Origin of the sequence: Rhodoferax sp. (assembly GCF_044236835.1) — a bacterium.
Lineage (GTDB): Bacteria > Pseudomonadota > Gammaproteobacteria > Burkholderiales > Burkholderiaceae_C > Allorhodoferax.
On record NZ_JBIIGC010000024.1, the window covers coordinates 1 to 42,857 of the forward strand.

40 protein-coding genes, 2 tRNA genes and 1 pseudogene are annotated in these 42,857 nt (G+C 63.3%); 29 read left to right on the plus strand and 14 right to left on the minus strand.

Features of this window, described 5'->3' with window-relative positions; translation table 11 throughout:
• Positions 1-3: 3 nt before the first annotated feature.
• From ACILRC_RS13730 to ACILRC_RS13740, 3 genes are all read right to left on the minus strand, one after another.
• Positions 4-93, minus strand: a tRNA-Ser gene (locus ACILRC_RS13730).
• A gap of 81 nt (positions 94-174) precedes the next feature.
• Positions 175-612, minus strand: a complete 438-nt coding sequence (locus tag ACILRC_RS13735) for a DNA polymerase III subunit chi (RefSeq protein WP_395669944.1) — start codon at positions 610-612, stop codon at positions 175-177.
• A 46-nt stretch (positions 613-658) separates the two neighbouring features.
• Positions 659-2,131: a leucyl aminopeptidase gene (locus tag ACILRC_RS13740; protein ID WP_395669945.1), complete on the minus strand. Its 1,473-nt coding sequence runs from the start codon at positions 2,129-2,131 to the stop codon at positions 659-661.
• Positions 2,132-2,154: 23 nt separating this feature from the next.
• Between ACILRC_RS13740 and lptF the strand changes: the two genes are divergently transcribed.
• From lptF to ACILRC_RS13765, 5 genes are read left to right on the plus strand one after another with little or no spacing between them, the layout of a single operon-like run.
• Positions 2,155-3,249: an LPS export ABC transporter permease LptF gene (gene lptF, locus ACILRC_RS13745; protein ID WP_395669946.1), complete on the plus strand. Its 1,095-nt coding sequence runs from the start codon at positions 2,155-2,157 to the stop codon at positions 3,247-3,249.
• On the plus strand, positions 3,246-4,352 hold the full coding sequence (gene lptG / locus ACILRC_RS13750) for an LPS export ABC transporter permease LptG (protein WP_395669947.1): 1,107 nt from the start codon (positions 3,246-3,248) through the stop codon (positions 4,350-4,352). Before lptF ends, lptG begins: the two co-directional genes overlap by 4 nt.
• The gene (locus ACILRC_RS13755; protein ID WP_395669948.1) at positions 4,349-4,741 is read left to right on the plus strand and encodes a sirohydrochlorin chelatase; all 393 of its coding nucleotides are present in this window, start codon (positions 4,349-4,351) and stop codon (positions 4,739-4,741) included. Before lptG ends, ACILRC_RS13755 begins: the two co-directional genes overlap by 4 nt.
• 43 nt (positions 4,742-4,784) lie before the next feature.
• On the plus strand, positions 4,785-5,750 hold the full coding sequence (locus tag ACILRC_RS13760) for a CysB family HTH-type transcriptional regulator (protein ID WP_395669949.1): 966 nt from the start codon (positions 4,785-4,787) through the stop codon (positions 5,748-5,750).
• Positions 5,747-6,898, plus strand: a complete 1,152-nt coding sequence (locus ACILRC_RS13765; protein ID WP_395669950.1) for a pyridoxal phosphate-dependent aminotransferase — start codon at positions 5,747-5,749, stop codon at positions 6,896-6,898. The genes ACILRC_RS13760 and ACILRC_RS13765 overlap by 4 nt, the downstream gene beginning before the upstream one ends.
• A gap of 219 nt (positions 6,899-7,117) precedes the next feature.
• On the opposite strand, the gene ACILRC_RS13770 is transcribed toward ACILRC_RS13765, so the two are convergent.
• On the minus strand, positions 7,118-7,741 hold the full coding sequence (locus ACILRC_RS13770; RefSeq protein ID WP_395669951.1) for a hypothetical protein: 624 nt from the start codon (positions 7,739-7,741) through the stop codon (positions 7,118-7,120).
• 342 nt (positions 7,742-8,083) lie between these two features.
• On the opposite strand from ACILRC_RS13770, the gene ACILRC_RS13775 reads away from it, so the two are divergent.
• Positions 8,084-9,277, plus strand: coding sequence for a PQQ-dependent sugar dehydrogenase (locus ACILRC_RS13775; RefSeq protein WP_395669952.1), 1,194 nt, complete (start codon positions 8,084-8,086; stop codon positions 9,275-9,277).
• Positions 9,278-9,291: 14 nt separating this feature from the next.
• Here the strand turns inward: ACILRC_RS13775 and hrpA are convergent, their stop codons facing one another.
• Positions 9,292-13,266: an ATP-dependent RNA helicase HrpA gene (hrpA, locus tag ACILRC_RS13780; RefSeq protein ID WP_395669982.1), complete on the minus strand. Its 3,975-nt coding sequence runs from the start codon at positions 13,264-13,266 to the stop codon at positions 9,292-9,294.
• Positions 13,267-13,410: 144 nt separating this feature from the next.
• Here hrpA and argA point away from each other — a divergent pair, with 144 nt between their 5' ends.
• Together argA and ACILRC_RS13790 are read left to right on the plus strand one after the other, a co-directional pair.
• The gene (gene argA / locus ACILRC_RS13785; RefSeq protein ID WP_395669953.1) at positions 13,411-14,757 is read left to right on the plus strand and encodes an amino-acid N-acetyltransferase; all 1,347 of its coding nucleotides are present in this window, start codon (positions 13,411-13,413) and stop codon (positions 14,755-14,757) included.
• A 122-nt stretch (positions 14,758-14,879) separates the two neighbouring features.
• On the plus strand, positions 14,880-15,863 hold the full coding sequence (locus tag ACILRC_RS13790; protein ID WP_395669983.1) for a formylglycine-generating enzyme family protein: 984 nt from the start codon (positions 14,880-14,882) through the stop codon (positions 15,861-15,863).
• A 29-nt stretch (positions 15,864-15,892) separates the two neighbouring features.
• On the opposite strand, the gene ACILRC_RS13795 is transcribed toward ACILRC_RS13790, so the two are convergent.
• Positions 15,893-16,405, minus strand: a complete 513-nt coding sequence (locus ACILRC_RS13795) for a disulfide bond formation protein B (protein WP_395669954.1) — start codon at positions 16,403-16,405, stop codon at positions 15,893-15,895.
• Positions 16,406-16,589: 184 nt separating this feature from the next.
• Here ACILRC_RS13795 and ACILRC_RS13800 point away from each other — a divergent pair, with 184 nt between their 5' ends.
• Together ACILRC_RS13800 and ACILRC_RS13805 are read left to right on the plus strand one after the other, a co-directional pair.
• Positions 16,590-16,862 (plus strand): oxidative damage protection protein, encoded by a 273-nt coding sequence (locus ACILRC_RS13800; protein WP_395669955.1) that lies wholly within the window; start codon positions 16,590-16,592, stop codon positions 16,860-16,862.
• Positions 16,863-16,875: 13 nt separating this feature from the next.
• Positions 16,876-18,570, plus strand: a complete 1,695-nt coding sequence (locus ACILRC_RS13805) for an FAD-dependent oxidoreductase (RefSeq protein ID WP_395669956.1) — start codon at positions 16,876-16,878, stop codon at positions 18,568-18,570.
• A 21-nt stretch (positions 18,571-18,591) separates the two neighbouring features.
• On the opposite strand, the gene ACILRC_RS13810 is transcribed toward ACILRC_RS13805, so the two are convergent.
• The 6 genes from ACILRC_RS13810 to ACILRC_RS13835 form a co-directional block, all read right to left on the minus strand.
• A complete protein-coding gene (locus tag ACILRC_RS13810; RefSeq protein WP_395669957.1) occupies positions 18,592-19,560 on the minus strand; it encodes an ABC transporter permease in 969 nt (322 codons plus the stop codon).
• Positions 19,545-20,663 carry an ABC transporter permease gene (locus tag ACILRC_RS13815; RefSeq protein ID WP_395669958.1) on the minus strand — a complete coding sequence of 373 codons (1,119 nt, stop codon included), beginning with the start codon at positions 20,661-20,663 and terminating at the stop codon, positions 19,545-19,547. Before ACILRC_RS13815 ends, ACILRC_RS13810 begins: the two co-directional genes overlap by 16 nt.
• Positions 20,660-22,225 (minus strand): ABC transporter ATP-binding protein, encoded by a 1,566-nt coding sequence (locus tag ACILRC_RS13820; protein WP_395669959.1) that lies wholly within the window; start codon positions 22,223-22,225, stop codon positions 20,660-20,662. The genes ACILRC_RS13815 and ACILRC_RS13820 overlap by 4 nt, the downstream gene beginning before the upstream one ends.
• Positions 22,226-22,232: 7 nt before the next feature.
• On the minus strand, positions 22,233-23,213 hold the full coding sequence (locus ACILRC_RS13825; protein WP_395669960.1) for a BMP family protein: 981 nt from the start codon (positions 23,211-23,213) through the stop codon (positions 22,233-22,235).
• Between the two features lie 68 nt (positions 23,214-23,281).
• The gene (locus tag ACILRC_RS13830; RefSeq protein ID WP_395669961.1) at positions 23,282-24,199 is read right to left on the minus strand and encodes a pseudouridine-5'-phosphate glycosidase; all 918 of its coding nucleotides are present in this window, start codon (positions 24,197-24,199) and stop codon (positions 23,282-23,284) included.
• A 42-nt stretch (positions 24,200-24,241) separates the two neighbouring features.
• Positions 24,242-25,219 carry a PfkB family carbohydrate kinase gene (locus ACILRC_RS13835; protein ID WP_395669962.1) on the minus strand — a complete coding sequence of 326 codons (978 nt, stop codon included), beginning with the start codon at positions 25,217-25,219 and terminating at the stop codon, positions 24,242-24,244.
• A gap of 11 nt (positions 25,220-25,230) precedes the next feature.
• Here ACILRC_RS13835 and ACILRC_RS13840 point away from each other — a divergent pair, with 11 nt between their 5' ends.
• The 19 genes and pseudogenes from ACILRC_RS13840 to ACILRC_RS13930 all read left to right on the plus strand — a co-directional run bounded on the left by ACILRC_RS13840 (position 25,231) and on the right by ACILRC_RS13930 (position 41,886).
• Complete coding sequence (locus ACILRC_RS13840; RefSeq protein WP_395669963.1) at positions 25,231-26,181, plus strand: ribokinase; 951 nt, start codon at positions 25,231-25,233, stop codon at positions 26,179-26,181.
• Between the two features lie 17 nt (positions 26,182-26,198).
• A complete protein-coding gene (locus tag ACILRC_RS13845; protein WP_395669964.1) occupies positions 26,199-27,191 on the plus strand; it encodes a nucleoside hydrolase in 993 nt (330 codons plus the stop codon).
• Positions 27,192-27,239: 48 nt separating this feature from the next.
• Positions 27,240-28,082 carry a 2OG-Fe(II) oxygenase family protein gene (locus ACILRC_RS13850; protein ID WP_395669965.1) on the plus strand — a complete coding sequence of 281 codons (843 nt, stop codon included), beginning with the start codon at positions 27,240-27,242 and terminating at the stop codon, positions 28,080-28,082.
• 55 nt (positions 28,083-28,137) lie between these two features.
• A complete protein-coding gene (locus tag ACILRC_RS13855) occupies positions 28,138-28,476 on the plus strand; it encodes a hypothetical protein (RefSeq protein ID WP_395669966.1) in 339 nt (112 codons plus the stop codon).
• A 114-nt stretch (positions 28,477-28,590) separates the two neighbouring features.
• Positions 28,591-29,145, plus strand: a complete 555-nt coding sequence (locus ACILRC_RS13860; protein WP_395669967.1) for a hypothetical protein — start codon at positions 28,591-28,593, stop codon at positions 29,143-29,145.
• Between the two features lie 381 nt (positions 29,146-29,526).
• Entirely contained in the window at positions 29,527-31,338 is a 1,812-nt protein-coding gene (locus ACILRC_RS13865) for a nitrite/sulfite reductase (protein ID WP_395669968.1), read from the plus strand.
• Between the two features lie 45 nt (positions 31,339-31,383).
• Positions 31,384-31,815, plus strand: a complete 432-nt coding sequence (locus tag ACILRC_RS13870; RefSeq protein WP_395669969.1) for a DUF934 domain-containing protein — start codon at positions 31,384-31,386, stop codon at positions 31,813-31,815.
• Positions 31,812-32,585, plus strand: a complete 774-nt coding sequence (locus ACILRC_RS13875; RefSeq protein WP_395669970.1) for a phosphoadenylyl-sulfate reductase — start codon at positions 31,812-31,814, stop codon at positions 32,583-32,585. Before ACILRC_RS13870 ends, ACILRC_RS13875 begins: the two co-directional genes overlap by 4 nt.
• Complete coding sequence (gene cysD, locus ACILRC_RS13880; RefSeq protein ID WP_395669971.1) at positions 32,582-33,514, plus strand: sulfate adenylyltransferase subunit CysD; 933 nt, start codon at positions 32,582-32,584, stop codon at positions 33,512-33,514. The genes ACILRC_RS13875 and cysD overlap by 4 nt, the downstream gene beginning before the upstream one ends.
• Positions 33,514-34,815, plus strand: coding sequence for a sulfate adenylyltransferase subunit 1 (locus tag ACILRC_RS13885; RefSeq protein WP_395669972.1), 1,302 nt, complete (start codon positions 33,514-33,516; stop codon positions 34,813-34,815). The genes cysD and ACILRC_RS13885 overlap by 1 nt, the downstream gene beginning before the upstream one ends.
• Positions 34,816-34,934: 119 nt before the next feature.
• On the plus strand, positions 34,935-35,264 hold the full coding sequence (gene fdxA / locus ACILRC_RS13890; protein ID WP_395669973.1) for a ferredoxin FdxA: 330 nt from the start codon (positions 34,935-34,937) through the stop codon (positions 35,262-35,264).
• Between the two features lie 25 nt (positions 35,265-35,289).
• Positions 35,290-36,417 (plus strand): NAD(P)/FAD-dependent oxidoreductase, encoded by a 1,128-nt coding sequence (locus ACILRC_RS13895; protein ID WP_395669974.1) that lies wholly within the window; start codon positions 35,290-35,292, stop codon positions 36,415-36,417.
• A 13-nt stretch (positions 36,418-36,430) separates the two neighbouring features.
• Positions 36,431-36,506, plus strand: a tRNA-Asn gene (locus ACILRC_RS13900).
• Between the two features lie 238 nt (positions 36,507-36,744).
• A complete protein-coding gene (locus ACILRC_RS13905; protein WP_395669975.1) occupies positions 36,745-37,815 on the plus strand; it encodes a BPSS1187 family protein in 1,071 nt (356 codons plus the stop codon).
• Positions 37,812-38,669, plus strand: coding sequence for an alpha/beta hydrolase family protein (locus tag ACILRC_RS13910; protein ID WP_395669976.1), 858 nt, complete (start codon positions 37,812-37,814; stop codon positions 38,667-38,669). The genes ACILRC_RS13905 and ACILRC_RS13910 overlap by 4 nt, the downstream gene beginning before the upstream one ends.
• A 142-nt stretch (positions 38,670-38,811) precedes the next feature.
• The gene (locus tag ACILRC_RS13915; RefSeq protein WP_395669977.1) at positions 38,812-39,387 is read left to right on the plus strand and encodes a flavin reductase family protein; all 576 of its coding nucleotides are present in this window, start codon (positions 38,812-38,814) and stop codon (positions 39,385-39,387) included.
• Positions 39,388-39,466: 79 nt separating this feature from the next.
• Positions 39,467-40,798: an FAD-dependent oxidoreductase gene (locus ACILRC_RS13920; protein WP_395669978.1), complete on the plus strand. Its 1,332-nt coding sequence runs from the start codon at positions 39,467-39,469 to the stop codon at positions 40,796-40,798.
• Positions 40,795-40,970 (plus strand): annotated as a pseudogene (locus ACILRC_RS13925) (LysR family transcriptional regulator); the annotation flags it as partial. The gene ACILRC_RS13920 and the pseudogene ACILRC_RS13925, both read left to right, overlap by 4 nt.
• A gap of 238 nt (positions 40,971-41,208) precedes the next feature.
• Positions 41,209-41,886, plus strand: coding sequence for a hypothetical protein (locus tag ACILRC_RS13930; protein ID WP_395669979.1), 678 nt, complete (start codon positions 41,209-41,211; stop codon positions 41,884-41,886).
• Positions 41,887-42,007: 121 nt separating this feature from the next.
• Here the strand turns inward: ACILRC_RS13930 and ACILRC_RS13935 are convergent, their stop codons facing one another.
• Positions 42,008-42,265 (minus strand): hypothetical protein, encoded by a 258-nt coding sequence (locus ACILRC_RS13935; RefSeq protein WP_395669980.1) that lies wholly within the window; start codon positions 42,263-42,265, stop codon positions 42,008-42,010.
• A 12-nt stretch (positions 42,266-42,277) separates the two neighbouring features.
• A complete protein-coding gene (locus ACILRC_RS13940) occupies positions 42,278-42,466 on the minus strand; it encodes an Arm DNA-binding domain-containing protein (RefSeq protein ID WP_395669981.1) in 189 nt (62 codons plus the stop codon).
• Between the last annotated feature and the right edge of the window lie 391 nt (positions 42,467-42,857).

Here is a 42,857-nt window from a genome sequence, read left to right on the forward strand (position 1 = left end):
TTCTGGCGGAGCAGGCGGGATTCGAACCCGCGGTGGGTTTAACCCCACGCACGCTTTCCAGGCGTGTGACTTAAACCGCTCATCCACCGCTCCGAAGCCGCAGATTCTAACCTCATAAAAAGCCGCCACCTCCGCAGAGCGCGAGGTGTTCGCGTGGCATTCGACCGGGGCGGGTCAGGCGTTGGCGCGGCGGGCGACGTCGTGGCGCGTGATGGTGTAGCCCTGGGCGGTATAGGCCTTCCAGCGCGCCCGCGCGGAGTCGCGGTCTGGGCCGTCGTGGCTGACCACCTCGACCAGTCGCGCGAAGGACCCAAAACCCTCTGGAACATCGTCACCCAGGTTGAGCAAGACGGTTGCGCTGGCGTCGCGCCCCAGCATGGAGTCTGACAACACCACCGCAGAACGGGCGCGCACCTGGGGTGCGGCCGAGGCGGTGCAGTGCGCCACAAAGTCGGTGGCAGACAGGCCCCACAAATCGGCGTCCACGCGGGCCAGCAGCTCGGGTGGGGTCAGCACCCACACGCGGTGACCACTGGTGCTGGCCTTGCGCAAGATGCGGTAGGCATACGCGAGCCGGTCGGGCGCGCCAAAGTGAAACGCTATGTCGGTCACTGGACTGTGAACTCGGTCACCTGCTCCACCCGCACAACGCCGGGGGCTATTTGGCAGCGCGCACCGTGGCGGCAGACTGCGCAGCAGTCTGGGCCAGCAGGTACTCCACCAGCAAGCCCACGGGCCGGCCGGTGGCACCTTTGGCCGCGCCGCCGCGCCAAGCGGTGCCAGCAATGTCCAGGTGAGCCCAAGGGAACTTGGTGGCAAAGCGCTGCAAAAACTTGGCCGCGCTGATGGCGCCACCCGCGCGCCCGCCTACGTTGGCCACGTCGGCGTAGTGGGTCTTGAGGCCTTCGGCGTAATCGTCGTCCAGCGGCATGCGCCAGCAGAGGTCCTGGGCACGCTCACCTGCGGCGTGCAAGGCATCGGCCAGTGCGTCGCTGCCGCAGAAGAGGCCGCTGCGCACGTTGCCCAACGCAATCACGCAGGCACCGGTCAGGGTCGCAATGTCCACCACCGCAGTGGGCTTGAAACGCTCGGCGTAGGTCAGTGCGTCGCACAGCACCAGGCGGCCTTCGGCATCGGTGTTGAGGATTTCGATGGTTTGGCCGCTCATGCTAGTGACCACGTCGCCGGGTTTGACGGCGCTGCCGTTGATCAGGTTCTCGGTGGAGGCAATCAGGCCCACCACGTTCAGGCGCGGTTGCAGCTGGGCCAGCGCTGCAAACACACCCAAGACGCTGGCCGCGCCGGACATGTCGTACTTCATTTCGTCCATCTCCGGCGCGGGCTTGATCGAGATGCCGCCACTATCGAAGGTGATGCCCTTGCCCACCAGCACCACCGGGGCCTGTGCTTTGGGTGCGCCGGTGTACTTCAGCACGATGAAGCGCAGCGGTTGGTCCGAGCCTTGGGCCACCGCCATGAACGCGCCCATGCCAAGCTTGGCGACCTCTTTGGGTCCCAGCACCTCGCATTGCATGCCCGGGCCCTTGGCGAGCGCTTTGGCGGCCTTGGCCAGATCGGTAGGCGTGGCGTGGTTGGCCGGGCGGTTGGCCCATTCCTTGGCCAGCTCCACACCGGTGACGATGGCGCGGGCCCGGTCGAATTCGGTGCGCAGGTCCTCCGCGTTTTCAGCGAAGAAGCAGGCGGTGTGCACCGTGCGGGGTTCGGGCTTGCTCTTGGTGGTGGTGTAGCTGTAGGTCGCGTCCGAGATGGCCTGCACCACTGCGCGCAGCGCGCTGGCCGAAGGCGGCAGTCCAAAGGCGACGGTCAGCTGCTGGGGCGACGCAGACTTGAGGCCACCCAGGGCCGCTACCACCGCGCTGCGCATATGTTGCGAGCTGCCGTCACCCACTGCGGCCAGCACCACACGCCGGGCGACCAAGCCCTGTGGGCGGTACAGCGAGAGGGTTTTGCCGGGCTTGGCTGGCAGGTCGCCCGCCTTGGTGATGCCCGCAATGCACTGGGAGAGTTTGTCTTTGCCGGGCTTGAAGCCATCGGCCACCAGCACCAGCAGCGCATCGCATTCGTGTTGGGCCACCGCGGCCAGGCCTGCGGCCTTGAGTTCGACGTTCATAATTCGGTCCTTACCATCGCGCCATGTTATTCCATTCCACCATCCGCAAAGAGCTAGCCCGCAGTTTCGGCGCGACCCTGGTGGTGCTGGTGACGGTGGTGGTGACCATGACCCTGATCCGCACCGTAGGCGAGGCCTCACGCGGTACTTTCGACCCCACCGATGTGATGATCATCATGGGCTACACCGTGCTCTCGGACATGCCCACCATCCTGTCGATGTGCCTGTTCATCGCCATCCTCAGCGTGCTCACCCGCATGTTCCAAGACAGCGAAATGGTGATCTGGTTTGGCAGTGGCCGGGGGTTGGTGTCGTTTATACGGCCGCTGTTCAGGTTCGCCTGGCCGATTCTGGTGGTGATTTTTGTGCTTGCTTTCTTCTTGCTGCCCTACGCGTTTGGAGGCATCGAAGACCTGCGTGACCGCTACGAAAAGCGCAGTGACATTGCCCGCATTGAGCCGGGGCAGTTCCAAGAATCGGCCAGCGGCGACAGGGTGTTTTTCATCGAGCGCAACTCGGACGGCGCGCAATCGGGCAACAACGTATTCATTGCCACCAAAGAGGCCGACAAAGAAACTGTGACGTCGGCGCGCGCCGGCGAAGTGGAAGTGGTCGGCTCAGACCGCTTCTTGGTGCTCCATAACGGACAGCGGCTGGAGCGTACCCTGGGCAAGTCCGAGATCACGGTAAGCGAGTTTGAGCGCTACGGCGTGCGCATAGGCGCCGATGACGCATCGGCCCGCAGTTATGCGCCCGCTACCGCATCGACCACCCTGGACCTGCTGCGCGATCCTACGGCCAAGAACCTGGGGGAGCTGGCATGGCGCATCGGCTTGGTACTGGCGGCGATCAATTTCATCGTGATTGGGGTTGCCGCCTCCGGCATGAACCCACGTGCGGGCCGGGTGACCAACCTGGCCTTTGGCTTCCTCGCTTTCGTGGTGTATTTCAACCTGCTGATACTGGGCAAGAGCTGGATTGAATCGGGTCAGATTTCCTTTGGCCTGTACCTGGTGGCTTTGCATGGTGGGGCCTTGGCCCTGGGTCTGGCTTGGTTGGCCAAGCGGCACAACAACTGGGTGTTGCGGCTGCCGCGGCGCAAGGCGGACCCGGCATGAAAACGGTGCGCCGACTGCTGTACCGCGAGGTGCTGATTGCGGTGGCCTTGGTGACGCTGGGCTTCAACGCCTTGTTCTTCTTTTTCGACTTTGTGGAGGAGCTGCAGTCGGTCAATAGCATCCGCGCAGCGGGCTACCAGGTTCCACAGGCGCTGATTTACGTAGCCTTGTCCATGCCCAACCACCTGTACGAGCTGCTGCCCATCACCGTGTTGATCGGCACGATCTTCGTGATGGCCCGTCTGGCCCAAAGTTCTGAGTTCACGATCCTGCGTACCAGTGGGCTGGGGCCCTGGCGGGCCCTCAAAGCCCTGTTGATTTTGGGCATGGTGTTTGTGGTCTTTACCTTCGCGGTGGGCGACTACCTGGCACCGCTTGCGGACCGCACTGCGCAAATGCTCAAGTCGCAGTTTCGGGGGCAAATCACGGTGGGGAAAACCGGTGCCTGGCTCAAGGAGAAACAGGCTTACAGCAACTATGCGGTCAACGTGGGCGCGCTCTCGCCCGACGGCGGCATGAAGGACTTGCAGATTTTTGAGTTCGACAACCAGGGCCAAATCGTCTCCGTCACGCGCGCCGAGTCTGCGCAGTTTGGCAAGAACGATGACTGGCTCTTGGCCTCGGTCAAGCGCTCCGAGTTTGTGCTGGACGCTGGGCGGGCCAGCCGGGTCGACCACATTCAGGCTGAGAGCTTGCGCTGGCCCACGCTGGTCACCGCCGAGATGGTTTCGGCCGCGGTACTGCGGCCCGAGCGCATGGGCACCATCGCCCTGTTTCAGTACATGCGCCACCTCAATACCAATGGTCAGTCCGCACAGAAATACGAAATCCAGTTTTGGAAGAAGGTGTTCTACCCCCTGAGCTGCCTGGTCATGGTGGTGCTGGCGCTGCCGTTTGCCTACCTGCATTTCCGCTCCGGCGGCATCGCCAGCTATGTGTTTTGCGGGGTGATGGCGGGCATCAGCTTTGTGCTCTTGAACAACGTGCTGGGCGACCTGGGCACGCTGCAAGGCTGGCGGCCCTGGTTCACCGCGGCGCTGCCGGGGCTGATTTACTCGGTGCTCTCCCTCACCGCTTTTTCTTGGTTGGTACTGCGACGATGACCCTTGCCTCCCCCACTCCACCAACCGGCCTGGTGCTGTTTGCCCACGGCTCACGCGACCCGCTGTGGCACAAGCCCATCGAGGCAGTGGCCGCCACCTTACGCCGTACGCACCCGGCCGCGCCCGTGGCCTGCGCCTACCTGGAACTGAGCACGCCTGATCTGCCCAGCGCCTGCGCCGATCTGCTGGCGCAGGGCGTGGGGGCCATCACCATCGTGCCAATGTTTCTGGGCGTGGGCCGGCATGCGCGCGAGGACCTGCCGCAATTGGTGGCCGCGCTGCGCCAAAGCCACCCCGGCGTCGCCTTCGACCTGCGCCCGGCGGTGGGCGAAGACCCGCGGCTGGTGGAACTGCTGGCGTCGATCGCCGCCGAGGGCGTGTTGCGATAGACCGCTGGGGCATAATATTTTTCTTCTATAGAAGAAATTTGATATGAACCTCCACCAGTTCCGGTTTGTCCAAGAAGCGGTTCGCCGCAACCTCAACCTCACCGAAGCAGCCAAAGCGCTGCACACCTCGCAGCCAGGCGTGTCCAAAGCCATCATCGAACTCGAAGAAGAGCTGGGCATCGAAATATTTGCCCGCCACGGCAAGCGCCTCAAGCGCGTCACCGAGCCGGGACAGCATGTGCTCAAAAGCATTGAGCTGATATTGCGCGAGGTGGGCAACCTCAAGCGCATCGGCGAGCAGTTCAGCGCGCAAGACAGCGGCACTTTGTCGATTGCCACCACCCACACCCAGGCGCGCTACGTGCTACCCGAAAAGGTAGCTGCGCTGCGCACCGCCTTCCCCAAGGTCAATATCAGCCTGCACCAGGGCGCGCCCGACCAGGTGGCGCGCATGCTGATCGACGAAGTGGCAGAGATCGGCATCGCCACCGAGTCGCTGGCGGCCTACGCCGAGCTGGTCACCCTGCCCTGCTACGAATGGCAGCACATGCTGGTGCTGCCCAGCGAGCACCCGCTGGCACAGCAGGCGCACATCACGCTGGAAGACGTGGCCAAAGAACCGCTCATCACCTACCACCCCTCGTTCACCGGCCGCACCAAAATCGACGCCGCCTTTGCCAACCACCAGCTCGCACCCCGCGTGGCGCTGGAGGCGATCGACTCCGACGTGATCAAGACCTATGTGCGCCTGGGCCTGGGCGTGGGCATTGCCGCCGAAATGGCGGTGCAAGACGTGCTGGACGACTGCGCCCAACACGGCGGCAAAGGTGGTCTGGTGGCGCGCCCGGCCGGTCACCTATTTGGCACCAATGTGGCGCGAGTCGCCTTCAAGCGCAGCGCCTACCTGCGCAACTTTGTGTACACCTTTGCCGAGCTGCTCAGCAAGAACCTCAGCCGCAGACGCATTGCCGCCGCCATGGCGGGCACCGCCTTGGACCTCGAACCATGACCACACCGCACATCGAATCCCGCCTGCCCCAGGTGGGCACCACCATCTTCACCGTCATGTCCGGCTTGGCGGCCCAGCACCAAGCGGTGAATCTGGGCCAGGGCTTTCCAGACTTTGCCTGCGACCCGGCGCTGGTCGACCACGTCACTCAGGCCATGCAACACGGCCACAACCAGTACCCGCCCATGCCCGGCGTGCCCGCGCTGCGCCAAGCGGTGGCTAAAAAGATCGAGGCGCTGCACGCCCGCAGCTACCACCCAGACACCGAAATCACCATCACCGCCGGGGCCACCCAGGCCATCTTGACGGCGCTGCTGGCGGTGGTGCACCCAGGCGACGAGGTCATCGTGCTAGAGCCCTGCTACGACAGCTACGTGCCCAACATTGAGTTGGCAGGTGGCGTGGCGGTGCGGGTTCCACTCACACCCGGCAGCTTTCGGCCCGACTTCACCAAGATTGCAGCCGCCCTGTCGCCCCGCACCCGCGCCATCGTGATCAACAGCCCGCACAACCCCAGCGCCACCGTGTGGAGCCGCGCCGACATGCAGGCCCTAAGCGACCTGCTGGCGCCCACCCAGGTGCTGCTGATCAGCGACGAGGTCTACGAGCACATGGTGTTTGACGGCGCGCAGCACGAAAGCGCGGCGCGCTTTGCGGGCTTGGCAGAGCGCGCGTTCATCGTGTCGAGCTTTGGCAAAACCTTCCACGTCACCGGCTGGAAAGTCGGCACCGTAGCAGCCCCGGCTGCGCTGACCGCCGAGTTCCGCAAGGTGCACCAGTTCAATGTGTTCACCGTCAGCACCCCGGTGCAACACGCGCTGGCCAATTACCTGGCCAACCCCGCGCCTTACCTGGAGCTTGGCGGCTTCTACCAACACAAGCGCGACCTCTTTCGCACCGGCCTGCAACACACCCGCTTCAAACTGCTGCCCAGCGAAGGCAGCTACTTTCAGTGCGTGGATATTTCTGCGGTCAGCAACTTGGGCGAAGCCGAATTCTGCAAATGGCTGACCACGGAAATTGGCGTGGCGGCGATTCCGCTATCTGCGTTTTATGGCGGCGGCTTTGACCAAGGCGTGGTGCGCTTTTGCTTTGCCAAGCAGGATGCGACTTTGCAGACGGCGTTGGAGCGGCTGGCGCGGTTGTAGGGGGGCGCGGTGCACGGACTTATGGAACTTAGGCTGGTATGGGGATTGGGGGCAGGTCACGATGACATAACCGGACACATCGTAACTGCCATCGTCGTTACGAGGTGCTGTCACCGTATTGGCGGCTGTCAAACCAACATTGACGCCATTAACATAAGGAGTAACCACCGTCAGAACACGTGATGATTTACCCAGAATTGAAACTGCTTTAGTCATAACTTATAACTCCCTTTTTAACTTGCGATCACGAATAATTTCAGCGACAAATATAGGTCCGACCATCACCAGAATGAGGAATGAGAAAAACAAATATAATGGTCGAGTCTCCATTTTGTAATCGTTTGCTGCCTTGTCAAAATCTAATCCGATTCCATCGCCGCAATCAATTGCAAAAACTTGGTGTCTATCCTTAATGCCGAACTTGACAGGTCTACTCCATATCTGACAATAGCGACCCACGAGTCGACGCTGATCATTCAATGAGATAACCGAGTATTCATCGCGCTCTTTGTATATTTGCGTGTTCGGAAACTCCACCCAACTGCTGTTACCGTCCGGCCAGAGCACTCGCAATTGTGGGTGTAGCCGTTGCCAAGACAAAACCTTCACAACCTGATTCTGGAGTTCATGTATTTCCGGTGGAGGATTAAGATACACAAACAAACGAAGTAAACCAAAAAAACCCAGTATCACCGTCATGAATAGCAAGGTTAGTTGATACTTCATTAGCCACGACTTCTTGGCCACTGGCGGTTGTGGCTCAGGAGACGGTGAAGCAGTTTGGCGCCAGTTTCGTCCTGGATCATTGGAATCAGAAGGACGCTCGGTGTTGTGAAGAGACATCGTCGACTGCCCTTGCTTTTGAATACATAACGAAACAACCACGTGCCAAACATTGGCGCTTTAACGCCTCTCCTAAGACGCTGGCCATTCACCCCTCCCTTTGTGAAATTTTGAACATTCTGCCGTAACTTTTCGCGATTTTTGTGAATTTTTTCTACCATTTCACGCTGCACCGCAACACCACGACAAGACCTGTCCCAGTCTTCCGCAGCGGACTGCCACCCACCATCTCTCACACATCCCCTTGCACCCCCTGGTGCTGTTACTTGACCCGCAGAATCGCATCGCAACCGCCCGCGAAGCCCCACCAACCGATCACACCCACTCACCCCCACACATCCCATGCCCACCACCAACCCCCACGTCCTCTACATCGCCGCCCTAGCCACCCTTCTGTGGACCACCACCTCACTCACCCAGGCACAAACTCTCGCCAAACCGATAGCCCAAGCCAACCCCCAGCCCCTCACCCCCCAACCCATAGCCCGCAACCTACAAAACCCCTGGTCCCTAGCCTTCCTCCCCAGTGGCGAATTCCTAGTCACCGAGCGCCCCGGGCGCCTGCGCGTGGTCGCAGCCAACGGCGCTTTGGGCGCGCCAGTGCAAGGCGTGCCCGAGGTGGCGGCCGGTGGCCAAGGCGGTTTGCTCGATGTAGTGGTTGATGCCGACTTCGCCAGCAACCGCACGCTGTACTTTTGCTTTAGCGAGCCGGGCGTGGGCGGCAACAGCACCGCTTTGGCGCGCGCGCAGCTCGCGCGCAACCCAGACCGGCTGGAGAACCTGCGCGTGGTCTTTAGCCAGCGGCCCAAGGTGGCCAGCAGCGCGCACTTTGGCTGCCGCATCGTGGAGGGCCGCACCGCGCAGGGGCAGCCCGACGGCACGCTGTTCATGACGCTGGGCGATCGCTTCTCGCGCAGCCAAGACGCCCAAACCCTGGACAACCACCACGGCAAAGTGATTCGCATCCACAAAGACGGCAGCGTGCCCGCAGACAACCCGCTGGTGCAGCGCGCAGGCGCCCTGCCCGAGATTTGGAGCTGGGGCCACCGCAACCCGCAAGGCGCAACGCTGGCACCCGACGGCAAGCTCTGGGTGCACGAGCACGGGCCGCAGGGCGGCGACGAGATCAATGTGCCGCTGCCCGGGCGCAACTACGGCTGGCCCGCCATCAGCTACGGGGTGCACTACGGCGGCGCCAAGATTGGCGACGGCGCCACGGCCAAAGCCGGCCTGGAGCAGCCGCTGCACTACTGGACGCCATCGATTGCGCCCTCGGGCATGGCGTTTGTCACCAGCGAGCGCTATGGCAAAGACTGGGCGGGCAACCTGGTCGTGGCCTCGCTCAAATTCGGTCGCCTGCACCGCCTGGAACTCGCGCAGCCCTTCGCCGGCAAAGTAGTGCGCGAAACCACGCTGCTAACCGACCTGGGTCAACGCATCCGCGATGTGCGCCAGGGGCCCGATGGCCTGCTGTATGTGCTCACCGACCAAAGCAACGGGCAGTTGCTGCGGCTCTTGCCGCAAGCAGGGCAGTAAGTATCGCGGTAGCCCTACCCCAACTGCCCCCAAGCCTTCTCCAGCCGCTTGACGCTCACCGGCTGCGGCGTGCGCAGCTCTTGCGCAAAAAAGCTCACCCGCAGTTCTTCGAGCAGCCAGCGGAACTCCAGCATGCGCTCGTCGGCCACGCCTTTGCGCTCGGCCACCAGCCGCCAGTAGCGTTGCTCCAGCGGGCGCAGTTCGGCCAGGCGGGCGGCGTCGCGCATTGGGTCGGCGCGCAGCTTGTCCAGGCGCAAAGTGATGGCCTTGAGGTAGCGCGGCAGGTGCTGCAAGCGCTCCCAGGGCGTGGCCTGCAAAAACTGTTTGGGCACCAGCCGCTGCAACTGCTGCGCGGCGTCTTGCACGGCGTCGCTCGCGAGCTTGGTGTCTTTGATCTTGCGGGCCGCAATGGCGTGCTCTTGCAGCACCACGCCAGCCAGCCGCGCCACCTCGTTGGCGATCAAGGTAAGCCGTCCGCGCCCCTCGTCGGTGCGGCGCTTGAAGGCCTGCGCGTCGGTAGGTAGCGGCTCTTGCACAAAGGCGCGGTCCAGCGCCACAGCGATGATGTGTGCGCGCAGCTCCTCCAACGTGCCGCCATTGACACTGTCTTTACCGCCGTCTTTGCCAGCGTGCGATTTGCCAACCTGCATGTAGGCCACGGCCATGGTTTGCAGGTCGGGGATGTTTTTCTCCAGGTACTTGAGCGCGTCTTTGAGCTGCAGCGCAAACAGGCGGCGCAGGCCGGCACGGTGCTTGGCGCCGGCCACCTCGGGCTCATCAAACACCTCCACCGTCACCGCATCGCCCGCGTCGATCAGCGCCGGAAAACCCACCAGCGTTTGGCCTCCTTTGCGGATTTCGAGCAGCTCGGGCAACTCACCAAAAGTCCACGCGGTGTGGCGCTGCGCCAGCACGGCTGCAGGCGCGCTTGCAGCAGAAGGTTGACCAGGATTTGCGCCACCCACTGCCGCCGGGCTTGCAGCAGCAGTGCCATGTTTTGCACGGGTGTCTACCCCCTTGCCCACGCCATGCGAAGCCGCAGGCGCGTCCTGCGCCGCTGGCGCTGCATCCTCCTGCCCAGCCACTTGGCTCGCCTGCCCCATCTTCAGCGCCGCCAGCGCCTGGAACGCGCCGCGCGCCTGCTGGCCCCACTCGGCCTTGAGCGCGCCCAGGTTGCGGCCTTGGCCGAGCTGGCGGCCGTGTTCGTCCACCACCCGAAAGTTCATGAACAGGTGGGGCGACAGCATGTCCACCTTGATGTCGGCGCGCACCACGTCGATGGAGGTGGCCTCGCGCACCAGCTTGAGCAGCGCGCCCACCAAGTCACCGGCACCAAAAGCCTCGGGCGCATTCAGCGCCTGCGCAAAACGCGCCGCCGTGTCGGGCAGTGGCACCAGGCGCGAGCGCGGGCGCTGGTGCAAGGTTTTGAGCAGCGCCTGCACCTTGTCTTTGAGCATGCCCGGCACCAGCCACTCGCAGCGCTCCTCGTTGACCTGGTTGAGCACAAACAGCGGCACCGTCACCGTGAGCCCATCGCGCGCATCGCCCGGCTCGTGCAGGTAGGTGGCGGCGCAGTCCACGCCGCCCAGCCGAATGGTTTTGGGAAACGACGCCGTGGTGATGCCCGCAGCCTCATGGCGCATCAGCTCCTCGCGGGTCAGGCGCAAGAGCGTGCTCTCGCGCCGCCCACCGGCTTGCTGCGGGTTGTACTGCGGCTTCTTGGACTCCTCGCGGTACCAGCGCTCCAGGCTGTGGCCGCTGCACACATCGGCGGGCAGCTGCTGGTCGTAAAACGCGTAGATCAACTCGTCATCCACCAACACATCCTGGCGGCGCGCTTTGTGCTCCAGGTCTTCCACCTGTGCGATGAGCTTGTGGTTGGCCGCCAAAAACGGCAGCATGGTCTCCCACTGCTGGCCCACCAAAGCCTCGCGGATAAAGATCTCCCGCGCGCCCTGCAAATCCACCCGGCTGTAATTCACCCGCCGCCCGCTGTACACCACGATGCCGTACAGCGTGGCCCGCTCCAGCGCCACCACCTCGGCCGCTTTTTTTTCCCAGTGCGGGTCCAGCAACTGCTTTTTCAGCAGATGGCCACCCACCTGCTCCAGCCACTGCGGCTCGATGGCCGCAATGCCGCGCCCAAACAAGCGCGTGGTCTCCACCAACTCCGCCGCCACAATCCAGCGCCCCGGCTTCTTGACCAAATGCGCGCCGGGATGCGGAAAAAACTTGATGCCCCGCGCACCCAAGTAATCGCCTGTCGCCCCATCGCCCTCCAGCTTGCAACCCACATTGCCCAGCAGGCCCGCGAGCATGCTCAAGTGCAATTGCTCATAACTGGCCGGCGCGGTGTTGACACGCCACCCGTGCTCGGCCACCACCGTCAACAACTGGCTGTGAATGTCCCGCCACTCGCGCACCCGGCGGATATTGATGAAGTTCTGCCGCAACAACTGCTCGTACTGCCGGTTGCTCAGTTTGTGCGATGGCGCAGGGCCTGCGCCCCGCGCCTCATGAATCCACTTCCACAAGCGCAGGTACCCCGAAAACTCGCTCTTCTCATCGTCAAACTTCGCGTGCGCCTGATCTGCCTGCTGCTGCACCTCCATCGGCCGGTCGCGCACATCCTGCATGCTCAACGCGCTGGCAATCACCAACACCTCATCCAAAGCCTGGCGCGTGCGCGCCTCCAAAATCATGCGCCCCACGCGCGGGTCCAGCGGCAGGCGCGCCAACTCCGCGCCCATGGGCGTGAGCTCGTTGGCATCGTCCACCGCGCCCAGCTCGTTGAGCAGCTGGTAGCCGTCGGCAATCGCGCGCCCCGACGGGCTCTCGATAAACGGAAAGTCCTCCACCACGCCCAGCCGCAGCGACTTCATCCGCAATATCACCCCGGCCAAGGAGCTGCGCAAAATCTCGGGGTCGGTGAACCGGGGGCGGCCATCAAAATCCGTCTGCTCGTACAGGCGGATGCAAATGCCGTTGGCCACCCGGCCGCAGCGCCCGGCGCGCTGGTTGGCCGAGCTTTGGCTGATCGGCTCCACCAAGAGCTGCTCCACCTTGCTGCGAAAGCTGTAGCGCTTGATGCGCGCGGTGCCGGCGTCAATCACGTAGCGGATACCCGGCACCGTGAGCGAAGTCTCTGCCACGTTGGTGGCCAACACAATGCGCCGCCCGGTGTGGCCATCAAAAATGCGGTCCTGCTCGGCCTGGCTGAGGCGCGCAAACAGCGGCAGCACCTCGGCGCTGCGCATCAGAGGCTGGTGGCTCAGGTGGCGGCGCAGGTGGTCTGCGGCCTCGCGGATCTCGCGCTCACCAGGCAAGAACACCAGTATGTCGCCCGCGTTGTGCACATCGCGCCAAAGCTCGTCTACCCCATCGGCGATCGCGCTGTTGAGGTCGTACTCGCGGCTTTCTTCAAATGGCCGGTAGCGCTGCTCCACGGGGAACATGCGACCAGACACCATGATCACTGGCGCTGGACCGTTGACTGACTTGAAGTGCTCTGCAAACCTCTGCGCGTCGATGGTGGCAGAGGTGACGATGACTTTGAGGTCGGGGCGGCGCGGAAGGATTTGGCGCAGGTAACCCAGCAAAAAGTCGATGTTGAGCGAGCGCTCGTGGGCCTCGTCGATGATCAGGGTGTCGTAGGCCAGCAGCAGCGGGTCGGTCTGGGTTTCGGCCAGCAAGATGCCGTCGGTCATCAGCTTGACGGAGGCATCTGCGCCCAGCCGGTCTTGAAAGCGCACCTTGAAACCCACCACCTCGCCCAGGGGCGTTTTCAGTTCTTCGGCGATGCGCTTGGCCACGCTGGAGGCAGCAATGCGACGCGGCTGGGTGTGGCCGATGAGTTTGCCGCGCTGGCCTGCCGGGTAGTTGAGCCGTCCACGCCCCATAGCCAGCGCAATCTTGGGCAGCTGGGTGGTTTTGCCCGAGCCGGTTTCACCACAGACGATGACCACTTGGTGCGCTGCAATCGCATCCATGATCTCCTGGCGCTTGCCGGATACCGGGAGCGCGTCGGGGAAATCGATTTGAATGGGGCTGGCTGGCAAGGGGCGCACTTGGTAGAGAATTGGCGATTATCCCTGCCCACTGGTGGTCACAAGCCAGCCCCTTGCACCTCGACCATGACCTCTGTTTTCAACTTCACTTTCGTGCCCTGGTTCAGGTCGGTTGCGCCCTACATCCACAAGTTTCGCAACCAAACCTTTGTGGTGGGCATTGCCGGCGAGGCGATTGCAGCGGGCAAGCTTCCGCACCTTGCCCAAGACTTGGCGATGATCCAAAGCATGGGCGTCAAGGTGGTGCTGGTGCACGGATTTCGCCCCCAAGTCAACGAGCAACTGCGCGCCAAAGGCCACACGCCGCGATACTCGCACGGCATGCGCATCACCGATGAGATATCGCTGGACTGCGCGCAAGAGGCCGCCGGCCAGCTGCGCTACGAGATCGAGGCGGCGTTCAGCCAGGGGCTGCCCAACACGCCAATGGCGGACTCGACCATTCGCGTTATTTCAGGCAACTTCATCACGGCGCGGCCGGTGGGCATCGTGGACGGGGTGGATTTCCAGCACTCCGGGCTGGTACGCAAGGTCGATATTGCAGGCATCACCCGCACCCTGGACATGGGCGCCATGGTGCTGCTCTCGCCATTTGGCTTTTCGCCCACGGGCGATGCGTTTAACCTGAACATGGAAGAAGTCGCCACCTCGGTGGCCAGCGCGCTGCAGGCCGACAAACTGATTTTTCTGACCGAGGTGCCCGGCATCCGCACGCGCCCCAACGACCCGCCGGACGATGACAACCCCATCGACACCGAGCTACCCCTGGCCGACGCCGAGCGCTTGCTGGCCGAACTACCGCCCGCCACCGGGCCGCTGGACGTACCGTTTTACCTGCAGCACTGCGTACGTGCCTGCAAGGCGGGCGTGGAGCGCAGCCACATCATTCCGTTTTCGGTGGACGGCGCGATCTTGCTGGAGGTCTATGTGCACGACGGCATCGGCACCATGGTGGTCGATGAAAAGCTGGAGAGCCTGCGCGAGGCGGTGGTAGACGACGTAGGCGGCATCGTGCAACTGATTGAGCCTTTTGAGCGCGACGGCACGCTGGTCAAGCGCAGCCGCACCGAGATTGAGCGCGACGTAGGCAACTACACCATCCTGGAGCACGACGGCGTCATCTTCGCCTGCGCCGCGCTCTACCCTTACCCCGAGGCCAAAACCGCTGAGATGGCAGCGCTCACCGTGTCACCCGAGGTGCAGGGCCAGGGCGATGGCGAGCGGGTGCTCAAGCGCATCGAACAGCGCGCCCGCGCCGCCGGGCTGGAGAGCATTTTTGTGCTGACCACGCGCACCATGCACTGGTTCATCAAACGCGGCTTCGTGCAGGTCGAGCCCGACTGGCTGCCCGAAGCGCGCAAACGCAAAACCAACTGGGATCGTAGAAGCCAAGTCTTGCTCAAACGGCTATGAGTGGGGGCGGCACGGGCGGTGACTGCGGCGCGGTAGAGAAGTGCGGCAATGCCCACTGGTGCAAGACTGGCAGCGCCCATGTAGCTGCCACATCCGGCCGCTTGCGCCGCACAGGCGGCGCCATGCTGGCGGCGTTGTTATTGCTTGCCTGCGCGCCACTGCCACCGAGCGCACGCGCAGGTGGGCCAGCGGTGCTGGTCAATTCCTTAGGGATGTCGATGGTGCGCCTGCCTGCGGGCGAGTTTTTGATGGGCAACGGTGAGTCATTGGACTCGCTGCACCATGACTTCCCCGGCATGGGCCTGGAGCGCCTGCGCGAACTTAGCGACGAAGCGCCGGCGCACAAGGTGCGCATCACCCGCGACTTCTATATGGGCGCCACCGAGGTCACGGTGGCGCAGTTCCGCCGGTTTGTGGAGCGCTCGGGGTATGTGCCTGAATCGATTGCGGATGGCACCGGGGGCTATGGCTACAACCCGCAGTACGACCGGGCCACCTCCAAGCGCGGCGACGCTTTTGAAGGCCGTGACCCCCGCTACAGCTGGCTGCAACCCGGCTTTGCGCAAACCGACAGCCACCCGGTGGTCAACATCACTTGGAACGACGCGCAGGCCCTGGCCCAGTGGCTCAGCCAGCAAGAAGGCCGCCGCTACCAATTGCCCACCGAGGCCCAGTGGGAGTACGCCGCACGCGCGGGCACCCGCACCCGCTACCACAGCGGCGACGCGCCGCAGTCGCTGGGCCAGGTGGCCAACACCTTTGACCAATCCGCACGAGCCTACTGGAGCGAGTTCGCCGCGCACGCGCTGCCCTTGTCGGACGGCTTTGCCTTCACCTCGCCGGTGGCCAGTTTTGCACCCAACGCCTGGGGCTTGTACGACATGCATGGCAACGTGTGGGAATGGACGCAAGACCTGTACGGCGCCGACTACTACGCCAAGTCGCCGGTGAATGACCCCACTGGCCCCACAGAAGGCGGCGAGTACGTGCGCCGGGGCGGCTCTTGGCACACCTGGGCGCTGTATGCGCGGTCCAGCTACCGCAACTGGAACTCGCCGCAGACCCGCTACACCCTGGTGGGCATGCGCCTAGTCATGCAGCCTTGAGTCTCACATTGGGCCCGACGCTCGCCCCTTCACCCCCGCCGCACGTGGCGCACCAGCATCCAGCCGGCCAGCAGCGCCACGACCATGAACCAAGCGAAGGCCCAGTTGGCAATCGTGCCGCCTAAAAAGGTCCAATCGATCTTGCTGCAGTCGCCGCTGCCCCGAAACACCATGGGCAAGACCCGCTCCAGCGGGAAGGTGTCGATCATGCCCCACAGGTCGCGTCCGCACGAAGCCACCTCGGGCGGGTACCACTGCAGCCAGCTTTGCCGCGCTGCCACCCCCGCACCGGCCAAACCGAACACCACCAAGAGCAGCGCCCCGGCACGGTGCCAACCGCTGCGGCGGGCACAAGCAGCCAGCGCGGCCACCAGCGCCAGCAGCACCAAGGCGTAGCGCTGCACGATGCACATCGGGCACGGCTCCAGCCCCACCACGTGCTGCAACACCATGCCGTAGCCCAGCATCGCCACGCACAGCACGCTGATGAGTGCAAACACGCGCCGGGGGGCGTAGTCCAGGGTTTCGGTGAGTAGGTTCATGGTCCAGTTCTCTAGGCTGTGGGACGGTGGCGCCGTGGGGCTGTGCGCGGCAGCATGCTTAGCAACGCCATGCTGCAATGCAACGCAGGCCAGATTATTGCGCCGAGCCGGTGGCCCCTGACGCCGCCTAGGCATCTGGCAAAGCGAATAAGATCGCGGCCACTGTTTTCAACTGAGGGCTTTCATGGCACGCACGGTCAACTGCATCAAACTGGGTAAAGAAGCACAGGGCCTGGACTTTCCGCCCTACCCCGGCGAGCTGGGCAAACGCATCTGGGAAAGCGTCAGCCAAGAGGCCTGGGCGGCTTGGCTCAAACACCAAACCATGCTGGTCAACGAAAACCGCCTCAACCTGGCCGACGCCCGCGCCCGCCAGTACCTGGCCCGCCAGATGGAAGCCCACTTTTTTGGCAGCGGCGCCGATGCCGCCCAAGGCTACGTTCCCCCCACCGCCTGAGCCCCCGCCCCCCTTGGACGCAGACCCGCGGCTGGTCGCGTTGCTCCAGGCTGACTGGCAGGCCCAGGCCGGCTCGGCCGGCAGCACCCTCCTCGACACTGAGTTACTTACTAGGCTTGATACCCAGTTCAGCACAGACCGCTTTGGCGCGGTGCTGCACGCGTGGCAGCACAGCCCTTTGCGGCCACGCATCCTGCATTACGTCGCCTTGCTGCCGCCGGATACCAACGCCGCAGATTTGGGCCATCTCAATCATGTCCTGGGTGCAGCCGCTTTCGACACGCTGGACGCAGGCCTGCACCGCGTGGTGCTGACCGATCAGCAGGTGTTGCTCACGCTGTGCGTCGGTGCGCCGCTGCAGATGTTGGGCGAACTGCGGCTGCGCGCCGACCACATCTTGGCCGCAAGCGACCGCAGCCACTGGGACCGTTGGTGGCTCAAAGCCTTGGCACGCTGTTGCCGGCCTGGCACGCAGCTGCACTTTCCAGATGCGCAGGGCCTGACGCCCGACGCCATGCGCGAGGTCGGATTGGACTGGGCCAGCGCCGCCGATCTGCCCAAGTTGCCGGCCCAGCGGCTGGCGGTGTACGTGCCGCGCTGGAGCAACACCCGCCAGCAGGCACAGCCCGCCGCGCTGCCAGTGGGGCGCTGCGCCGTGGTCGGCGCAGGCCTGGCGGGCGCAGCGATGGCGCGGGCGCTGGCTGAGCGCGGCTGGCAAGTGGACGTGTACGACCAACACACCGAGCCCGCCCAAGGTGCATCGGGACTGCCCGCAGGCTTGGTGGCGCCCCTGGTCTCCGCCGATGACGGCGCGCGCTCCCAGCTGCTGCGCCGTGGCACCCGGCTGATGCTGGCCCAAGCCGAGCAGCGTTTGGCGCGCGGGCGCGACTGGGACCTGACCGGGGTGTTGGAGCACCGGCGCGACCGCGCACAGAACATGGAGGCCACCCGCTGGCACCCACATGCCGCTTGGATCAAGCCAGCCAGCATGGTGCAAGCGTGGCTGGCGCACCCGTCGATTCGGTTCGTCCCAGCGTCCGCTGTGCACGCCCTGCAACGCGATGGCTCGGACTGGCAGCTAATGGATGCACACGCACACGAACTGGGACGCGCCGAGGTGGTGGTGCTGGCCAACGCCCACGGCTGCAAAGCGGTGCTGCAAGCCAAGGCCACACAACTGCAGGTGGACGCCGCCGTGGTCCGTGCGCTTGAGCGCCTGCAGCAGCTGCATGGCAGCGTCAGCCTCGGCAGCCACGGCGACCAAAGCCTGCCCAAGGTCCCAGTCAACGGACGCGGCAGCTTCATCCCCTGGGTGCACGGCCCGGATGGCCCGCGTTGGATCGCTGGGGCCACGTACGAGAGCGATGCCTCGCGCACCGCCGACGCCGCGCAGCAGCACCAAGCCAATTTCGATAAGTTGGTGCAGCTTTTACCGCAGTGCAAGGATGCATTGGCCCAGGCGTTTGCGCAGGGCCCGCTGGGCCACTGGCACAACACCCGCTGCGCTACTTGGGACCGGTTGCCGCTGGTGGGGCCAGTGGAACCTGGCAGCGCGCCCACGGTATGGATGATTGCAGGGCTAGGCTCGCGCGGTTTGGGCCTAGCGGCGCTGTGCGCGGAACTGCTGGTGGCACAGATGGGCGCAGAGCCCTGGCCGCTGGAGGCTTCGCTGGCCCGCCAGTTGCACAGCCAGCGGCTGAAAAGTTAGGCCAGCGGCGCGCCTACCGCCTCAGCGCTCTTTCAAATACGGCTTGCCCAGCGCCTGGGGCGCAACCGCTTTGCCAATGAAGCCAGCCAACAGCACCACCGTAAGCACGTAGGGCAATGCCTGGATGAACTGCACCGGCACCTCGCCCACCACCGGCAGGGCCACGCCCTGCATGCGGATGGCAGACGCATCGAGAAAACCGAACAACAAGCAAGCCCACAGCGCGCCGACCGGGTGCCAGCGGCCAAAGATCAGCGCTGCCAGCGCCATGAAGCCGCGCCCAGCCGACATGTTTTGCGAGAAGTTGGCGCTCTGCGCCAACACCAGGTAGCTACCGGCCAGGCCGCACAGCATGCCGTTGATGGTCAGGGCGGCGTAGCGGATGCCGCGCACCGACACACCGGCGGCGTCCACCATGTGCGGGTTCTCGCCCACCGCGCGCAGCCGCAGCCCAAAGCGGGTGCGAAACACCACCCACCACACCAGCGGCACCAGCGCATACGCCAGGTAAGCCAGCCCGTTGTGCGACAGCAAACCCTCGCCCACGATGCGCCCGAGCCAGGGCACGCCAGACAACCATGTTTGCGCATCTGGGAACAACGCCTGCAGCCTCACCTCCGAAGACAAAGCCGGGGTCTGCCCGCCCTGGGAGAACCAGGCAATGCCCAGCACCACCGTCATGCCCGCCGCAATGATGTTGATGGCAACCCCCGAGACCACCTGGTTGCCGGGGTAGCTCACGCAGGCCAGCCCGTGCAACCACGACAGCGCCACCGCGATGCCGATGGCCGCAGCCAATGCAATGGCGGTCGAGCCCATGGCCGCACCCGCCGCCCCGGCGGCAAAGGCGGCAAACAGCATCTTGCCTTCCAGCCCAATATCGACCACGCCAGCGCGCTCGGCAAACAGCCCGGCCAAGGCACACAGAATCAGCGGCGTGGACACCCGCAACGTGGAGGCCAGCATGGCCGCGATCAGGCTTTCGTCCACAGCAGCCTCCCAGGCAAGCGGCCCAACACCCAGACCAACAAGGGCGCAATCGCATAGGTGAGCGCCCCAGAGAACAACACAATGAAGCCCTGCAGCATGACCACCATGTCGCGGCTAAAGCCCGGCACATCAAACGCCACCTCCGCGCCGCCCTGGAACAGCGCGCCAAACAGCAGACTGGCCGCCACAATCCCCACCGGGTGGTTGCGGCCCATCAGCGCCACCGCAATGCCGGTAAAGCCCGCACCGCTAACGTACTCCAGCAGCAGCTTGCCGCTCACACCGGCAATCTCATTCATCGCCACCATGCCAGCCAAGGCGCCCGACACCGCCATCGCCACCACCACTTGGTGGCGCGAGTGGATGCCCGCGTAGTCGGCAGCGCTGGGGCTGGCGCCCACGGCGCGCAGCCGGTAGCCGGCCCGCGAACGCCACAAAAACAGGTACACCGCCACACAGGCGGCCAGCGCCAGCAGCAAGCTGAGGTTGAGCGGCGAGCGCGGCCATTCAATCCCCAGCCAGCCCATCGCATCGTGCATGCTGGGCAACTTGGCGGAGGGCGCAAACGGCGCGCTCTCGATCGCCATTTCCCCCGGCGGGCGCAATTGGTTGACCAATAGGTACACAAGCACGGAGCTGGCAATGAAGTTGAACATGATGGTGGTGATCACCACATGGCTGCCACGGTAGGCTTGCAAGTAGGCGGGAATGGCCGCCCACACCATGCCGAACATCGCACCGGCGGCCAGCATCAGCGGCAGCATCGCCCAGGCCGGCAGACTGGTTGAGAGCCACAGCGCCACCAAACCCGCGCCCAGCCCGCCCATGATGGCCTGCCCCTCGCCGCCGATGTTGAACAGCCCGCCGTGGAAGGCCACCGCCACCGCCAAGCCGGTGAAGATGAAAGTGGTGGCGTAGTACAGGGTGTAGCTCAGGTTGCGCTGGGTTCCAAACGCGCCCTTGACCAGCACGGTCAGCACCTCGCTGGGGCTTTGGCCCACCAGCGCCACCACTGCTGCAGCGGCCAGCAGCGCCACGGCCAGACACACTGCAGGCAGCAAGACCAGATCGGCCCAGCGCGGCAGTGTCTGCGGCGCGCTCATTGCACCGCCCCGCCGGTCATGAGCATGCCCAGGCGCGCCTCGGTGCAGTCTTCGATGGCCAAGGTCCCGGCGATGCGGCCCTGGTTCATGACCACCACCCGGTCAGACAGGGCCAAGATTTCGTCCAGCTCGCTAGACACCACCAACACCGCACAACCCGCATCGCGCATCGCGCGCAACTGGCTGTAAATGAACTCGATGGCGCCAATGTCCACGCCACGCGTGGGCTGGCCCACCAAAAGAATTTGGGGCGCTTGCCCCAGCTCGCGCGCCAGCACCAGCTTTTGCTGGTTGCCGCCAGAAAACTTGCTGCTTTGCAGCTCGGCGTTGCGCGGGCGCACGTCAAAGCGCTCCATCATCTCTGTGGTGGCCGCGCGCATGGCACCGTGCTTGAGCCAGCCGCCACTGCGGTAGCGCGGCAGGGCGTCGTAGCCCAAGATGGCCGACTCCCAGGCCACAAACGGCATCACCAGCGCGCGCGCATGCCGGTCTTCAGGCACGTGGGCGATGTGCAGCGCACGCGCCTGCTGCGGGTCCAGTGGCCGCTCGGGGCCAAACTCCTGGTCGCCCACTGTCAGTCGGCCCGCACTGGGCTGCACCAGGCCAGAGAGCACATCGAGAAGCTCGCTCTGCCCATTGCCCGACACCCCGGCCACGCCGACGATCTCGCCAGCGCGCAAGCCTAGGTCGATGCCTTGCAGGCGCACCACGTTCCAGGCGTCGCGCACCTCGATCTGGTGGGTTTGCAAACGCAGCTCGCCGCCACCGGCACGTGCGCTGGCATCGGCCTGGCGGCCCATTTGCACCTTGCGCCCCACCATGGCCTGGGCCAGGCCTTCGATGGTGGCCTGTGCAATGGGCAGGTCCTGCACCACCTTGCCGCCGCGCATCACGGTGACAAAGTCGCACAGGGCCATGACTTCCTTGAGCTTGTGGGTGATGAGGATGACGGTGGTGCCCTGGTCGCGCAGCACGCGCAGCACCGCAAACAGTTGCTGGGTTTCCTGCGGGGTGAGCACCGCTGTGGGCTCGTCGAGCACCAGCACCTTGGCGCCCCGGTATAGCGCTTTGAGAATCTCGAGCCGTTGGCGGTCGCCCACCGCGAGGTCACCGGCCAGCGCATCGAGCTGCACTTGCAAACCGGTGGACTCCATCAGCGCCACCAGACGCTCGCGCACCGTGGCCGTTGCGTGGTGCAAGAGCCAATGCGGCTCGGCACCCAGCATCACGTTGTCGATAGCGCTCAGGGTCTCGACCAGCATGAAATGCTGGTGCACCATGCCGATGCCGTGGCCGATAGCGTCTTGCGCGTTGCGGATATCGACGCTCTGGCCCAACACCGCAATGCTGCCCTGGTCGGCCCGGTAGAAGCCGTAGAGCACCGACATCAGGGTGCTTTTGCCCGCGCCGTTTTCGCCCACGATGCCGTGCACCGTGCCAGCGCGCACCGTCAGATCGACGTTGTCGTTGGCCAGCACTGCGCCGAAGCGCTTGTGGATGCCGTGCATTTGCACGGCAATCCCGGCATCGGCGGGCGCTGGAGCGCCGGACTCAGAGCGCATCCTGCAATCAGTACTTGCAGGCGTTGTCCACCATGTAGTCCGCCACCTTGATCTTGCCGCTGATGATGTCGGCCTTGGCGGCGTCCACCTTCTTCTTCATGTCGGCAGTTACCAGCTTAGCGTTGTTGGCGTCCATGGCATAGCCCACGCCGTCTTCCTTCAGGCCCAACACGGACACACCGGGGGTGAACTTCTTGGACACGTTGTACACGGCCACATCCACGCGCTTGAGCATGGAGGTGAGCATGGTGCCGGGGTGCAGGTGGTTTTGGTTGCTATCTACACCAATGGCCAGCTTGCCGCCGTCTTTAGCGGCCTGGTACACGCCGATGCCGGTACCGCCTGCGGCAGCAAACACCACATCAGCGCCCTTGGAAAACTGCGCCTTGGCCAGCTCGCCGCCACGGGCCGGATCGTTCCACGCTGCGCCGGTGGTGCCGGTCATGTTGGCGAAGACTTCGGCCTTGGGGTTGGCAAACTTGGCGCCTTGCTCGTAGCCGCACTGGAACTTGCGGATCAGCGGAATGTCCATGCCGCCCACAAAACCGACTTTGCCGGTCTTGCTGGCATTGGCTGCCATCAGGCCCACCAAAAAGCTGCCTTCATGCTCCTTGAAAACGAAGGACTGCACATTGGGCAACTTGACAACGTCGTCAATGATGGCGAACTGCAACTTGGGGAATTCTTTGGCGACTTTCTCGATGGCCGATGCCTGGCTGAAGCTCATGGCGATGATGGGGCTGGCACCTTTTTCTGCCATGCGGCGCACCGCTTGCTCGCGCTGCGACTCGTTGGAAACTTCAAACTCCAGGTAGGTCTTGCCGGTTTCCTTCTTCCACTTTTCCATGCCGTTGTAGGCGGCTTCGTTGAACGACTTGTCGAACTTGCCGCCCATGTCGTAAATGATGGCCGGCTGGGCCGCGACCGAAAAGCTGGCGGCCAATGCAGAAGCCAGGACGCCAAGACGCAGGTGGTTCGAAAAAGTCATCGCAAGATCTCCATATAGAGCGGGGTTGAAAAAAATCATCTTACCTAATTAAAAAAAGTACTTTGCATTTATCGGCCCAAGGCACTTGCGATCGCGCTGGCCAGCCTGGCGTTGCCCAGCACCAACGCGATATTGGCTGCCAGGCTGCTGCCCTCCGTCAGCGCGCCGATGCGCTCCAGCAAAAACGGAGTGGTCTCTTTGCCACCAATACCTTGCTGGCGGGCCTCGTCCAGCGCCTGCGCAATGGCGTGATCGATGGCGGAGCTGGGCATGGCGTGCTCGGGCGCAATGGGGTTGGCAATGACCGCGCCGCCGCGCAGGCCCAACTGCCATTTGGTGTCCAGCACCCGCGCAATCGCTTCAGGGGTATCGAGGCGGTAGTCCACCGCAAAGCGGCTCTCGCGGCTGAAAAAGGCGGGCAAGGTATCGGTCTGGTAGCCGATGACGGGCACACCATGGGTCTCCAGGTACTCCAGCGTCAGGCCCAAATCCAGAATCGATTTAGCCCCGGCACACACCACCGCCACCGGCGTGTGCGCCAGCTCCTGCAGGTCGGCCGACACATCAAAACTCTCGGTTGCGCCACGGTGCACCCCACCGATGCCGCCGGTGGCAAACACGCGGATGCCCGCCATGGCGGCAATCACCATGGTGGCGGCCACGGTAGTTGCGCCAGTCGCCCCGCTCGCTACCAAAAACGGAATATCGCGCCGACTGACCTTGCTGACGCTGCGCCCGGACTGACCTAGCTGCTCGATCTCTGCGCCCGACAAGCCTGCTTTCAGCCGCCCTTTGACGATGGCCACCGTGGCCGGCGTGGCCCCGGCGCGGCGCACCTCAGCCTCCACCTGCAGCGCAGTTCGCACGTTGTCCGGGTAGGGCATGCCGTGCGAAATGATGGTGGACTCCAGCGCCACCACAGGGCGGCCCGCGTCTTGGGCCTGTTGCACTTCGGGCGTGGTGTCTAGGTAGGGGTTGAGGGACATGGGTTGGCTTGCAAGCACTTGGGCATGCAGAGAGTGAATGGGTTACGAAAGCATCTCGCGTACGCGCTGCACCGACAAATCCTTGTAAGTGGCCGAGGCGCTGCCCAGCGTCAGCTCGGCGCAGGCCATGGCCCAGGGCAGTGCCTGCGGCAGGGGCCAGGCTTGCAACTGGGCGTAAACCAAGCCGGCCAGCATGGCGTCGCCCGCGCCTGCGGTGTTCACCACCGCCGTGGGTCGCGCCGCGCACGCGCCCGCGTCGCGACCTTGCGCCCACACCGCGCCTTGCGCGCCCAGGCTGAGTACTACCTGGCCCACGCCTGCGGCGCACAGGGCGAGCGCAGCCGCACGCGCCTGCGCGATGGAATCAACCGGCAGGCCGCTGAGTGCCTGGGCTTCCAGGGCATTGAGCTTGAGGGTGTGGATGCGGTGCAGGTGCTGGCGCAGCTTGTGGCACTTGGCCACCGATACGGCGTCCACACACCAGTGGATGGAAGGGCTGCGGGTCAGCAACCAGTCGATGGTGGGAGCGGCCAGGTTGCAATCCAGCACAGCGAAGGCCGCTTGCTGCACACGCGCCCACTGCGACTGCAGGTAAGCGGGCGTCAACGCATCCAGCAAGTCCATGTCGTTCACCGCCAGGGCCAGTTCGCCCTGCGCGCCGTGCACTGCCAGGTAGCTTGGGCTGCGGCCACCCGCCAGCACCAGGCAGCCGCTGGTGTCGATGCCGCACTGCGCCGCGTCGGCCAGCACCGCGTGGCCAAAGGTGTCATCGGCCAGCACCGTCAGCAGCGCGGTGGGAAGGCCCAAACGGGCCAGGTTTTCTGCAATATTGCGGCCTACGCCGCCGGGGCTGCAGCCAATGGCGCCTGGCGTGGAGTCGCCGGCCAGGGGGGCGCCGGGCGTCTGCGCAATGATGTCCATGTTGGCACCACCGACCACCACCACCGAGGGCTGGGTGGGTGCCGCAACCGCCCCGTCCACAGGGGTTTGGGTTTCGGCACAATGGTGCGTTTTAGGCATATGAGGCGGCGATGATACTGGTAGCAGGCTCGGCCAATTTGGACTTCGTGGTGCAGGCAAACCACATCCCGCAACCCGGCGAAACCGTGCTGGGACGCAACTTCCAAACTTTCCCCGGCGGCAAGGGCGCCAACCAGGCAGTGGCCTGCGCGCGCGCAGGCGGCGCCGTCACCCACATGCTGGTGGCGCTGGGCAACGACGCATTTGCGCAGCCACTGCAAACCTCGTTGCGCGAAGCCGGGGTGGTGTTGCATGAAGTGCCTAGCGCCAATGAGCCCACCGGCTGCGCGTTCATCTGCGTGTCTGATGGCGGTGAAAACGCCATCACCGTGGCACCCGGCGCCAATGCCACGCTGCGCCCCGAGCACTGGCACAGCCACGCCACTGGCCTGGAGGGCTTCACCCACCTGCTGATGCAACTCGAAATTCCGCTGGAGACGGTGCAGGCCTATGCACAGGCGGGCCAGAATGCTGGCCTGGTGGTGGTCCTCAACGCAGCGCCCGCCCAGCCACTGCCACCGGCGCTGCTGGCGCTGACCGATGTACTGGTGGTCAACGAAGGGGAGCTGGCCGCCGTGGCTGGCCACCAGGGCAGCATTGCGGAATGCCTGCAACGCATCGCGGTGCCCACCGTGGTGGTGACCTTGGGCCACCGCGGCTGCTGCATGCGCCACCAAGGCACGCTGATCTACCAACCCGGCTTTGCCATCACCCCGGTGGACACCACCGGCGCGGGCGACACCTTTTGCGGCGCGCTGGTGGCGGCGATGGCCCAGGGCAGTGACGCTGCGGGCGCACTGGCGCGGGCCTGCGCCGCAGCCGCCCTGGCCTGCTTGCAGCTGGGCGCGCAGTCCAGCATCCCCAGCGCGGAGGCGGTGGACGCCTTCCTGGCCGACCAAGCCCCGGCCACCCCCGCCGACCACGCAGCCCTGCAGCGCTACTGCACCACAACCACTTCTTGAACCCACTCCAACACCCTATGCAAACCACCGCCCCCACCAAAGTCATCTACGACACCGACCCCGGCGTAGACGACGCCATGGCGCTGTACTACGCGCTGGCGCACCCGGCCATTGAGGTGGTGGGCATCACCACCACCTTTGGCAACGTGACCGTGGCGCAAGCCGCCACCAACGCGCTGTACCTCACGGCCATTGCGCAGCGCGACATACCCGTTACCCAAGGCATCGCCGCGCCCTGGGGCAAGCACGGCGAGGCACCGCCCGACCACATCCACGGTGCCGACGGCCTGGGCAACCTGCCCTCGCGCCTGCCCACGCGCAACCGGCTGGACCCGCGCAGCTCGGCGCAATTCATTGTGGACATGGCGCGCGCGCACCCCGGCGAAATCACGCTGGTGGCCGTGGGTCCCTTGGGCAACCTGGCGCTGGCGCTGGCACTAGAACCTGCATTGCCCACCCTGCTGCGCGAGGTGGTGCTGATGGGCGGCACCGTGCTGGAGCCGGGCAACGTGTCCCCAGTGGCCGAGGCCAACATCTGGAACGACCCGCACGCCGCCGACCGCGTGTTCACCGCCGGTTGGAAGCTGACCATGGTCGGGCTGGATGTGACGCACCGGCTGATCTTGCCGGTGGCGCTGTTCAAGCGCATTGCCGAGCAACAGCGCCACCCGGCCACCGATGCGCTGCTGCATGCGGTGGGCTTTTACGCCAACTTCTACAGCGGGCTGTACCCGCATGTGGCCCAGGTGCACGGCTGCTTTGGCCACGATGTGCTGGCCTTTTTGGTCCTGACCCACCCCCACCTCTTTGGCACCGAAACCGGCCGCGTGCGGGTGGCGGTGGACGGCCTGGCGCAGGGCCAGACCATGCTGCGGCGCAAGCGCATCGATTACCCGCAAGCTGGCTGGGACGACAACGTGGGCGACACCACCGTCTGCATGCAGGTGCAGGCCGACGCCTGCCGTGAGGCCATCGAGCAAACCCTGCTGGGCCCCTGGCTGACGCGCTAGCGGGGCCACCAAGTGAACCGGTAACACCTAACGCCAGAAGGAATTGCCATGCACCTGCCTGTTGTCGATTTTCAGAGCCCCAGCGCCGCGCAAGAGTTTTGCACCAGCTTGCACACCACCGGGTTTGGTGTGCTCAAAAACCACCCGCTGCAGCAGTCACTGGTAGAAGGCATTTACGCCGAGTGGCTGGCGTTTTTTCAATCGGACGCCAAAGCGCAGTACGCCCAAGACCCGGTGAAGTTTGACGGCTACTTTTCGCCCGCCGTCTCGGAGACGGCCAAGAACCACACCAAAAAGGACGTCAAAGAGTTCTTCCACATCTACCCCTGGGGCCGCTACCCCGCCGAGGTCAGCGACGCGGCCCGGCGCTACTACACAGAAGCTAGTGCCCTGGCGGCGACCTTGCTGGGCTGGGTAGAGGCACACTCACCCGCCGAGGTGCAGGCCCGCTACTCCATGCCCCTGCCCCGCATGCTCGACGGCAGCGACCACACCCTGCTGCGCGTGCTGCACTACCCGCCGCTGACCGGCCAGGAAGAACCCGGCGCAGTGCGCGCGGCAGCGCACGGCGACATCAACCTGCTGACCATCCTGCCCGCAGCCACCGAGCCGGGCCTGCAGGTGCTGGGCCAAGACCAGCAGTGGTCAGACGTGCCCTGCGACTTCGGCCTCTTGATCGTCAACATCGGCGACATGTTGGAAGAAGCCTCCGGCGGCTACTACCCCTCGACCGTGCACCGGGTGCTCAACCCCGTAGGCGAAGCTGCTAAGAAGTCACGCATATCGCTTCCCTTATTCCTACACCCCCGACGCGAAGTGGTGCTGTCGGCGCGGCATACGGTGGGGAGTTATTTTGATGAGCGGATGCGGGAGTTGCGGGGGGTGGGGTGAACGCTTGCCTTTGTAGATCAAAAACCAGAATAAAGTAAATCAAGAGGACATATTCATGTACACCGATGAAAACCTTTCCTCGGCTATCCGAGCTGGCATATTCAGTGAAGATGCCGTGAACAAGTTCCGCTCCTTGGTGTTAAGCGAACAAAACTTGAGCGGTGCAGATGAAGAGCACTTTCGACTGGTGACGGGCTTTAACGACATATTTGTCACGATTGCTTGTGGATTGCTACTGTTATCAGTTGCTTGGATTGGTTATCCCAATTATCTCAGTTTAAGTTCGTTGGCTATCGCAGTTATCTCATTGGGCTTATCCGAGTTCTTTGTGCTGAAAAGAAGAATGGCGCTACCTGCCATTTTTCTACTTACAACTTTTGTTGCAAGTACATAATTTTTTGTTGACATTGCATTAAATGCACTAGGAATGAAAACTGGCTGGGTACCCGTCTTCGCTGCTGGCTGCACTAGCTTAATCGGATGTTATTTTCATTGGCGCAGGTATGGTGTGCCGATCACCATCGCTGCAAGTGCAGTAGTTCTCATTGGCTCAATCTATGCTACTGTTTTGGCATTATTTCCAAAGGCTGAAGACTGGTCACTTTTAATGCTTTTCATGGGCGGCTTGCTTTCCTTTGCGACCGCAATGCTTTGGGACATAAAGGACACGAACAGAGTAACAAGAAAGTCTGATGTTGCCTTTTGGTTGCACCTTATATCAGCCCCATTGATTGTTCATCCTATTTTTTCCATTTTAGGTGTGATGAAGGGAGAAAATAACTTCACTGTGACTATGGTAGTTGCACTTACATATTTGTTGTTGACTGTTGTCTCGATTGCAATTGATCGCCGTGCATTGATGGTTTCCGCTCTTGCTTATGTTGTTTATTCATTCAGTGTGTTTTTAGAATCTTTCGGGCACGTTTCACTGGCATTTTCAATTGCAGGTACTATAGTTGGGGCAGCCCTCCTTCTACTTTCTGCGTTTTGGCAATCCAGTCGAGCTGTATTGCTTAATGGCTTACCCATGCGACTGTCTACCAAACTGCCTCCACTGAAATAGCCTTCGGTTGAGTTGACTATTGCATATTCAGATCGCAACACCACCTCCCAACTGGGAAGCAAACGAGATTACGAATTTTGTCGATGCCGCACGCACCAATGAGTTCGCAACATTTGCGAACAGACCGCGACGTGAAGATATGCGTATGAGCGCGAATCATGCGACTGAACTGACTCGCGCTGGAAACGACCCAAGCCGCTCGCTTCTGAAGGCGAGCAACACCCCCGCTTATGCTCGTCCAGCATAAGAAAATAGAAAACAAGTGGTTCTTGGCGCAGCGCTGACTGGCTACACTGCGGGCCGCTGCGCGATGGCGCTGCAGGCGTTGGCGCTTTGCGCCGGAGCTGCCCGACCCAACCGCCCGCAGGGCACACAGTCACCATGTACCAGTACACAGATTTCGACCGCCAGTTCGTTCGGTCCCGGGCGCAACAGTACCGCAAGCAGCTAGAGCGCAACCTTGCCGGCACCTTGTCGGACGACGAGTTTCGGCCCCTGCGCTTGCAAAACGGCTGGTACATCCAGCGCTATGCGCCCATGTTGCGGGTGGCGGTGCCGTATGGCGAGTTGTCGAGTGCGCAGCTGCGGGTGCTGGCCAAAATCGCCCGCGAATACGACCACCCCAGCAAAGAGGTTTTCGAGAAGGCCATTGGCACCCAGGCCACCTGGGGCACCACCCACCTGCCGGTGGGCTACGGCCACTTCACCACCCGCCAGAACGTGCAGTTCAACTGGATTCCGTTGGCCAAAAGTGCCGATGTGATGGACCTGCTGGCCAGCGTGCAGATGCACGGCATCCAGACCAGCGGCAACTGCATCCGCAACATCACCAGCGACGAGCTGGCCGGCGTGGCGCCCGACGAGGTGGCCGACCCGCGGCCGTTTGCTGAAATCTTGCGCCAGTGGAGCACGCTGCACCCCGAGTTCGCCTACCTGCCGCGCAAGTTCAAGATCGCCATCACCGGCGCCACCGCCGACCGCGCGGCCACCCACTGGCACGACGTGGGGCTGCACCTGATCAAGAGCGAACAGGGTGAGCTGGGCTTCAAGGTGCTGGTGGGCGGCGGCATGGGCCGCACGCCGTTGATTGGCACCACCATCCGCGAGTTCCTGCCCTGGAACCAGATCATGAATTTTCTGGAGGCGGTGGTGCGGGTCTACAACCGCTGGGGTCGGCGCGACAACATGTACAAGGCGCGCATCAAGATTTTGGTCAAGGCCGAGGGCCAGCGTTACATCGACGAGGTGGAGGCCGAGTACCAGCAAATCATCCACGCGGACGGCGCGCCACACACCATCCCGCAGGCCGAGCTGGACCGCGTGAACGCCTCGTTTGTGCCGCCCACGTTGAATAGCCGCAGTGCAGCCAAGCCGGTAACTGTGCCCGCCGACCGCCAGACCGATTACGCCCGCTGGCTCAAGCAAAACGTGGCCGCCCACAAGAACCCGGCGCTGCGCGCGGTCACCCTGTCGTTCAAGCGCCTGGGCCAGGCACCGGGCGATGCCGATGCCGACCAGCTCGACACCGCTGCCGATTTGGCCGACGAGTTCAGCGCGGGCGAAGCGCGCGTTACCCACGACCAAAACCTGCTGCTGCCCTGGGTGCGCGAGGCCGATCTGCCCGCGCTGTGGGTGGCGGCCAGCCACGCCGGCTTGGCCCGCTCGAACGTGCGCTTGCTCACCGACATGATCGCCTGCCCCGGCGGCGACTTTTGCGCGCTGGCCAACGCGCGCTCCATCCCTGTTGCTGCGGCCATCACCGAGCGCTACCAAGACATGGACGAGCTGCACGACCTGGGCGAGATCGACCTGCACATCAGCGGCTGCATCAACTCCTGCGGCCACCACCACAGCGGCCACATCGGCATCCTGGGCGTGGACAAGGACGGCAAGGAGTGGTACCAGGTCTCGCTGGGCGGCTCGGACGGTTCGCCCTTGAGCGGCCCGGCAACGCCCGGCAAGGTGGTTGGCCCGTCCTTTGGTGCGAGTGAGGTGCCCGGCGTGATCGAGGCGGTGCTCGACACCTACCGCCGCCACCGTAGCGGTGCCGAGACCTTCATCGACACGCTCAGGCGGGTGGGCTTCGAGGACTTCAAGGCAGCTGCCAACAGCGCCCGCCTGAGCGACAAGCACGAAGAGCTGCATACCCTGCCCAAGTCCAGCGGGTTTGCCCGCGACGCGCAGGAAGCCTGAGCCCAGCCGCACGCCAACCTCACACGCACGCTGACGCCACACACCATGAAACTCATCGCCGCCAACGCCCTGCCCGAGACGCCACCCAGCGTGCGGGTTCTGGCCCTGCCCAACGACGCCGACCCGCGCGCGGCCGCACTCGACGGCATAGACCGCATCGACCTGCACTTTCCCAAGTTCACCGACGGGCGCGCCTACAGCCAGGCATTCTTGCTGCGCCGCCGGTTAGGTTTTGCAGGCGAAATCCGCGCCACCGGCGACGTGCTGGTAGACCAGCTGGTGCAAATGCAACGCACTGGATTTGATTGCGCCGTGCTGCGCGCCGACCAAGACATGGCGGTCGCGATGGCGCAGTTCGACCAGTTCACCGCCTTTTACCAAGGCGATGCGGTCACGGTAGCGCCGGTCTTCGCGAGAAGCGCGAATCCAAGTTCCGCACGCAGTGCGAATGCAAGTTCTCCGCACAGCGCCGCATGAGCGCCACCTCCCGCGCAGTGGACCTGCACGCCAAACCCTCGCCGCAGTACACCCTGCGGCTGGCGGAGGCGCAAAGCGTGCTGTCGCAGGCAGCAGCGCAGTACGCGCCGGCTGCGCCCGGCCAAGCCGCCTCGGTGGTGCAAGCTTCCAGCTTGGGGGCAGAAGACATCGTCATCAGCCACCTGATCAATAGCTTGCAGCTCCACATCGGCATCTTTGTGCTCGACACCGGCCAGCTCCATGCGCAGACCCTGGACTTGCTGCAGCGGTTCCAAGCCAATTCGCGCGCGCCGGTCACCGTGTACCAACCGGTGGCGACTGCGGTCGTTGAATTCGTCCAGCGCGAAGGCACGGACGCAATGTACAAAAGCATCGCCTTGCGCAAAGCCTGCTGCGGCATCCGCAAGCTCGAACCGCTGGAGCGCGCGCTCGCGGGCAAAGACGCCTGGATCACCGGCCTGCGCCGCGAGCAAAGCGGCAACCGTGCTGATGTCCCCTTGGTCGACCACACCGAAGCGCGCACCAAAATCAACCCGCTGGCGAACTGGACCTGGGGCGATGTGTGGCACACGATTGCGCTCAACCAGCTCGACTACAACCCGCTGCACGACGCCTTCTACCCCAGCATCGGCTGCGCGCCCTGCACCCGCGCGATCAGCCTGGGCGAAGACTGGCGCGCCGGGCGCTGGTGGTGGGAAGACGAGGCCGCCAAGGAGTGCGGCCTGCACGTCAAATCCGCCTCCGCCCTAGCGCAGAAAGAAAGCGCATGAACGCCCCTGTACCACCCGCCGTGCTGCACCGTGTGTCCAACCAGCACCTCGACGCGCTGGAAGAAGAAACCATCTTCATCCTGCGCGAGGTAGCCGCCGCGTTCGAGCGCCCTGCCCTGCTGTTCTCCGGCGGTAAGGACTCGCTGGTGATGCTCAAGTGCGCCGAGAAAGCTTTTGGCGTGGGCCGCATTCCCTACCCGCTGCTGATGATCGACACCGGCCACAACTTTTCTGAGGTGACCGACTTTCGCGACCAGCGCGCCGCCGAACTCGGCGCGCGCTTGATCGTACGCAGCGTGGAAGATTCGATGGCGCGGGGCACGGTGCGGCTGGCCCACCCCGGCGAGTCGCGCAATGTGCACCAGTCGGTCACGCTCTTGGAGGCAATTGACGAGTTTCGCTTTGACGCGCTGATTGGCGGCGCCCGGCGCGACGAAGAAAAGGCCCGCGCCAAGGAGCGCATCTTCAGCCACCGCGACAGCTTCGGGCAGTGGCAGCCCAAGGCGCAGCGGCCCGAGCTGTGGACGCTGTTCAACACCCGCTTGCATCCGGGCGAGCACTTCCGGGTGTTCCCAATTTCCAACTGGACCGAGCTCGATGTGTGGCAGTACATAGCACGCGAAGCCATCGCCCTGCCCGCGCTGTACTACAGCCACCTGCGCGAGGTGGTGGAGCGCAAAGGCCTGCTGGTGCCGGTGACCGAACTCACCCCGGCGCGCCCCGGCGAAATACCGCAGATGCGCGAGGTGCGTTTTCGCACCGTGGGCGACATCACCTGCACCTGCCCGGTAGCAAGCCTGGCCGCCAATGCCGCTGACGTGGTGCAAGAAACGCTGGCCGCCGAAGTGAGCGAGCGCGGCGCCACCCGCATGGACGACAAAACCTCGGAAGCGTCCATGGAAAAACGCAAAAAGGACGGTTACTTCTGATGCCCCACCCCACCGACACCGCAAGCAGCGCCGACACCCACAGCGCGCTGCGCTTCATCACCTGCGGCAGTGTGGACGACGGCAAAAGCACGCTGATTGGCCGCCTGCTGGTGGACAGCCGCGCGGTGCTGCAAGACCAGTGGGCCAATGTGTCCCACAGCGGCGAGGCGGATCTGGCGCTGTTCACCGATGGCCTGTCCGCCGAGCGCGAGCAGGGCATCACCATCGATGTGGCCTACCGCTACTTCGCCACGCCCAAGCGCAAGTTCATCATCGGCGACGCGCCCGGCCACGAGCAATACACCCGCAACATGGTCACTGCCGCCAGCAGCGCCCACGCCGCCGTGGTGCTGGTCGATGCGACCAAGCTGCAGTGGGAGGGTGATGGCCTGCCCGCCCTGCTGCCCCAAACTCGGCGCCACGCGCTCCTGGTGCACCTGCTGCGGGTGCCGCATTTGATTTTTGCCATCAACAAACTCGATGCGCTGGAGCATGCCGAGCAGGCGTTCCAAAAGATCAGCGCAGCCTTGCACGCCTTCGCACAGGCCGCTGGCATTGCGGTACACGCCACCGTGCCCATGTCGGCCCTCAAGGGACACAACGTGGTGCATGCGCGTCCCGGCTGGTGTGGCTACCAAGGCCAAAGCGTGCTGCAGTTGCTGGAGGACTTGCCGGTGCTTGGTGAGCCCTCCGGTGCGGCGCTGGCGTTTCCGGTGCAGTGGGTCGAAAAATTCCACGACTCCAGCGACACGCAAAAAGGCCGCCGCGTGTTTTGGGGCCGCGTCGCCCAAGGTCGCGTGCAGGTGGGCCAGCAAGTTGCCATCCTGCCCAGCGGCCAAACCGCCGTGGTCGCGCAGGTGCTCAGCCATGTGCGCATAAGCGGCGCGGTCGACGCAGGCCAAAGTGCAGGCATCGTGCTCGACCGTGAGGTCGATGTCTCGCGCGGCGACTGGCTGCTGGCCAGTGACGCAGGCGCCCAGACGCTGGAACCCACACGCACGGTCCAAGGCACCGTGGCCTGGATGGACGATGAGCCACTGGTTGCGGGTCGCACCTACTGGGCGCTGCACGGCCACCGCTGGGTCAAGGCCAAGGTCACGCAGATTGCGCACAGCCTAGACATCCATACGCTGGCCACCCAAGCCGCCAGCACCCTCGCCCCCAATGCGATTGGCACCATCTCGCTGGCGCTGCAAGAGCCTATTGCCGTGCAGCCCTACAGCGCATCGCGGGTCATGGGCGCGCTGATTTTGGTGGACACCGCCAGCCACAAGACCTCGGGCGCTTTGATGCTGAGTTGATACTGCGCCAGTGCAAACGGCTTTCGCCCTGCCCCCAAGGAACGGGGCGAATTGCCAATAAAATCGCCGCTGCGCTGCCAACCCGCAAGCGTCCCACCACCACTGCCCCTGACCCCAACATGACCCATACCGTCACCGAAGCCTGCATCAAGTGCAAGTACACCGACTGCGTCGACGTCTGCCCCGTGGACTGCTTTCGCGAGGGGCCCAACTTTCTCACCATCGACCCCGACGAATGCATCGACTGCGCGGTCTGCATCCCCGAGTGCCCGGTCAACGCCATCTATGCCGAGGAAGACGTGCCGCGCGACCAGCAGCACATGACCCAGCTCAACGCCGAGTTGTCCAAGCTGCCCCACTGGAAAAGCATCACCAAGCGCAAGGCACCCTTGCCCGATGCCGACGAGTGGAAAGACAAGACCAATAAGCTCTCGCACCTGATTCGCTAAATCGCACCGGGGCACCGGTGGTTCCATGGCAGACACATCCACACACAAGCCCACCGAAATCGACGCGCTGGTAGTGGGTGCGGGCCCGGTGGGACTGTTCCAGGTGTTCCAACTCGGGCTGCAAGAAGTCCACGCCCATGTGGTCGACAGCCTGCCCCACGCGGGCGGCCAGTGCGCCACGCTGTACCCCGACAAACCCATTTACGACATTCCTGGCATCCCGGTGTGCACCGGCCAAGAGCTGGTGGACCGTTTGCTGCAACAGGTGCAGCCCTTTGCGCCAAGCTTCCATTTCGGGCAGGTGGTGAGCGAGCTGCACCGCCAACCGGATGGCCGGTTTCTGGTGCGCACCGCCGCACGCGCAGGGGCTGCGGCGCAGGCCTTTCTCACCAAAACCGTGTTCATTGCAGCCGGAGCCGGTGCCTTCCAGCCGCGCACGCTCAAGGTAGAGGGCCTGGACGCATTCGAGGGCAGCCAGCTCCACTACACGGCTGACAACACCGCCGCATTGGCCGGCGCGGACCTGGTGATCGTGGGCGATGGCGATCTGGCTTTGGAGGCCGCGCTGCAGTACTGCCCGCAACCCAACAAGGGCCCGACCAGCGACAGTCCACGCAGCGTGACCGTGGTGCACCGGCGCGATGTGTTGAGCGCAGCCGACAGCACCGTGGCGCGCTTTCGCGAACAGGTGGCGCAGGGTCACCTCCGTTTTGTGGCGGCCCAGGTCAGCGCTGTGCGCACCGAGGGCGGCCGGCTGGCGGCGCTGGATCTGCTGCACAGCGATGGCGTTGTGCGCGGCCTGCCGGTTGACCAGCTGTGGGTGCTGCAAGGCCTCTCGCCCAAACTCGGGCCGATTGCCGACTGGGGATTGGCGCTACAGCGGCGCCAGCTGGCGGTGGACACAGAGACCTTCTCGACCAGCCAAGCCGGCATCTTCGCGGTGGGCGACATCAACCTCTACCCCGGCAAAAAGAAGCTCATCGTTTGCGGATTTCATGAGTGCGTGCTGGCCGCTTTTGGGGCCATGCAGTACATCGCACCCGAGCGCAACGTGCCGCTGCAGTACACCACCACCAGCACCCAACTCCACCGGCTCCTCGGAGTGGAACATCCCACCTCAGCCGGGCAAAACAGCGAAAATTCTGGTCTATAATTGCGGGCTTCATTCCTCGATAGCTCAGTCGGTAGAGCGCCGGACTGTTAATCCGTAGGTCCCTGGTTCGAGCCCAGGTCGAGGAGCCAAAAAAGGCCGCAAGGCAAACAAAACCCCTGCTACCAATTCGGTAACAGGGGTTTTTCTTTGGGGCGGCGTCGCGGCCATTTTGAAAGCATTGCCTTGCAGGCAGAGCATCAAGAGCCACTTGCACGCGCTTGGCCATCGTCCCGCTCGCAACCTTGACTTGGACCACCGTCGGTGGGTTAAAGTGGTGTGACAAGCATGTCGATAGGGAGCTGAAACGTTTCAAGGGGCACTCAAGCTATGCGAACTAACCGTCCGCCATCTCTGCAGTCCAGGGCGCTGCGCCTGGGTTTTTGGTTGGGTGCGCTGCTGGCTTTGGCCGCTTGTGGCGGCGGTGGAGGCGGTGCCAGCGGTACACCAACGGCCAGCGCACCACTATCGGTTGAGCGACCAGTCAACGCCACCCTCACGGACACCAGCATCACGGCCGCCCCCATCGCCGCCGAGGCGCCGCATGTGGCCATCAACCCTTCGCCATCGGTCAGCGCGCGGGGCAAGTTGTTCGTGTTTATTCCGGGGACCCGGGGCGTTCCCACGCAATACTCCTTCATCCTGCGGGCCGGCGCCGCACGGGGCTTCCACGCACTTGGCATCAATTACGAAAACCAAACCGCAATGGGCAGCCTGTGCCAAAACAGGTCGGAGCTCAGCTGCTACTGGAACGCACGCAACGCGGTGGTGTTTGGCGGGGGCTCACCGGTGACTGGCCAGACTCCGGTGTCATCGGCAGACTCCATCGTCAACCGCTTGAACAAGCTGCTGGTCTGGCTCAGGGCCAACCACCCTGCGGAGAACTGGGGGCAGTTTTTGGCAACGGACAACACCGTCGATTGGAGCAAGGTGGTGCTGGCCGGCCATTCGCAAGGCGGAGGGCATGTGGGGGTTCTGGCAAAGACAGTTTCGCTCAGCCGCGCGGTGTATTTCTCGTCCCCTGAAGACTGGAATGAAACCACCGACCAACCCGCCAACTGGACCGCTGGAAGAACCAACATGACGCCAGCGAGCTTGCAGTACGGTTTTGGCGCAGACAGCGACACGCTGGTGCCCAATACACATGCTTTTGCGCACTGGGACGGCCTGGGCATGTCCAAGCCGGGTTCCGGGCCGGTGCTGTTCAACGACGGGGCAACGCCGACATTGGGCTCCCGGCAACTTCGGACCTCACTCTCCTTTAACCCGGCCAGTACCGCGCTGACCGTGGCACTCAAGAACCACGGCATCACCGTGGTCGATGCATCCACCCCGCTCGACGGGAATGGAAGGCCGCTGTTCGATACCAACGGCGTTTGGGACTACCTGTGCTTTCAGTGACCTGGAGCAGCTTGCGGCGGTGCCAAGCCATCGGCCTGTTGCTGACGGGTTGCGGTGGACTGGCAATGGCGCAGGACTCGGTTCAGTTGCAGCGGCAAGACAAGCAACTGCTGCAAGCCATGGCCTACGCACCGGCAACGGGGATATGCGCCGGCATCGCGATCGTTTCGCCGGGAGCGGGTGGCACTGAAAAAGGCTACCGCTACCTGGGAGAGGCGCTGTCCGCCTTGGGCTACCTGTCCGTGGTGGTCGGCCACCCAGAGAGTGGCAGACGTGCATTGCGCGAACAGGTGCGCCGCGAGGGTTTGCGGGGTGGCTTGGCCGAACTGATTACCGAAACCGATGCCTACCGAGGCAGGCTCCAAGACATTGCCGCTGCCACGCAATGGGCACAAACCCATTGCAATTCGGCCACCACGCTGCTCATTGGACACTCGATGGGCGCAGCGACTGCCATGATCGAAGCAGGCGCGAGAAACAAAGTGGACACCCAGGGCAGCAACGCGTTTACCGCCTACATTGCGCTGTCGCCGCAAGGCGCCGGGTCGATATTCCCCCAGGGCGCTTGGTCGGGTATCCAAAAGCCCGTGCTGATGCTGACCGGTACCCGCGACACCGAGCTCGGTGGAGCCTCGTGGGAAACACGCACCGAACCCTACAGGGACATGCCCCCGGGCTGCAAGTGGTTGGGTGTGATTGACGGCGCAAGCCACCTGAACTTTGCGGGCAACGGCTTGTCACGCAAAACCGAGATGCTGACCAACCAGACCATCGCTGCGTTTCTCCAGGGCGTTCGCGCGGGCGACTGCAAAGCACCGCCCAGAGTTGCCGGAATCGAGCTGAACGTCAAATAGGCGTCACCTAGCTTGGAGCGGGCACACAGGCCCGGCCAGGCATCAAGAAGCATGGAACTGCGGCAGTCCGGTTGCGCGCTACCGGCCCTGTTTAACGCGCCTCGCCTGTCTGTCAACCAAGCCAACTCTAAAATCCGCTCCAATGCTGCCCACCCACTTCACCCCGGTCCCGCTGGACAAGTCCTACCGCCTCATGAACCACGGCCCCACGGTGCTGGTGTCCGCACAGCATGGGGACAGCATCAACGTGATGGCTGCGGCCTGGGCCTGTGTGCTGGACTTTGGCAACACGCCCAAAGTGACCGTGGTGCTGGACAAGGCGACACGCACCCGGGAGTTGATCGAAGCCAGTGGCTTTTTTGCGCTGCAGTTGCCCACCCAGGCCATGGCCACCCTCACCTGCGGTGTCGGCACCGACAGCGCCAAGGACACACCCCACAAGCTCGCCAAGCACGGCGTCACCACCTTTGCTGCGCCCAACAGTGGCACGCCCCTGGTCCACGGTTGTGTGGGCTGGCTGGTCTGCCAGTTGGTCCCCGAGCCGCACAACCAAACGGCCTACGACCTGTTCATCGGCGATGTGCTTGGCGCCTGGGCCGACGACCGCGTGTTCCGTGACGGTCGCTGGCACTTTGACGCCGCCTCAGACGATTTACGCACCATCCACCACGTGGCTGGAGGGCAGTTCTTTGTGACTGGCAAAACAGTGCAGGGTTGACCGCGAAACAACCCTCCATCCCAGTTCAAACCAGCGCTCGCTAACCCACACACACTGCAGCCCAAGAGGAGCGCACACCATGCTTGATTCTGGACAGCGCCGTACCATCGCCTGCGACGTCTTGGTGGTGGGCGGCGGCACCGCAGGTTTCGGTGCGGCGATTGCCGCGGCCCGCGCGGGCCTGTCGGTGCACCTGGTCGAGGCGGGCACCAAGGTCGGCGGTGTGATGGCGTTTTGCCCTGGCATGCCCTGGGGCGGTGGCTACCCCTTGGGGCACAGCATAGGCGGCATTTTTTCGGAACTGACCGAGCGCTTGATGGCGATGTCGCCACCTGCCGCCGAGGTGCGTCCCTGTGTGTTGGACAACTTTGGCCCCGAGGTGCAGTACGACCACGAGTTGGGCACGCTGACCATGTTTGAGATGCTGGCCGAAGCCGGTGTGCACCTGCACCTGGGCTGCATCGTGGGCGAACCCCGCATGGATGACGCACGCATCACCCACGTGGCCTGCACCGACCGGCGCGGCGCGTTCGCCTTTGCACCCCGGGTGGTCATCGACTGCTCGGGCGATGGCGACCTCTCCGCGCGCGCCGGCGTGCCCTACACCGTGGGCGACGGACAGGGCAACATGATGGCGGTGACGCTGTCCTTCCACATGCTGGGCGCCGATTGCGAGCGCGTGTTTGCGGATGCCGACCCGTACTTTCGCAGCCACGCGGCGCGCGGCGTGGCCGAGGGCCGACTGCACCCCGATTTGAAAAAGCTCTACCTGATGCGCGGCTTCCACCCCGGCAGCGTGTTTTGCAACACGGTGACGGTGCGCGGCGTGGACGGCACCCACCCGGATGCGGTGGCCGCCGCCACCCAAGAGGGCCGCAGGCGCTGCAGCCAGGTGGCGCGCTTCTTGGTGGACAGCGTGCCCGGCTTTGCGCACGCGCAGATGTGGGGCCTGGGGCCCACGGTGGGGGTGCGTGAGACGCGCAAACTCGAAGCCATGTACCGCTTGAGCGCCGAGGATCTGGCGCAGTCCACGCACTTTGCAGACGGCATTGTGGCCTGCGACAACCCCATCGACGATGTGATGCGCACCAGCGCCGACATGACCCACGACGCCGCCGTGGCGCGGGGCAGCTACTACACCATCCCTCTGCGCAGCCTGGTGCCGCGCCGCATCCAAAACCTGCTGTTCGCCGGCCGTCTGGTGTGTGCCGACCCGGCTGCGTTTGCGTCGGTGCGCGGCATGCCCCAATGCATGGCCATGGGGCAAGCCTGTGGCGTGGCAGCAGCGCAAGCGCTGGCAGCTGGCTGCGATGTGCAAGCCGTCGATGCGCTGGCGGTGGTGGCCATGCTGCAATCGCAAGGGCTGCGTGGCATTGGCGGTGCGCCCTTGCTGGATGGCACGCGCCCATGAATTTGCGATTTGTCGAGGCCTTCCACTGGGCGGCGTGACGCGGGCGGCACAGAAGCTGCACATCACGCAGTCGGCGCTGTCGGCGCGCATTTCTTCGCTGGAAGAGGAGCTTGGTGTGGTGCTGGTGGACCGGCGCAACAAGCAATTTCGGCTGACCATTGCCGGGCAGCGCCGGGGTGTCCCAGCGCATCACCATAATCGAATCACACTAACCTCCAACAAACCCGCTGATTGCCGTTATAAGTCCTGGTTAACTGGCATATACTGGGTTGGTCGCTACTAATGCGCCACTAGTCGCATCGTCGCTAGTCGCGCTCCGTTTACCGCTCGGGCTTGAGTACACTGGAGTTCAAAGATTGACTTGTCGTCAAGTATGTAAACTAACCAATTCCATCCCAATGAAATCAACTATGAATTATTTTTTTCGTTTTGTTTTTCTGTGTACTGTGTCGCTTGTAGTTTCAGGGTGCGCTACATACTCAGGAATTTGGAACGCGGAGCGCCCACCCCAGCCTATAAAAAATTTGAATCTGGTGATCGATGTGACTGCTTTATCTATGGTGGAGTTGTCTGCAGATCGAAATTCAAAAGTGGATGGTGATAGTCCATTGATGACTAAGATTGGATCTGCCTTATCACAGGAACTCCGAACGCAACTGAATGCCTCAGGGGTTAATGCAACGATTAAGTTAATGCCCCTTCGTAAAGAGGTAACTCAGCAAGGCACCACGATTTCCGTTAAGACTTTCTCGCCATCTGTCGATGAAATGGTCGGACTTTTTGTTTCTGCAGATGACTATGTTTTGATTATGAGAATTGATAGATATTTTGTAAACCAAAGTACTTCGGAGTGGACTGGACTTGTTAACTTTGGATACAAACTAGTAAAAATAGACGACTGGACAAAAGACAAGAAAGTTGCTTGGGATTTTCAGTCAGGAGTGGGTACGTTTAATGTGGGCGCAACAAAGGTGATTGACTTCAAGGCCCAGGATTGCAACGCTGATGTACATTCAGTCTGCATTTCGCGACTTGTTGGCGATTTATTAGAAACTCTAAGGGGTCAACGAATTATTATAAAAAGGTGAGCTGATGAGATGGAATTTAGAAATGAAACTTGTGCTAAAAATTGATGGTGATGTCGAGCGAAGAAGCTGGTTTGAGTGGAATTCAGCGGCCAATGTCTCAAGAACCGCGCATTGAAACGGTCTACACCATCGTCGCCAACGCACGAGCCTGTATCTTGGACGCCATGCGAGCGCCGATGGCTGTGAACACATCGGCTTTTTGACAGCGCATCACATCGTCTACATGCCGCGCACTCTTGGCACTGTGCCAATGGCCCCACCACAGGAAGGCCCCGGGCTGAAAGGCGCTCATTGCCGACGCCTGGTTGGCGATTTTTTTGGTGACGCTGTTCGCCATCGGGTCGATGCCGCTTGCCAACAACTTGCGCGCGTCGCCCACTCCGTCACGTGCCTAAGCAAGTGAAACGTCCGGGTAAGCACCCAGCGACATCACCTCCTCCGTGCCCAAGAACCGGTATTTCCAGCGCCATAGCTTCGAACCAACCGGGTTAACCAGCAGGTACAGGCCTTGTGCATCGCTCAGCTTGAGGGGTTTGTCGCCCGGTTTGGCCTTCTTGATGGCGGCGTCGGTCAATGGCATGGGGCACTCCAAGGGGGTCAAATCGGGCAATACCCCCCAACCGGATCCCCCATACCCCCAACGGGTGCTGGCTGGCAACGGCCGTCCTTGGACACTAAAAAACGCTCTTTAGGAGCAGATGACATTGAACAAGATGTCGTGACTTGGTCCAATTTGTGCATGGTAAAAATTCCCTCCGCACTCAAATGGATGATGGATCGACGGGCTCGAATAATCGGCGAAATGAAGAAGGTCGAGAGACGATACAGCGCCCGTGAAGCCACCTGGACGTCACCCGCTTCAATAGACACCTGTTAAGGTCGAAATTGAACTGGAGTGATAACTATGAAGAGAGTGAGATACCCGGCCGAATTCAAGGCTGAAGCGGTACGTCAAGTTACCGAGCGTGGGC

Bases quoted from the DNA above. Each gene is read 5' to 3' on its own strand.
- lptF (WP_395669946.1), top strand. From the start codon at position 2,155: ATGTTATTCCATTCCACCATCCGCAAAGAGCTAGCCCGCAGTTTCGGC.
- ACILRC_RS13845 (WP_395669964.1), top strand. From the start codon at position 26,199: ATGCAAACCACCGCCCCCACCAAAGTCATCTACGACACCGACCCCGGC.
- ACILRC_RS13790 (WP_395669983.1), top strand. From the start codon at position 14,880: ATGCTGGCGGCGTTGTTATTGCTTGCCTGCGCGCCACTGCCACCGAGC.
- ACILRC_RS13795 (WP_395669954.1), bottom strand. From the start codon at position 16,405: ATGAACCTACTCACCGAAACCCTGGACTACGCCCCCCGGCGCGTGTTT.
- ACILRC_RS13930 (WP_395669979.1), top strand. From the start codon at position 41,209: ATGAATTATTTTTTTCGTTTTGTTTTTCTGTGTACTGTGTCGCTTGTA.
- ACILRC_RS13885 (WP_395669972.1), top strand. From the start codon at position 33,514: ATGCCCCACCCCACCGACACCGCAAGCAGCGCCGACACCCACAGCGCG.
- hrpA (WP_395669982.1), bottom strand. From the start codon at position 13,266: ATGGATGCGATTGCAGCGCACCAAGTGGTCATCGTCTGTGGTGAAACC.
- ACILRC_RS13770 (WP_395669951.1), bottom strand. From the start codon at position 7,741: ATGTCTCTTCACAACACCGAGCGTCCTTCTGATTCCAATGATCCAGGA.
- ACILRC_RS13800 (WP_395669955.1), top strand. From the start codon at position 16,590: ATGGCACGCACGGTCAACTGCATCAAACTGGGTAAAGAAGCACAGGGC.
- argA (WP_395669953.1), top strand. From the start codon at position 13,411: ATGACCTCTGTTTTCAACTTCACTTTCGTGCCCTGGTTCAGGTCGGTT.
- ACILRC_RS13855 (WP_395669966.1), top strand. From the start codon at position 28,138: ATGTACACCGATGAAAACCTTTCCTCGGCTATCCGAGCTGGCATATTC.
- ACILRC_RS13765 (WP_395669950.1), top strand. From the start codon at position 5,747: ATGACCACACCGCACATCGAATCCCGCCTGCCCCAGGTGGGCACCACC.
- fdxA (WP_395669973.1), top strand. From the start codon at position 34,935: ATGACCCATACCGTCACCGAAGCCTGCATCAAGTGCAAGTACACCGAC.
- ACILRC_RS13830 (WP_395669961.1), bottom strand. From the start codon at position 24,199: ATGTCCCTCAACCCCTACCTAGACACCACGCCCGAAGTGCAACAGGCC.
- ACILRC_RS13760 (WP_395669949.1), top strand. From the start codon at position 4,785: ATGAACCTCCACCAGTTCCGGTTTGTCCAAGAAGCGGTTCGCCGCAAC.
- ACILRC_RS13815 (WP_395669958.1), bottom strand. From the start codon at position 20,663: ATGAGCGCGCCGCAGACACTGCCGCGCTGGGCCGATCTGGTCTTGCTG.
- ACILRC_RS13865 (WP_395669968.1), top strand. From the start codon at position 29,527: ATGTACCAGTACACAGATTTCGACCGCCAGTTCGTTCGGTCCCGGGCG.
- cysD (WP_395669971.1), top strand. From the start codon at position 32,582: ATGAACGCCCCTGTACCACCCGCCGTGCTGCACCGTGTGTCCAACCAG.
- ACILRC_RS13920 (WP_395669978.1), top strand. From the start codon at position 39,467: ATGCTTGATTCTGGACAGCGCCGTACCATCGCCTGCGACGTCTTGGTG.
- ACILRC_RS13905 (WP_395669975.1), top strand. From the start codon at position 36,745: ATGCGAACTAACCGTCCGCCATCTCTGCAGTCCAGGGCGCTGCGCCTG.
- ACILRC_RS13740 (WP_395669945.1), bottom strand. From the start codon at position 2,131: ATGAACGTCGAACTCAAGGCCGCAGGCCTGGCCGCGGTGGCCCAACAC.
- ACILRC_RS13915 (WP_395669977.1), top strand. From the start codon at position 38,812: ATGCTGCCCACCCACTTCACCCCGGTCCCGCTGGACAAGTCCTACCGC.
- lptG (WP_395669947.1), top strand. From the start codon at position 3,246: ATGAAAACGGTGCGCCGACTGCTGTACCGCGAGGTGCTGATTGCGGTG.
- ACILRC_RS13940 (WP_395669981.1), bottom strand. From the start codon at position 42,466: ATGCCATTGACCGACGCCGCCATCAAGAAGGCCAAACCGGGCGACAAA.
- ACILRC_RS13840 (WP_395669963.1), top strand. From the start codon at position 25,231: ATGATACTGGTAGCAGGCTCGGCCAATTTGGACTTCGTGGTGCAGGCA.
- ACILRC_RS13850 (WP_395669965.1), top strand. From the start codon at position 27,240: ATGCACCTGCCTGTTGTCGATTTTCAGAGCCCCAGCGCCGCGCAAGAG.
- ACILRC_RS13755 (WP_395669948.1), top strand. From the start codon at position 4,349: ATGACCCTTGCCTCCCCCACTCCACCAACCGGCCTGGTGCTGTTTGCC.
- ACILRC_RS13875 (WP_395669970.1), top strand. From the start codon at position 31,812: ATGAGCGCCACCTCCCGCGCAGTGGACCTGCACGCCAAACCCTCGCCG.
- ACILRC_RS13895 (WP_395669974.1), top strand. From the start codon at position 35,290: ATGGCAGACACATCCACACACAAGCCCACCGAAATCGACGCGCTGGTA.
- ACILRC_RS13775 (WP_395669952.1), top strand. From the start codon at position 8,084: ATGCCCACCACCAACCCCCACGTCCTCTACATCGCCGCCCTAGCCACC.
- ACILRC_RS13825 (WP_395669960.1), bottom strand. From the start codon at position 23,213: ATGACTTTTTCGAACCACCTGCGTCTTGGCGTCCTGGCTTCTGCATTG.
- ACILRC_RS13835 (WP_395669962.1), bottom strand. From the start codon at position 25,219: ATGCCTAAAACGCACCATTGTGCCGAAACCCAAACCCCTGTGGACGGG.
- ACILRC_RS13870 (WP_395669969.1), top strand. From the start codon at position 31,384: ATGAAACTCATCGCCGCCAACGCCCTGCCCGAGACGCCACCCAGCGTG.
- ACILRC_RS13820 (WP_395669959.1), bottom strand. From the start codon at position 22,225: ATGCGCTCTGAGTCCGGCGCTCCAGCGCCCGCCGATGCCGGGATTGCC.